Genomic DNA, 57671 nt, shown 5'->3' with positions numbered 1-57671 from the left:
CCGCCGCGCTTGCGGTCGAAAGAGAAGACCATGAAAGACACCATTCGCCAGCTGATCCAACAAGCCCTCACCCAACTCGTCAACGAAGGTGTGTTGCCTGAAGGCCTGACGCCGGCGATCCAGGTGGAGAACGCCCGCGACAAGACCCACGGCGACTTCGCCAGCAACATCGCCATGATGCTGGCCAAGCCTGCGGGTATGAAGCCGCGCGATCTGGCGGAAAAAATCATTGCCGCACTGCCGGCCGACGAGAACGTCACCAAAGCGGAAATCGCCGGCCCCGGCTTCATCAACTTCTTCCAGAACACTCAGGCCCTGGCCAACCGCCTCGACGCTGCCCTGGCTGACGCCCATGTTGGCGTGCGCAAGGCCGGCCCGGCGCAGCGCACCGTGGTCGACCTGTCGGCACCGAATCTGGCCAAAGAGATGCACGTCGGCCACTTGCGCTCGACCATCATCGGTGACGGCGTGGCTCGTGTACTGGAATTCCTCGGCGACGAAGTGATCCGCCAGAACCACGTCGGCGACTGGGGCACCCAGTTCGGCATGCTGATGGCGTATCTGCAGGAAAACCCGATCACCAGCGATGAGCTGTCGGATCTGGAAAACTTCTACCGCGCCGCCAAGCAGCGTTTCGACGAGTCCGAAGCGTTCGCCGACCGTGCCCGTGGCCTGGTGGTCAAGCTGCAGGCCGGCGATGCCGAGTGCCTGGCGCTGTGGACCAGGTTCAAGGACATCTCGCTGTCGCACTGCCAGAAGATCTACGAACTGCTCAACGTCAAGCTGACCATGGCCGACGTGATGGGCGAAAGCGCCTACAACGACGACCTGATCAACGTTGTAAACGACCTGAAAGCCGCCGGCATGCTGGTCGAGAGTAACGGCGCCCAGTGCGTATTCCTCGACGAGTTCAAGAACGCCGACGGCGACCCGCTGCCGGTGATCATCGTCAAGGCTGACGGCGGTTACCTGTACGCCACCACTGACCTGGCAGCCGTGCGCTACCGCAGTGGCAAATTGAAGGCTGATCGCGCGCTGTACTTCGTCGACCAGCGTCAGGCCCTGCACTTCCAGCAAGTGTTCGCCGTGGCGCGCAAGGCCGGTTTCGTGACCCATCCGATGGAAATGGAGCACATGGGCTTCGGCACCATGAACGGCGCCGACGGCCGTCCGTTCAAGACCCGTGACGGCGGCACCGTGAAGCTGATCGACTTGCTCACCGAAGCGCAGGAACGTGCCTACAGCCTGGTGAAAGAGAAGAACCCGACGCTGGCCGAAGACGAGTTGCGCAATATCGCCAAAGTCGTTGGCATCGGCGCGGTGAAATACGCCGACCTGTCCAAGCACCGCACCAGCGACTACAGCTTCAACTTCGACCTGATGCTCAACTTCGAAGGCAATACCGCGCCATACCTGCTGTACGCCTACACCCGCGTGGCCGGTGTGTTCCGCAAACTGGGCAAGGACTTCAGCGAAGTCGACGGTCAGATCGTTCTCGAAGCCGAGCACGAACTTGAGCTGGCGGCGAAACTGGCGCAGTTCGGCGAAGTGCTGAATAACGTGTCCGACAAAGGCACGCCGCACATCCTCTGCACTTATCTGTACGACGTTGCCGGTCTGTTCTCCAGCTTCTACGAGAACTGCCCGATCCTCGCCGCCGAGACGCCAGCACAGATGCAGAGCCGTCTGCGTCTGGCCGCGCTGACCGGTCGCACCCTCAAGCAAGGCCTGGAGCTGTTGGGTCTGGAAACTCTGGAGCGTATGTAAGTTGGCTGCCAAGAAAAAACCTGCACCCAAGCGTGGCGCCAGCCGTTACCAAGCTCCTGCGAAGCAACCGATTCCGGGTTGGCTGTGGATGGCCATCGGCCTGACGGTCGGTGCGTTCATCGTGTTCCTGATGAAACTGGAACCGGGCAAGGGCAGCGACACGGTCAAGCGTGAGAAGGTCGAACAACAGCAGCAGAGAGCGTCGAAAATCGCCGAGGCCAACAAGACCCCGCCGAGCCCGACGCAGCCCGTGAAGCCGAAGTACGACTTCTACACCCTGCTGCCGGAATCGGAAGTGATCGTACCGCCGGACGCCGTGCCGGAGAAAACCCTGCCGACGCCACAAGTGCCGACCACGCCGGTCACCCCGGCGGAAGCGGCGAAAATCGACACGGCACGGGCTCAAGCTGCGCTGTCGGGCATTACCCCGCCGCCCGCGCCACCGGTGGCGAAAGCGGCGCCGGTGACCAAGTTCTTCCTGCAGGCCGGTTCGTTCCGTAAAGAGACCGATGCGGACAAGGTGCGCGCGCAGATCATTCTGCTGGGTCAGTCGGTGGCCGTTGAGTCCGGCACGGTGAAGGATGAAACCTGGTACCGCGTATTGGTCGGTCCGTTCAGCAACCGCGAACAACTGACCACGGCCCAGAAACAACTGGCTGGCGCTGGTTTTAGCAACCTGTTGTTACAACAACGCCAGAATCGCTGATCCCATCAGCGGTACCGCGTCATCACTCTTCGCGAGCAAGCCCGCTTCCACAGGATCTGCGCTAACCCTGTGGGAGCGGGCTTGCTCGCGAAGGCGTCATGGCTGACACCCCGTCATCCTGACACACCCTCGCCGTTCGTCCCCCTGCGCCCTCCCCGGTTGAAATCCGCTTCACCACCCCCATATGAATGGGCATAAGGCATTTTCGCCCCGCAGTGTGGAGACTCTTCCCTTGACCACCATCGTTTCAGTCCGCCGCCACGGCAAAGTCGTCATGGGCGGCGACGGCCAGGTTTCTCTCGGCAACACCGTGATGAAAGGCAACGCGAAGAAAGTCCGTCGCCTTTACCACGGCCAGGTCATCGCCGGTTTTGCCGGTGCCACCGCTGACGCCTTTACCCTCTTCGAACGCTTCGAAGGCCAGCTTGAGAAACATCAGGGCCACCTGATCCGCGCCGCCGTCGAACTCGCCAAAGAATGGCGCACCGACCGCTCCCTCAGCCGCCTCGAAGCCATGCTCGCGGTCGCCAACAAAGATGCCTCGTTGATCATCACCGGCAACGGTGACGTGGTCGAACCTGAGAATGGTCTCATCGCCATGGGTTCCGGTGGCGGTTACGCCCAGGCTGCGGCCAGCGCGCTGCTGAAAAAGACCGACCTGTCGGCCCGTGAAATCGTCGAAACCGCTTTGGGTATCGCCGCCGACATCTGTGTATTCACCAACCACACTCAGACCATTGAGGAGCAGGATCTCGCTGAAGAAGCCTGATACGGCCCCTGTGCCACGGCTTTTTTTGCTTGAGGACCGCCAATTATTATGTCCATGACTCCCCGCGAAATCGTCCACGAACTCAACCGCCACATCATCGGCCAGGACGATGCCAAGCGCGCCGTCGCGATTGCCCTGCGCAACCGCTGGCGCCGGATGCAGTTGCCTGAAGAGCTGCGTGTTGAAGTGACCCCGAAGAACATCCTGATGATCGGCCCGACCGGCGTCGGTAAAACCGAGATCGCCCGTCGCCTGGCGAAACTGGCCAACGCGCCGTTCATCAAGGTCGAAGCGACCAAATTCACCGAAGTTGGCTATGTCGGCCGTGACGTCGAATCGATCATCCGTGATCTGGCCGACGCGGCGATCAAGATGCTGCGCGAGCAGGAAATGACCCGCGTGCGCCACCGCGCTGAAGACGCTGCCGAGGACCGCATCCTCGATGCGTTGTTGCCACCGGCCCGCATGGGCTTCAGCAACGAAGAAGCGCCAAGCTCCGATTCCAACACCCGTCAGCTGTTCCGCAAGCGTCTGCGCGAAGGCCAACTGGATGACAAGGAAATCGAAATCGAAGTCGCCGAAGTGGCCGGCATCGAGATCGCCACGCCGCCAGGCATGGAAGAAATGACCAACCAGTTGCAGTCCCTGTTCGCCAACATGGGCAAGGGCAAGAAGAAGTCCCGCAAGCTCAAGGTCAAAGAAGCGCTGAAACTGGTGCGCGACGAAGAAGCCGGGCGCCTGGTCAACGAAGAAGAGTTGAAGGCCAAGGCCCTGGAAGCCGTTGAGCAGCACGGCATCGTGTTCATCGACGAGATCGATAAGGTGGCCAAGCGCGGCAATGTCGGCGGCGCCGATGTCTCCCGTGAAGGTGTGCAGCGCGACCTGCTGCCGCTGATCGAAGGCTGCACCGTCAACACCAAGCTGGGCATGGTCAAGACCGATCACATCCTGTTCATCGCCTCCGGTGCATTCCACCTGAGCAAACCGAGCGATCTGGTGCCCGAGCTGCAAGGTCGTCTGCCGATCCGCGTCGAACTCAAGGCCCTGAGCCCGGAAGATTTCGAGCGCATCCTCAGCGAACCGCATGCCTCGCTCACCGAGCAATACTGCGCGCTGCTGAAAACCGAAGGCCTGAACATCGAGTTCCAGCCCGAAGGCATCAAGCGCATCGCCGAGATCGCCTGGCAGGTCAACGAGAAAACCGAAAACATCGGTGCCCGTCGCCTGCACACGCTGCTTGAGCGTCTGCTCGAAGAGGTGTCGTTCAGTGCCGGCGATATGGCCAGCACCCATGATGAAAAGCCGATCCTGATCGACGCCGAATACGTCAACAGCCACTTGGGCGAATTGGCGCAGAACGAAGACCTGTCCCGTTATATCCTGTAAGCCATACTTACAGCGGTAGCAGACCCTGTGGGAGCGGGCTTGCTCGCGAAGAGGCCGTGCCAGTCGACATCCATGTTGGCTGACACACCGCTTTCGCGAGCAAGCCCGCTCCCACATTTGAATCAGGGTCGCCCACACAACGGACGCCAGACCATGACCTCAATTCCCACCGACATCAAACTGCACAAAGCCTCGAAAACCCTGACGCTCACCTACGCGTCCGGCGAGGAGTTCACCCTGCCCGCCGAATTCCTGCGTGTGCATTCCCCCTCCGCCGAGGTCCAGGGCCACGGCAAACCCATCCTGCAATTCGGCAAGCTCAACGTTGGCTTGAGCAAGCTGGAACCGGCCGGTCACTACGCACTGAAACTGACCTTCGACGACGGTCACGACAGCGGCCTGTTCACTTGGGAATATCTCTATGAGCTGGGGCGACGTCATGACGCACTCTGGGCCGATTATCTGGCTGAGCTCAAAGCAGCCGGAAAAACCCGCGATCCGGATCAGTCGATCGTCAAGCTGATGCTCTAGTCCCAGCGTCTTGCTCTTTAGAGGGCATTTTCTAAATTCATCTGTTTGAATGCTCTGCTGCGGCGTCGAGGATCGGCCCGCTTGCGAAAAAAATTAAACTCGGGTAACCAATGGAGCTGGCAAGTTCCCTGCAGTGCTCTACGACTGTAAAGCAGCTATGCAGAATTAACGGTCACCCGAGCAGTAGTATCTGGCATTGGCTGTGGAACTGCACAGCAGAAAACCGGGTATTCGTCTCAGGACAATGGAGCGTCGTAGATGAGTAACAAGAATAACGATGACCTGAAGTATCAAGCCTCGGAAAACACTCTGGGGCTTAATCCCGTCGTTGGGCTGCGCGGAAAGGATCTGCTGGCCTCTGCTCGTATGGTGCTGAAACAGGCCATCAGACAACCGATCCATAGCGTCAAGCACGCCACCCATTTCGGTCTCGAACTGAAGAACGTGTTGTTCGGCAAATCCGAACTGCAACCGGCAGGCGATGACCGTCGTTTCGCCGATCCTGCGTGGAGCCAGAACCCGCTCTACAAACGCTACCTGCAAACCTACCTGGCTTGGCGCAAGGAACTCCACGCCTGGATCGACGACAGCAGCCTGTCACCCAAAGACGTCGCTCGCGGCCATTTCGTGATCAATCTGATGACCGAAGCGATGGCGCCGACCAACACGGCAGCCAACCCGGCGGCGGTCAAACGCTTCTTCGAGACCGGCGGCAAAAGCCTGCTCGACGGCCTCTCGCATCTGGCCAAGGATCTGGTGCACAACGGCGGCATGCCGAGCCAGGTCAACATGGGCGCATTCGAGGTCGGCAAGAGCCTGGGCGTGACCGAAGGCGCGGTGGTGTTTCGCAACGACGTGCTGGAGCTGATCCAGTACAAGCCGATCACCGAGCAAGTCCACGAGCGTCCGTTGCTCGTCGTGCCGCCGCAAATCAACAAGTTCTACGTATTCGACCTGAGCCCGGACAAGAGCCTGGCGCGTTTCTGCCTGCGCAATAACGTGCAGACGTTCATCGTCAGCTGGCGCAACCCGACCAAGGCTCAGCGCGAGTGGGGCCTGTCGACCTACATCGATGCGCTGAAAGAAGCGGTCGATGTGGTGACCGCGATCACCGGCAGCAAAGACATCAACATGCTCGGCGCCTGCTCCGGTGGCATCACCTGCACCGCCCTGCTCGGCCACTACGCAGCCCTTGGCCAGAATAAGGTCAACGCCCTGACCCTGCTGGTCAGCGTGCTCGATACCACCCTGGACAGCGACGTTGCCCTGTTCGTCGACGAGCAGACCCTGGAGACCGCCAAGCGCCACTCGTATCAGGCCGGCGTGCTCGAAGGCAAAGACATGGCCAAGGTTTTCGCGTGGATGCGCCCCAACGACCTGATCTGGAACTACTGGGTCAACAACTACCTGCTTGGCAATGAGCCGCCGGTGTTCGACATTCTGTTCTGGAACAACGACACCACAAGGTTGCCGGCCGCGTTCCACGGCGACCTGATCGAGATGTTCAAAAACAATCCACTGATCCGCCCCAATGCACTGGAAGTGTGCGGCACGCCGATCGACCTCAAGCAAGTCACCGCCGATATCTTTTCGCTGGCCGGCACCAACGACCACATTACCCCGTGGAAGTCCTGCTACAAGTCGGCGCAGTTGTTTGGTGGCAAGGTTGAATTCGTATTGTCGAGCAGCGGCCACATCCAGAGCATTCTGAACCCGCCGGGTAATCCGAAATCGCGCTACATGACCAGCGAAGGGATGGCCGCCAACGCCGATGACTGGCAAGAGAACTCGACCAAGCACACGGATTCCTGGTGGCTGTACTGGCAGGCGTGGCAGGCCGAGCGCTCGGGCAATCTGAAAAAGGCTCCAATGAAACTGGGCAACAAGGCGCATCCGGCAGGCGAAGCATCGCCGGGCACTTATGTACATGAGCGGTAATTGACACACCTCATCCCCAATGTGGGGGCGAGCCTGCTCGCGAAAGCGATCGTTCAGCCAGTATCGATATTGACTGACATGACGCCTTCGCAGGCAAGCCCGCTCCCACAAGGGTTAAGGGTGATATTGAGATCGACCCACAGGGCCTGAAGCATGCCGCAACCGTTCATATTCCGTACCGTCGATCTGGATGGCCAGACCATTCGCACGGCGGTACGCCCCGGCAAGCCTCACTTGACGCCCTTGCTGATTTTCAACGGCATCGGCGCCAACCTGGAGCTGGTGTTTCCGTTTGTCGCGGCGCTGGACCCGGATCTGGAAGTGATCGCCTTCGACGTGCCCGGTGTCGGTGGTTCCTCGACGCCGAACCGACCGTATCGCTTTCCCGGCCTGGCCAAGCTGACGTCACGGATGCTCGATTACCTCGACTATGGTCAGGTCAACGTGATCGGTGTGTCGTGGGGCGGCGCGCTCGCGCAGCAGTTCGCCTACGACTACCCCGAGCGCTGCAAGAAACTGGTGCTGGCGGCGACCGCTGCCGGTGCGGTGATGGTGCCGGGCAAACCGAAAGTGCTGTGGATGATGGCCAGCCCCCGGCGCTACATTCAGCCGTCCCATGTCATCCGTATCGCACCGTTGATCTACGGCGGCTCGTTCCGCCGTGACCCAACCCTGGCCGCCAGCCACGCAGCAAAAGTGCGTTCGGCGGGCAAGCTCGGTTACTACTGGCAACTGTTCGCCGGTCTGGGCTGGACCAGCATTCACTGGCTGCACAAGATCCACCAGCCGACGCTGGTGCTGGCCGGCGATGACGATCCACTGATCCCGTTGGTCAACATGCGCATGCTCGCCTGGCGCATTCCCAACGCGCAGTTGCACATCATCGATGACGGTCACCTGTTCCTGATTACCCGCGCCGAAGCCGTGGCGCCGATCATCATGAAATTCCTCGAGGAGGAACGTCAGCGCGCGGTGATGCACCCGCACCCGACACCGCTGGGCGGCTAACCGCTACGGCAGGCTTTATGCAGTGCCTTTTCAGAATGCGTGGCAGGACGCCCCGCAGGCAACAACCCGCAACAGCGACTATGGTGTTCTGGTTCGGTGAGTTTGTTTTTGGCCTGAAGACGAAGGAGTGTTGATACATGCGCGAAAAACCAGCAAAGGGCGTTGTACCCAGCTCCGCCGTGTTCATCAATGCACAAAGTGCGATCGCCGGGCTGCGTGGCCGAGACCTGATCTCGACCCTGCGCAGCGTGGCCGTCCATGGCTTGCGCAACCCGATCCACAGCGCGAAGCACGCGTTGAAACTCGGCGGCCAATTGGGCCGCGTGCTGCTGGGCGAAACCCTGCACCCGACCAATCCACAGGACAGCCGCTTCGCCGACCCGGCATGGAGCCTGAATCCGTTTTACCGGCGCAGTCTGCAGGCGTATCTGGCCTGGCAGAAACAGGTCAAAAGCTGGATCGACGAGAGCAACATGAGCCCGGACGATCGCGCGCGCGCGCAGTTTGCCTTCACCCTGCTCAACGACGCCGTAGCGCCGTCCAATACGTTGCTCAACCCGCTGGCGATCAAGGAGTTGTTCAACTCCGGCGGCCACAGTCTGGTGCGCGGCCTCAGTCATCTGTTTGATGATTTGCTGCACAACGACGGCCTGCCTCGACAGGTCACCAAGCAAGCATTCGAAGTCGGCAAAAGCGTCGCTACCACTACCGGTTCAGTGGTGTTTCGCAACGAGATGCTGGAGCTGATCCAGTATCGACCGATGAGCGAAAAACAGTACGCCAAGCCACTGCTGGTAGTACCGCCGCAAATCAACAAGTACTACATTTTTGACCTCAGTCCGCAAAACAGCTTCGTCCAATACGCCCTGAAAAACGGCTTGCAGACCTTCATGATCAGTTGGCGCAACCCCGATGTGCGCCACCGCGAATGGGGCCTTTCGACTTACGTTGAAGCGGTGGAAGAAGCGATGAACGTGTGCCGGGCGATCACCGGCGCCCGCGAGGTCAACCTGATGGGCGCCTGCGCCGGCGGGCTGACCATCGCCGCTCTGCAAGGGCATTTGCAGGCCAAACGGCAACTGCGGCGGGTCTCCAGCGCGACCTATCTGGTCAGCCTGCTCGACAGCCAGATCGAAACCCCGGCCACGCTATTTGCCGACGAGCAAACCCTTGAAGCCGCCAAACGCCGTTCCTATCAGAAGGGCGTGCTGGACGGTCGCGACATGTCCAAGGTTTTCGCCTGGATGCGCCCCAACGATTTGATCTGGAGCTACTTCGTCAACAACTACCTGTTGGGCAAAGAGCCGCCAGCCTTCGACATTCTTTACTGGAACAACGACAACACTCGCCTGCCCGCCGCGTTTCACGGCGACCTGCTGGACTTCTTCAAGCACAACCCGCTGACCCACCCCGGTGGTCTTGAGGTCTGCGGTACGCCGATCGATCTGCAGAAAGTCACTGTCGACAGTTTCAGCGTCGCCGGCATGAACGACCACATCACTCCATGGGATGCGGTGTATCGCTCAACCTTGCTGTTGGGGGGTGATCGACGTTTTGTGCTGTCCAACAGCGGCCATGTACAGAGCATTCTCAACCCACCGACCAACCCGAAAGCCGCCTACATCGATAACGGCAAGATGAGCAGCGATCCGCGCGCCTGGTACTACGACGGCAAACACGTCGACGGCAGTTGGTGGCCACAGTGGCTGGAATGGATTCAGCAACGCTCCGGCGCCCAGCACGAAACCCAGATGACCCTCGGCAACCCGAACTATCCACCGATGGAGGCAGCACCCGGCACTTACGTGCATGTGCGCTGACGCTTAACCGAATTTTTCTAAGAAGACTGGATGAAAACCCGCGACCGGATTCTCGAATGTGCTCTGCAACTGTTCAACGAAAAGGGCGAGCCGAACGTTTCCACCATGGAAGTTGCCAATGAAATGGGGATCAGCCCCGGCAACCTCTATTACCACTTCCACGGCAAGGAGCCACTGATACTCGGACTGTTCGAACGTTTCCAGAATGAGTTGGCGCCGCTGCTGGATCCGCCGCCGGAGGTGGAGTTGGCGCCGGAAGATTACTGGCTGTTCTTGCATCTGATCGTCGAGCGACTGGCGCAGTATCGGTTCCTGTTTCAGGACCTGTCGAACCTGGCCGGACGCCTGCCGAAACTGGCGAAGGGGATTCGTCATTTGCTCAATGCCTTGAAACGCACACTGGCATCGTTGCTGGCGCGGTTGAAGGCGGCAGGACAGTTGGTCAGCGATACGCAGGCGCTGGGGCAATTGGTGGAGCAGATCACCCTGACGCTGCTGTTTTCACTGGACTATCAGCGGATTCTTGATCGGGAGGGGGAAGTCAGATTGGTGGTTTACCAGATCATGATGCTGGTGGCGCCGCACTTGCTGCCGCCGGTGAAGGTGGCGACGGAGCGGATGGCGCTGCAATACCTGGAAGATCACGACTAATCGAAAATACCAGGAACCCTGCGGGAGTGGGCTCGCTCGCGAAGAGGCCAGTACATCCGCGACATCTTGTGTGACCGGAATGCCGCCTTCGCGAGCAAGCCCGCTCCCACAGGGGTTCGCAGTCGGCTTGAGATTATCTACACAAACAAAAACGCCCGACCTTGGCAGGCCGGGCGTTTTCTTGCTTCCTGAAAAATCAGGACTGACTGGTTGGCGTCGACGGGGTCGATGCAACAGTCGGGGTGGCCGCCGGAGTCGGTGCAGCGGCGGAGTTCGACGTGCTCACCGGGGTTGCCGAAGTGGCAGGCTTGGCCGCTGGAGCGGCCGGTTTCGGCGCAGCGGCTTTCGGTGCGGCCGGTTTTTTCACTGCCGGTTTCTTCGCCGCAGCCGGTTTGGCCGCTGGCTTGGCAGCAGGTTTGGCGGCTGCGGTTTTCGCTGCTGGCTTGGCGGCAGGTTTAGCTGCTGGTTTTGCGGCAGTTTTTGCAGCAGGCTTGGCAGCGGCTTTGGCAGCAACCGGTTTGGTCGCAGGTTTTGCAGCCGCTTTAGCCAGTGGCTTGGCCGCCGTTTTGGCTGCTGGCTTGGCTGCAGCGGTTTTCGCCGCTACCGGGCGAGCTTTCTCCCCGGTAAGTTTTTCGATCTGCTTGGTCAAGGTTTCCACCTTGCTGTGCAGCGCTTTCACTTCATTGCGGCTCGGAACGCCCAGGCGCGAAATCGCGCTGTTCAGGCGCTTGTCGAACGCCCCTTCCAGCTCGTCCCACTTGCCCAGTGCGCGATCTTTTACGCCGCTGATGCGCGACTTGGCCGAAGAAGCAGAGTCCTTGGCGGCATCGACTTTTTTGCCGACGGCCGATTTGGTGAGCTTCTCGGCTTTCTCACCGTCTTTGACCAATGTATCGAAGAGTTTGCTGCCGTCAGTGTCGATCTTCGAGTACACGCCTAAACCAGCCAGCCAGATTTTGCGGGAGTAGTCTTCGACTTTCCCGATCCACGAGCTGCCTTCTTTATCGGTGTTCTTTTTACCAGCCATCCCGTTCTCCTTAAGATTTACGCGCGACGCGTTCGAGCAATGCCGTCAGCTCATCGAGCTTAGCAGAGAGTGTCTCAACGTCATGTTTAGACGGAATGCCGATACGATTCAAGGCGCTTGCAACACGGGAGTCGAAGGCCTTCTCGACCTTGTCGAGTTGAACTTCGACGCGACCTTTGAAAGAGCTGACCTCACCCTTGACTTCATCGATCTCGGTGTTGGCCGCTTCGAGTTTTTCGGTGACGGCTTTTTTGCCTTTCTTTTCAACCGTTTGACCGGCCTTGATCAGCTCTTGAAAGTAGTCGCTGCCCTCTTGGCCGACCTTGGCGTAGGCACCCAGGCCTGCCAGCCAGATCTTGCGGGCATAGGATTTCACGTCGCTCAGGGCTGAAGTCGAAGCGTCGATTTTTTTCTTCAAAATTACTTTGGCCATGGTGCACCTCACGCGCAGAAGGTTTGAGGAACTGCCCGCGAAAGTGTCGGGCTCAGGCACAAAGTAGGCAGAAAAATTAGAAACGGCACCCTAACAACCGACATAAACAGCAGGAGCACCACGAAACAAATGTGGGAGCGGGCTTGCTCGCGAAGGCGTCGTGTCAGTCACCTTATGCATTGACTGACAGACCGCTGTCGCGAGCAAGCCCGCTCCCACAGGGGATTGGATTGCAGGCGTAAATCAGACCAGCGCTTTATCCAGCGCCTTCTCGATCTCGGTTTTGATCATGCCGCTCATGGCCGACATCATCAGGCCCAGCTCCACGTCGACCCTGATCGAATCGTCGGCGACATGCACCGCACCTTTAACGCCCGAACGCTTGAGGTTCAAGGTGTCGCCCGACCATTGCGGCTCCAGGCCATATTGATCGGACAGTTTCTGCGCCAGCTTGTCGGCCTTCTCACGGGCCGCTTCCTTGCCCAGGTTGTGGGCACGCTCAACACTAATACGGGCCATTGAATGACTCCTGCTTTATGAATGCTTGTCGGTAAATCTTGACCGCATCTGCGGCAAATCGTCCCGAAGGTTGCCCATCTTACCTTTAGCCATTCCAAGACAAAGCATGGCTTGGGGATTAGAATGTCGCGCATTCTCTTTTGGTGACAGCGATATGACTGATCAGCGCAAAGGCAGCGATGCCGAACCCACCACTCACTTCGGCTTCAAAAACGTTCCGGAAAGCCAGAAAGCGGAAAAAGTCGCTGAGGTGTTCCACTCCGTAGCCGCCAAGTACGACCTGATGAACGACCTTCTGTCGGGCGGCATGCACCGTCTGTGGAAGCGTTTCGCGATCGAATTGTCGGGCGTGCGCAGCGGTAATCGCGTGCTCGACATCGCCGGCGGCACCGGTGACCTGACCAAGAAGTTCTCCCACCTGGTCGGCCCGACCGGTCAGGTCGTACTGGCCGACATCAACGAATCCATGCTCAAGGTCGGCCGTGACCGTCTGCTGGATCTGGGTGTGGCCGGCAACGTCGAATTCGTTCAGGCGGACGCTGAAAAACTGCCGTTCCCGGACAACCATTTCGACTGCGTGACCATCGCCTTCGGCCTGCGCAACGTGACGCATAAAGAAGACGCCCTGCGCTCGATGCTGCGCGTACTCAAGCCCGGCGGCCGTCTGCTGGTGCTGGAATTCTCCAAGCCGACCAACGCGCTGATGTCCAAAGCCTACGACGCCTACTCGTTCGCGTTCATGCCACTGATGGGCAAGCTGATCACCAACGATTCGGAGAGCTATCGCTACCTGGCCGAGTCGATCCGCATGCACCCGAATCAGGAAACCCTGAAGTCGATGATGGTCGACGCCGGTTTCGACCGCGTGACCTATCACAACATGACCTCGGGCATCGTTGCCCTGCACCGCGGCATCAAGCCCTGATGTTGCTCACCGGGCTGCTGGCCAGCGTCGAACTCGGCCTGAACCGGGTGCTGCGTCTCGACAGCACGGCGCTGGCGCGGCTGGCGCATTTGACTGGCAAAGTGATTGCCGTCGATTGCCGCAGCCCGGCGTTGCAACTGTTCATCCTGCCGAGTGATGAAGGGCTGATGCTGGCCTCCCACTGGGAAACCGGCGTCGATTGCACCCTGCGCGCTCCGGCTTCAAGCCTGGTGAAACTGGCCCTGAGCAAAGACAAGACCGCGGTGCTGCATGCCCCGCAAGTCGAGCTCGATGGCGACAGCGGCGTGCTGCTGGAACTGGCCGGCGTGTTGCAGGACCTCGAGCTGGACTGGGAGTACGAACTCTCGCGCTGGCTCGGCCCTGTCGCCACACATCTGGTCGGTGGCCATCTGCGCAGCCGCGCACGCTGGTATCAACAAGGATTTGCCAGTCTCAACCAGAACCTCGCCGAATACCTCGCCGAAGAATCACGCACCCTCGTCGGGCAGCGCGAAGCCGAAGCGCGGTTCAGCGAACTGGACCGGATCAAACTTGATCTGGAACGTCTCGAGGCGCGTTTCGAGCGCCTTTCCCGATCCCTCGACCCAAGCGATAACGCATGAAGCTGCTTGCCGTCCGCCGTCTGTTGCGCATCCAGCGCGTCGTGATCCGCTACCGCCTCGATGACCTGCTGTTCGATCTGCCGCTGCCCTGGTTCCTCCTGGCGCTGCGCTTTGTGCTGCCGTGGCGCTGGTTTGCGCGCAAGCCGCTGGATCTGAGCCGGGGTGCGCGTTTACGCCTGGCATTGCAGGATTTGGGGCCGATTTTCATCAAGTTCGGGCAGATTCTCTCGACCCGTCGCGACCTGCTGCCGGAAGACATCGCCGATGAACTGATGCTGCTGCAGGATCGCGTGCCGCCGTTCGATTCGCAGGTTTCAATCAAGCTGATCGAAGAGCAACTGGGCAGAAAGATCGACGAAGTCTTCAGCCGTTTCGACGTCAAACCACTGGCCTCGGCCTCGGTTGCACAGGTGCATGCCGCGCAACTGAAAACCGGCGAAGAAGTGGTGGTCAAAGTCATCCGCCCAGGCCTGAAACGGGTGATCGCGCAGGATCTGGCATGGCTGTTCATCCTCGCCCGCGCCGCCGAAAAAGTATCGGCGGATGCCCGTCTGCTGCACCCGGTTGACGTGGTTCAGGATTACGAAAAAACCATCTACGACGAACTCGATCTGCTGCGCGAGGCAGCCAACGCCAGCCAGTTGAAGCGCAACTTCGAAGGCTCGCCGCTGCTCTACGTGCCGCAAGTCCATTGGGACTGGTGCCGCCCGAAAGTGCTGGTGATGGAGCGTATCTACGGGATTCAGGTGACGGATCTGGCGACCCTCGCCGACCAGCGCACCGACATGAAAATGCTCGCCGAACGCGGCGTGGAGATTTTCTTCACCCAGGTATTCCGCGACAGTTTCTTCCACGCCGACATGCACCCGGGCAACATCTTCGTCAGCACGGTCAACCCGTGGAGTCCGCAGTACATTGCTATCGACTGCGGCATCGTCGGCAGCCTGACCCCCGAGGATCAGGATTACCTGGCGCGCAACCTGTTCGCCTTCTTCAAGCGTGACTACCGCCGCGTGGCGCAACTGCACATTGATTCGGGTTGGGTGCCGGCAGAAACCAAGCTCAACGAATTCGAAGCGGCGATCCGTACCGTGTGCGAACCGATCTTCGAAAAACCATTAAAAGATATTTCATTTGGTCAGGTGCTGATGCGCCTGTTCCAGACCGCGCGGCGCTTCAACATGGAAGTGCAGCCGCAGTTGGTGCTGCTGCAAAAGACGTTATTGAACATCGAAGGCCTCGGCCGTCAGCTGTACCCGGATCTGGATCTGTGGAACACCGCGCAGCCGTTCCTAGAACGCTGGATGCGCGAGCGCGTCAGCCCGAAAACCTTGATCGGCAACGTGCAGAGCCAGTTCGAACAGTTGCCGCACCTGGCCAATATGGCCCGCGACCTGCTCGAGCGCATGTCCCAGCCCCATGCCAACGACCCACCGCCACCGTGGCACAAACGCAAGGACGACTGGTTCCTGCGCCTGCTTGGCAGTGCCCATCTGGCGGGCGGTACGGTCCTCGCCGCCGGTGGCCCGCTGAACGAACTGGGGCATTGGCCTGCCGGGATCATGGTGGCTGTCGGCTTGTATCTGGTCGTTCGCCGATAGCCAGTTCCATGATCGGCTGGCACACTGTTTCAACGCCTGAACCCGACTATTAGAAGTGCGGGTTCGCTGTCGGAGTCGAAGATGAAAAACTGGCTGGACGAGATCAAGTGGGACGCTGATGGCCTGGTGCCGGCGATTGCCCAGGATCACAAGACCGGACGCGTGCTGATGATGGCCTGGATGAACCGCGAAGCGCTGGAACTGACAGCGGCGGAAAACCGTGCCATCTACTGGTCACGTTCCCGTGGCAAGCTGTGGCGCAAGGGCGAAGAGTCCGGCCACGTACAGACCCTGCATGAAATGCGTCTGGACTGTGACGCCGACGTGATCATCCTGATGGTTGAACAGATCGGCGACATCGCTTGCCATACCGGCCGTCAAAGCTGCTTTTACCGTGTCTTCGAAAACGGCGACTGGAAAACAGTCGACCCGGTACTCAAAGACCCGCACGCCATCTATTGCGCAGGACACAAACATGAGTGACACCCTGACCCGTCTGGCCGAAGTGCTCGAAGAGCGCAAAGGCGCCGCTGCCGACAGCTCGTATGTGGCTAGTCTGTATCACAAGGGTCTGAACAAGATTCTGGAGAAAGTCGGCGAAGAGTCGGTCGAAACCATTATTGCCGCCAAGGACGCCGCCATCAGCGGTGATTGCAGCGACGTGATTTACGAGACCGCCGACCTGTGGTTCCACAGCATGGTCATGCTCGCCCAACTGGGGCAGCATCCGCAGGCAGTGCTCGATGAACTGGATCGTCGCTTCGGTCTGTCCGGACACGTCGAGAAAGCCTCGCGTCCGTCCGCCTGAACAACTTTGAGAGAGGAACTGCAACATGGGCATTTTTGACTGGAAACACTGGATCGTCATTCTGGTAGTCGTGGTGCTGGTGTTCGGCACCAAGAAACTGAAAAACCTGGGCACCGACGTGGGTGAGTCGATCAAGGGCTTTCGCAAAGCCATGAACGACGACGAGAAGCCAGCCGCCGATCCAACCGTGACGCCTGCGCAGCCGGTGCCACCGGTGCAGCCGCAAGCCACCGCTCAGGCCAATCCGCCGCACACCATCGATGTGCAGGCGCAGAAAGTTGAAGAGCCGATCCGCAAAGACGTGTGAGCACTGACTAATGTTTGGTATCAGCTTCACTGAACTGCTGCTCGTCGGCCTCGTCGCCCTGCTGGTGCTGGGCCCCGAGCGACTGCCGGGCGCTGCACGCACCGCCGGCCTGTGGGTCGGGCGACTGAAGCGCAGCTTCAACGCGATCAAACAGGAAGTTGAACGTGAAATCGGTGCCGACGAGATTCGTCGGCAACTGCACAACGAGCACATTCTGTCGCTGGAGCAGGAGGCGCGGAAGATTTTCAATCCGGTTCAGCAGGAGCCGACCCCGGTTGAGCATGTCGGCGAGCAGACGATTCATGCGCCAGCCGCGCCCGCTGCACCTGCACCTGCACCTGTTGCAGCGCCGAAAGAACCAGTGCCCGCTGCTGCAAATACTTCGGTTGAACACGTAGCCCCAACCGCCGCGCCGACCACACCAGCGCCTCACGACCCTACACTGCCGCCGCGAGCCCCATGAGCGATCTCCCCGAAAACGACCAGCACATGCCGCTGGTTTCGCACCTCACCGAGTTGCGCACCCGTCTGCTGCGTTGCGTGGCGGCGATTTTCATCATCTTCGCCGGGTTGTTCGCGTTCACCCAGCAGATCTACACCTTCGTCTCGACGCCGCTGCGCCAGTACCTGCCGGTGGGCGCGACGATGATCGCCACCGACGTGTCGTCGCCGTTCCTGACGCCGCTGAAGCTGACGATGATGGTTTCGCTGTTCCTCGCGATTCCGGTGATTCTGCATCAGATCTGGGGCTTCATCGCGCCGGGCCTGTACAAGCATGAGAAGCGCATTGCCGTGCCGCTGCTGGTTTCCAGCATCCTGCTGTTCTACACCGGCATGGCCTTCGCCTATTACTTCGTGTTCCCGCTGATTTTCAAATTCTTCGCCGCCGCCACCCCGGCCGGCGTGGAAATGATGACCGACATCGCCAGCTATCTCGATTTCGTCATGACGCTGTTCTTCGCCTTCGGTGTGGCATTCGAAATCCCGGTGGCCGTGGTGCTGCTGGTGTGGATCGGCGTGGTCGACGTCAAATACCTGAAGAAGATCCGCCCGTACGTGATCATCGGCTGCTTCGTGGTCGGCATGATCCTCACCCCGCCGGACATTTTCTCCCAGACCCTGCTGGCCGTGCCGATGTGGATGTTGTTTGAAATCGGCATTCTGTTCGGCAGCCTGGTCAGCAAGCGCGAACGCCCGGAAGAAGCAGCCGACGATCACAACGACCCGCCGCCAGCGACCCAGGCATGAACCTGCTGCTGCTCGAAGAGGCCGATTTCATTGCGCCCGACCGTGTGGTGCTGCGTGATCGTCGCCTGACCCATATGCAGGACGTTCACCGCTCGGAAGTCGGTGACAGCCTGCGGGTCGGGCGTGTAGACGGGTTGATGGGTTCGGCCGAGTTGCTGCGCCTGGAAGCGGGTGAAGCTGAACTGCGCGTCACCCTCGACCAACCGCCACCGGCCAAGCTGCCACTGACATTGGTGCTGGCCCTGCCCCGCCCGAAGATGCTCCGTCGGGTGTTCCAGACCGTGGCGACCATGGGCGTGTCGAAGGTGATTCTGGTCAACAGCTACCGCGTCGAAAAGAGCTTCTGGCAGACGCTGTTTCTTGAACCGCAAGCGATCCGCGAACAATTGATCCTCGGCCTCGAACAGGCCCGGGATACCGTCCTGCCGCACATCATCATCGAGAAACGCTTCAAACCATTTGTCGAAGACCGTCTGCCAGCCATCACCGACGGCACTCTCGGCCTGGTCGGCCATCCCGGCAACTACCCGCCGTGCCCACGCGCGCTCAACGAACCGGTGACCCTGGCGATCGGCCCCGAAGGTGGCTGGATCCCCTACGAAATCGATCTGCTGGCCAAATCCGGATTGCAACCGGTGCAACTGGGTGAGCGCATTTTGCGGGTTGAAACCGCCGTGACCGCCCTGCTCGCCCGCCTGTTCTAAATTCGCCACATCCCCTGTGGCGGACAAATGGCGTTACAGATTGCCATCACCCAGCCGATACAGTTCCCATAAGTCCAATGAGTGGTCTGAGGGAGTCGTCGCATGTACCGTTGGTTAGCCGAGAGTCTTGGAAACGTCAGCGTCAAACGCAAGCTGGGAATCGGTTTCGGCCTGGTGCTGGTGCTGACGCTGTTGATCACCTTCACCGGCTGGACCGGCATGAGCGGCATCATCAGCCGTGGCGACAAGCTTGGTTTCATCTCCGGCCTGAACGAGCTGACCAAGGATCTGCGCCTGGCGCGACTGGACTATGAAGCCCGTCGTGGCGAACAAGGTCCCGGCACCGTCAACGAACTGCTTGGCAAACTCGACAGCGGCCTGCAAACCGCTCGCACCCTGATCGAGCAACCCTCCGATGCGGCAATGGTCGATCAGCAACTGGCCGCCGTCGCCGAATACAAACGCGCCTTTGCCGACATGACCCAGGCCACCGTTCAGCGCGAAGACGCCCGCAGCAAGCTTGGCGCCAATGCCGACAACGCCGTGGCGAAGATTTCGGAAGTTGAAAAATCCATGCTGCAGGGCGACAGCGTCGCCCAATTCAACAGCGTGATCGAACTGAGCAAACTGCTGCAGCAGGCGCGCTATCAGGTGCGCGGCTACACCTACAGCGGCAAGGCCGATGCTGAGCAGCCGGCGCTGGACGCCATCGACAATGCGCTGAAGAATCTCGAGAGCCTGCCATCGAAGCTGCCGGAACAGCACATCGCCAACCTGCAGCAGGCCACTGACTCAATCAAGGCCTATCGCGCAGCGGTCGCCCAGTTCCGCGACTCCCAGATCAACACCGCCAAGGCCAAGGCAATCATGTCGGCTCAGGGCGACATCCTCCTCGATGTGAGCAAAAAACTCACCGAATCCCAGACCATCGTGCGCGACACCGATGCCGCACACGCCAAGAACATGCTGATCATCGCCACCCTGCTGGCGGTAGCTTTCGGCCTGCTGGCGGCCTGGGCGATCACCCGGCAGATCATCATTCCGTTGAACCAGACCCTGCAGGTTGCCGAACGCGTGGCGGCCGGCGATCTGACCCACAACCTGGTCTCGCTGCGGCGCGATGAACTGGGCCAATTGCAACGCTCGATGCAGAGCATGACCCAAGGCCTGCGCGAGTTGATCGGTGGCATCAGCGAAGGCGTCACCCAGATCGCCAGCGCTGCCGAAGAACTGTCGGCCGTGACCGAGCAGACCAGCGCCGGGGTCAACAATCAGAAGATCGAGACCGACCAGGTCGCCACCGCCATGAACGAAATGGCCGCCACCGTGCAGGAAGTCGCGCGCAACGCCGAAGAGGCTTCCGAAGCCGCCGTTGCCGCCGACCAGCAGGCCCGCGAAGGCGACAAAGTGGTGGGTGAGGCGATCACCCAGATCGAGCGTCTGGCCGTTGAGGTGGGCCACTCCACCGAAGCCATGGGCGACCTCAAACGCGAAAGCGACAAGATTGGCAGCGTGCTCGACGTGATCAAGTCCGTGGCCCAGCAAACCAACCTGCTGGCGCTCAACGCGGCAATTGAAGCGGCGCGTGCGGGCGAGGCCGGCCGTGGCTTCGCGGTGGTTGCTGACGAAGTGCGCAGCCTTGCCCAGCGCACGCAGAAGTCCACCGAAGAGATCGAAGAACTGATCGTCGGCCTGCAAAACGGCACCCAGCAAGTGGCGACGATCATGGACAACAGCCGCAGCCTGACTGACAGCAGCGTTGAGTTGACTCGTCGTGCTGGCGGTTCGCTGGAAAGCATCACCCGCACCGTCTCGGCGATTCAGGCGATGAACCAGCAGATCGCGGCAGCAGCCGAGCAGCAGAGCGCCGTGGCCGAAGAGATCAACCGTAGCGTGCTGAACGTGCGCGATGTGTCGGATCAGACCTCGGCGGCGAGTGAAGAGACAGCCGCGTCCAGCGTTGAACTGGCGCGACTGGGGACGCATTTGCAAATGCTGGTGGGTCGATTCAAGGTTTGAGCTAACGGATCTGCCTCGGTTCGCTCTGGCCCGAGGTGATGTTATCGCTGGCAGCCAGCTTCATCCCAAGGCGCGGGACTTCTCAGCGCCATAAAACCCGCTTTCGCGGGTTTTTTTCATCAGGCCGGTTGAGCCTGCGGGCTGACCGGTCGCAGCGGTAGCAGCGGCGCGTGTGGGTCGGCTTTCACCGATGCGCGCCAGGCGTTGAGCCACTCGGCGTGACCTTCGGCCCAGACCTGCTCGTGCAGCCGCGCCAAAGCGACCGGATCGCTCAACAGTTGCAGGCGATCATGGTTGCTCAGCGCTGCCGGGCCAACCTTCAGTGCGTGACGCACACGCTCCTGACGCAGCCACTCGATCGGCTCCGCCTGGCCGTGACGGGCCGTCGCCAGCGAGCACGCCAAAGCGTTCTGCTGCGGGTCGACCACGGCGCGGACAAAGCCGTCGTTCAGTGCGTGCCAGCGATTTTCGTGGGTGTACTGATCGGTGGCCAACAGCGCCTGTGGCGGATTGTATTCCTCAGGGATGAGGAACAGGCTCTCGTCACGGGACTTCAAGCCCAGACCCACACGGCTGGAAATCACCGACACCGGGATCGACAGCATCAGCGAACCGACGATAGGCACCAGCCACCACAGGAAGCTTGGGTTCAGCCAGATCACCAACAGCGCCCAGCAGAAGCCCAGCAGCGTTTGCGGCCCGTGGCGCTTGACCGCCTCGCTCCATGGCGTGGAGTCGTCGTCACGCTGTGGCGAGTTCCAGGTGGCGGCCCACCCCAGGAACGCAGCCAGTACGAAACGGGTGTGGAAAATCATCCGCACCGGCGCCAGCAGCATGGAGAACAGCATCTCCAGCAGCATCGACAGCGTCACTTTGAACTTGCCGCCGAACTCTTTCGCGCCCTTGGCCCAGATCAGGATGATGCTCAACAACTTCGGCAGGAACAGCAGCACGATCGTGGTCGAGAACAGCGCGATTGCCTTTTCCGGGTGCCATTGTGGCCACAGCGGATAGAGCTGGCGCGGTTCGAGGAAGTATTGCGGCTCCATCAGCGTGTTCACCGCCAGCAGCGCGGTGGACAGCACCAGGAAGAAGAACCACAACGGCGCCGACAGGTACGACATCACGCCCGTCAGGAACACCGCACGGTGCACCGGGTGCATGCCTTTGACCAGGAACAGTCGGAAGTTCATCAGGTTGCCGTGGCACCAGCGACGGTCACGCTTGAGTTCGTCGAGCAGGTTGGGCGGCAACTCTTCGTAGCTGCCCGGCAGGTCGTAGGCAATCCACACGCCCCAGCCGGCACGCCGCATCAGCGCCGCTTCCACGAAGTCGTGAGACAGGATCGCCCCGGAAAACGCGCCTTTGCCCGGCAACGGCGCCAGGGCGCAGTGGTCGATGAACGGCTTCATGCGGATGATCGCGTTGTGACCCCAGTAATGGGATTCACCCAACTGCCAGAAGTGCAGACCGGCAGTGAACAACGGGCCATACACGCGGGTCGCGAACTGCTGCATGCGCGCATACAGGGTGTCCATGCCCGACGCACGCGGCGCGGTCTGGATAATCCCGGCGTCCGGCGTGGCTTCCATCAAGCGCACCAGACTGGTCAGGCACTCGCCGCTCATGACCGAGTCGGCGTCGAGCACGACCATGTACTTGTAGTCACCGCCCCAGCGACGGCAGAAGTCGTCGAGGTTGCCGCTCTTGCGTTTCACACGGCGGCGTCGGCGGCGATAGAAAATCTTGCCGAAGCCTTTGGCTTCGCGGCAGACGTCCAGCCAGGCTTGTTGCTCGGCCACGCAGATGTCGGTGTCGTTACTGTCGCTGAGCACGAAGAAGTCGAAACGATCCAGGTCACCGGTGGCGGCCACCGATTCGAACGTCGCACGCAGACCGGCAAACACCCGAGGCACGTCTTCGTTGCAGATCGGCATCACCAGTGCGGTGCGCGCATCTTTTGGAATCTGCTCGTTGCCGGCGCTTTTGCCGGAGATGCGGTATTTATCGTGACCGGTGAGCAATTCGAGAAAGCCCATCAGTGCGGTCCAGAAACCGGCAGACACCCAGCAGAACAGAATCCCGAACAGAATCAGGATGCTGGTTTGCAGCGCATACGGCAGCACTTGCGTGGCCGTTTGCAGCAGCGGCTGGTGCACGACTTCGTCCAGGTCGACGAAAGACCAGCCCTGGTACGGCATGATGCCTTTCATGTACCAACCGGCAACGATGGTCTGGCCGAGCATCAGCAGCAACAGAATGTAGCGGCGGATCGAACCGACGGTACGCCAGCGCGCGGCCGGCAGTACGTTTTCGTCTTTGGGCGGTTGCGGCGGGTTGGTGCGGCCGGTCAGGCGGCGCCAGCCACGCACCAGAACATTGGTACGCCAAGGCTCCGGCACGACTTTGGTGCGACGAATCGGCGGCGTGGCCTTGAGGCTGATCCGGCCGCTGGCGTCGAGCACCAGCATTTGCGCATCTTCCAGCGCTTCGGCCGTGCTCAAGGTCAGGCGCTTGCCCACCGAAGCCTGGGCGGCTTCGGTCGGCGCGTCGAACGTCGAGGATGACAGGCGTTCATGCAACTCGCTGAACGACTGGCAACCCGCGAGTTCCGCGCGCTGCTCGTCGGTCATCGGCAGATGCGCCAGATACTCGGACAGAGTCTCTGGCTGTACTTGAGAGTTACTCATCGGCAGGCAACTGATAGCTCCAGGTCTCGGTCAGGACTTCTTCAGTCGGTGCCGATTCCGGTGTGGCTGGGGCCGCGTCCGCAGCGGCTGGCTGCTTGGCGTCTTTATTGGCCTTGTCCTTGGCCTCTGCGTCTGGCTTGGCATCTGCCTGTTTGGCCTCGGCTGCCTTGGCTTCCTTGTCGGCTTTCGCTTGTTGCTTGGCGGCCACCTTGTCGGCTTTGGCAACGGAGGAGTTGGACGTCGGCACGGCCGACTTGGCCAGATCAGCGGTTACCAATGGCTGAACCAGTGCGGCACGCATTTCGGTCGACTTGCTCGCGTCCTTGATTTTCATCCGCAGGGTCAAGCGCCAGCCCTTGGTTTCAGGGTTGTAGCGCACGCTGTTTTCAACCAGTTCGGCGTTGTCACCGACGCTGACCTGGCTGCGAACGTCGGCATCCGGGGCCAGCGCCGCCAGCGATGGACCTTCGAAGTCGACCAGGTAGGCAACGCTGCCATCGGGTTGACGGATCAGATTCGACTGCTTGACGTCACCGGTCGAACGCAGCGTCTGCGCAACCCAGGCGCTGTCCGGTGCGTGAATCGCGGCTTCATCCATGGTCCAGTGCATGCGGTAGGCGAAGTCCAGTGGCTGGCCCGGCTCCGGCATTTTTTCCGGGCTCCAGAACGCAACGATGTTGTCGTTGGTTTCGTCGGCGGTCGGAATCTCTACCAGATCAACGGTGCCCTTGCCCCAGTCGCCCTTCGGCTCGATCCAGGCGCTTGGGCGCTTGTCGTAGCGGTCGTCGAGGTCTTCGTAGTGGCTGAAGTCACGGCCACGTTGCAGCAGACCGAAACCGCGCAGGTTGTCGACGCTGAAGTTGCTCACGGCCAGGTGTTTAGGGTTGTTCAGCGGACGCCAGATCCACTCGCCATTGCCGGCATGGATCGACAGACCGCTGGAGTCGTGCAGTTCTCGACGGTAGTTGAGGACTTTGGACGGCTGGTTGGCGCCGAACAGGAACATGCTGGTCAACGGGGCGATGCCCAGTTTGCCGACCTTGTCACGCAGGAACATCTGCGCCTTGACGTCGACAATGGTGTCGCTGCCCGGACGCAGGATCAGACGATAGGCGCCGGTGGCACGCGGCGAATCCAGCAGGGCGTAGATCACCAGATGCTTGTCAGCCGGCTTGGGCTGTTCAATCCAGAACTCGCGAAAACGCGGAAACTCTTCGCCCGACGGCAATGCGGTGTCGATGGCCAGGCCACGCGCCGACAGCCCATAGGTGTGCCCCTTGCCGACGACGCGGAAGTAGCTCGCGCCCAGCATGGTCATGATTTCGTCTTGCTTGTCGGCCTTGTTGATCGGGTACAGCACACGGAAACCGGCATAACCGAGTTTATCGGTGGCCTTGGGATCGAATTTCAGATCGCCGAAATCGAAACGCGAAGGATCGTATTTGATCTCTTCGACGGTGTTAGCCGTGATTTCGTTGATTTTCACCGGTGTATCGAAGTGCATACCCTGGTGATAGAAGGACAGTTTGAACGGGGTCTTCTGATCAGCCCACTCAGCCTTTTCGGTGAGGAAGCGGATTTTCTGATAGTCCGCGAATTTCATGTCGCGGAATTCGTTCGGCAGGTTGCTGCGGGGGGCTTCGAACTTCTGTCCGGCCAGCTCTTTAGCCTTGGCCGATACATCGTCAAGATTGAACGCCCAAAGCTGACTGGCGCTGAGCAGGCACAGGAGCGCGGAGCCCGCTACCAAAGCACTTCGAACGCGTTTGGCAGACAATTTTGCTGCATTACAGGGACTAACAATCACGAGCAACCCTCGCCGAAAACAGATCAAAAAACCAACGGCCAGCTATCTATATGCCAGGTTGGCGAGCATTGTTCCGACTCCGCTGGGGCAAAATGATTCCCCAATCGGATCCAGACAAGTCTCTACCTAAGTCAAAAATGGACCAACGAACGCTGATCCCCATAGCGCGCGATTATCTAGTAGCCCGCGTGACAACGCATCAGGGCTAGCAAAGTATTTATCGCGAAAACACCCTAAAAACAGTCGAAATTTCCTAAAGAAGGTGTTTCCGGTGTTTTCAGGTCTGTAACAAAAAGGTAACCGGGCCATCGTTGACCAAATGCACCTGCATATCGGCGCCGAATCTACCTGATGCCACAGTGCCATGCACCTGTTTCGCTTTGCTTAATAGATAGTCGAATAATTCCTCACCCAGAGCCGGTGGCGCCGCCGTTGAAAAGCTCGGCCGCAACCCGCTTTTGGTGTCGGCGGCCAGGGTGAACTGAGAGACCAGCATCAACCCGCCCCCCACGTCCGCCAAGGACAAATTCATCTTGCCCTCGGCGTCGCTGAATACCCGATAGTTAAGCAGCTTATGCAGAAGTTTGTCGGCGCTGACACGCGTGTCGTCGGGCTCGATCGCCACCAGAACCAGCAACCCCTGATCGACCGCACCCACTATTTCGCCCGCCACCTCTACGCGAGCGCCACGCACTCGCTGTAACAGGCCCTTCATGCTTCTTCGGGCGGCAGGTCGAGCAGGCGCTGGGCCATGTTGCCCGCGGCGCGCACCAGCGCGTCGGTGATACCCGGTTCGGACGCCGCATGACCGGCGTCGCGAATCACCTGCAACTCGCTGTTCGGCCACGCCTGATGCAATTCCCAGGCGTTATCCAGTGGGCAGATCACATCGTAACGACCGTGAATGATCACGCCCGGCAAGTGAGCGATCTTGCCCATGTCGCGAATCAGTTGGTTCGGTTCAAGGAAGGCATTGTTGGTGAAGTAGTGGCATTCGATTCGCGCAATCGACAGCGCGCGCTGCGGCTCGGAGAACCGATCGACCACCAGCGGGTTCGGCCGCAGGGTCGCGGTGCGCCCTTCCCAGGTCGACCAGGCTTTGGCGGCGTGCATCTGGGCGATCTGGTCGTTGCCGGTCAGGCGCTTGTGGAAAGCGCTGAGCAGGTCGTCGCGTTCGTCCAGCGGGATCGGCGCGATGTAGTCCTGCCAGTAATCGGGGAACAGACGGCTGGCGCCAGCCTGATAGAACCACTCGATTTCCTGCGGGCGGCAGAGAAAGATCCCGCGCAGGATCAAGCCATGCACACGCTCCGGATGGGTTTGTGCATAGGCCAGCGCCAGGGTCGAACCCCACGAACCACCGAACAACACCCATTTTTCGATGCCCAGGTGCTGGCGGATTCGCTCGAGGTCGGCGACCAGATCCCAAGTGGTGTTGTTTTCCAGGCTGGCGTGCGGGGTGGAGCGTCCGCAACCGCGCTGGTCGAAAGTGACGATGCGGTACAGGTTCGGATCGAAATAGCGTCGGCTCTGAGCATCGCAACCGGCGCCAGGGCCGCCGTGGATGAACACGACCGGCAAGCCTTGCGGTGAACCGCTCTCGTCGACGTACAGCGTATGCGTGTCGTCGACAGCCAGATCGTGCCGGGCGTGAGGTTTGATCTGCGGGAACAAAGTCTGCATTGCGCGCTCCGTAAGGGGTCGAGGTCATCCCTGGGGGGGACTTCTATTATTCTGCCGTTGGGCATCATAAACCCGATTTACGTCAATGAGCATGCCTGTGCACTACCGCGATTTTTCTGCTGCCGATAAACCGAGTGGGAGCGGGCTTGCGCGCGAAAGCGGTGTGTCATTCAACCCATATGTTGACTGATGTGACGCCTTCGCGAGCAAGCCCGCTCCCACAGTGGGTTATGCGGTGTAGTGAGACTTTGCCCAGGCCAGATAGCCCTGCAGCAATTCCTTGAGCACCACTTGCGTCGGCTCGGCCAGGTCGGCGCGATAGCGGAACGGTTCGAACTCCTCCATGTAAGTGCACTGACACAGTTCCAGTTGCACGGCGTGGATGTTCTCGGCCGGGTTGCCGTAATGGCGGGTGATGTGGCCGCCCTTGAAGCGTCCGTTCAGGACGTGGCTGTACTCGCCGTGGCGGGCGCAGATCGCTTCCAGTTGCGTGGCCAGTTGCCGATCACAACTGGCGCCATTGAAGGTACCGAGGTTGAAGTCTGGCAGTTTGCCGTCGAACAGGTGCGCGATGATCGAGCGGATCGAGTGCGCGTCGAACAGCAACGCGTAACCGAATTCGGCCTTCAACCGCGCCAGTTCTTCCTGCAGGGTGCGGTGGTACGGCGTCCAGATTTGCTCAAGGTACGTCGCGCGTTCTTCTTTGGAAGGCGCCTGGCCTTCCTTGAACAACGGGATGCCATCGAACAGCGTCGCCGGGTACAGCCCGGTGGTGGCGCCGGCGTACAGCGGCGTGTCGTCAGACGGCCGGTTCAGGTCGATGACGAAACGCGAATATTCGGCTGCCAAAGTGCTGGCGCCCAGTTCTTCGGCAAAATCGTACAACTGAGGAATATGCCAGTCGGTGTCCGGCAGGCTTTTCGCATCAGGGATCAGGCCAGCCTCGACCGCAGGCGTCAGACGCAGCCCCGCGTGAGGCATGCTGATCAGCAGCGGCACACGACCTTGTTTGAAACTCAGAACCTTATCCACATCCGTTCTCCTACAGACTTGATTCGACGCCGTGACGCACGACGCGTTTGTCCAGATCACCACCGAGCCAATAGGCCAGGTCCGCCGGACGATCAATGTGCCAGGCGACGAAATCCGCAACCTTGCCGACTTCCAGCGAACCGTGGGTGTCAGCCATGCCCAGCGCTTGCGCCGCATGAATCGTCGCGCCGGCCAAGGCTTCTTCCGGGGTCATGCGAAAACAGGTGCACGCCATGTTGAGCATCAGGCGCAACGACAGCGCCGGCGAAGTGCCGGGGTTGAGGTCGCTGGCGATGGCGATCTTCACTTTGTGCTTGCGCAAGGCTTCCATCGGCGGCAGTTGGGTCTCACGCAGGAAGTAGAACGCGCCCGGCAACAGCACCGCGACCGTGTCGGATTCGGCCATGGCGATGGCGTCGGCTTCGTCCATGAACTCCAGGTGATCGGCCGACAACGCGTGGTAGCGCGCCGCCAGACTGGAGCCGTGCAGCGAGGACAATTGCTCGGCGTGCAGCTTCACCGGCAGACCCAGTTTGTGGGCGGCGATGAACACGCGCTCCACCTGTTCCGGCGAGAACGCCAGGTATTCGCAAAACGCATCCACGGCATCAACCAAACCTTCGGCGGCCAACGCTGGCAGCATCTGGGTGCAGACCAGATCGATGTAATCGTCAGCGCGATCCTTGTATTCCGGCGGTAGCGCATGTGCGGCCAGACAGGTACTGCGCACGCTGATCGGCAGTTCGGCAGCCAGACGCCGAATCACCCGCAGGATCTTGCGCTCATTGGCCAGATCGAGGCCGTAGCCAGATTTCATCTCGACCGTGGTCACGCCGTCACGCATCAGGCTTTTCAAGCGTTTGGCGGCACTGGCGAACAATTCGTCTTCGCTCGCTTCGCGCGTCGCACGTACGGTGCTGGCGATGCCACCGCCGGCCGCGGCGATCTCGGCGTAGCTAACGCCTTGCAGGCGCTTTTCGAACTCGCCGCTGCGGTTGCCGCCGAACACCGTGTGGGTGTGGCAGTCGATCAGGCCGGGGGTGACCCACGCGCCTTGCAAGTCATTGACCGCCGGGTATTCGCCGGATGGCAATTGATTGCGCGGGCCGATCCACTCGATGTGCGCACCGGACGTCACGATGGCCGCATCCTCGATGATCGAGTAGACGCCTTGCGCCATGGTTGCGACGTGGCAGTGTTGCCAGAGGGTTTTCATCCCAAGTCCTCGTCTTGTTCAAAATCGATTCGCGAGTACGCCCGCTCCCACATTTGGAATGCGTTTCCCTGTGGGAGCGGGCTTGCTCGGGAAAAGGCCATCACAGGCTCGGCAAAAGCCTGGCAGGAACCAGCTCGCTCAAGCAACGCGATGCCAACAACTCAGTCGCGGCATTGATGTCCGGCGCAAAGAACCGATCCTTCTCATAGAACGGCACTTCTTTACGCAAAATCGCCCGGGCCTGTTCCAGCTTCGCCGAGGTTTTCAGACCGTTACGCAAGTCCAGGCCCTGCGCCGCCGCCAGCCACTCCACCGCAAGAATCCCGCGGGTGTTCTCGGCCATTTCCCACAGACGCTTGCCGGCCGCCGGGGCCATCGAGACGTGGTCTTCCTGGTTGGCCGACGTCGGCAGGCTGTCCACCGAGTGCGGATGGGACAGCGCCTTGTTTTCGCTGGCCAGCGCTGCCGCCGTCACCTGGGCGATCATGAAACCGGAGTTCACGCCGCCATTGGCCACCAGGAACGGCGGCAGTTGCGACATGTGCTTGTCCATCATCAGCGAGATGCGGCGTTCGCTCAGCGAGCCGATTTCAGCGATGGCCAGGGCCATGTTGTCAGCGGCCATGGCCACCGGTTCGGCGTGGAAGTTACCGCCGGAAATCACATCGCCTTCAGCGGCGAACACCAACGGGTTATCCGACACGGCGTTGGCTTCGATCGCCAGCACTTCAGCCGCTTGACGGAACTGGGTCAGGCACGCGCCCATGACTTGCGGCTGGCAGCGCAGCGAGTAAGGGTCTTGAACCTTTTCGCAGTTCTGGTGCGAGTCGGATACTTCGCTGCGCTCACCGAGCAGATCACGGTAAGCGGCAGCGGCGTCAATCTGGCCTTTCTGACCACGGGCGGCGTGGATACGCGCGTCGAACGGCGAGCGCGAACCGAGCACCGCTTCAACCGTCAAACCGCCCAGCGCCAAGGCGCCAGCGAACAGGTCTTCACCTTCAAACAGACCGCGCAGCGCAAACGCAGTAGACACCTGAGTACCGTTGAGCAGCGCCAGACCTTCCTTCGCCGCCAGCGTCAGCGGCGTCAGACCGGCGACTTTCAGCGCTTCGGTCGCCGCCATCCACTCGCCCTTGTGCCGCGCCTTGCCCTCGCCCAGCAGCACCAGCGACATGTGCGCCAGTGGCGCGAGGTCGCCGGATGCGCCCACCGACCCCTTGAGCGGAATGTGCGGATAAACCTCGGCGTTGATCAGCGCGATCAGCGCATCGATCACCACACGGCGGATGCCGGAGAAACCACGGCTGAGGCTGTTGACCTTGAGCACCATAACCAGCCGCACCAGCGCATCGCTGATCGGCTCACCGACACCGGCGGCATGGGACAACACCAGCGAACGCTGAAGGTTTTCCAGGTCTTCGCTGGCGATGCGGGTCGAGGCCAGCAGGCCGAAACCGGTGTTGATGCCGTAGGCCGTGCGGTTCTCGGCGAGGATCTGCTCGACGCAGGCTACGCTGGCTTCGATCTGCTTTGATGCACTGTTGTCGAGGGTCAGCTTGACCGGGTTTTGAAAAACATCACGCAGTTGGGCCAGGCTCAGTTGGCCGGGGATCAGGTTCAGCGCAGTCATTTAAATGCTCCTTTTGAGAGTTTGTTATTAACTACCAGTCGCTCCGGAGCATTCCGTTATCCGTCGTTTCTCGTCTTGTGGACGATCCGCGCCTTGGCACGCTGGTATGGGTGTTTGTCAGTGCAGATTCGGTAAGACGTTGTGCAGCGCGTTCGTATCTTTCAAAACGCTCGCAGCGGCGGCGATATCCGGCGCCAGCCAGCGGTCCTGATCGTAGGCCGGGACTTTCTCACGCAGCAGGCGCCACGCGATATCAGTGCCCGCGCCAAAACGCTGCTCTTTCAAGAATTCAAACGCCTGCGCCGCCAGCAGATATTCGATGGCGAGGATCTGCGTGCAGTTTTCCAGGGCGCGGTGCAGCTTCAGCGCAGCGTTGGTGCCCATGCTCAGGTGGTCTTCCTGCAAGCCTGAGGTGATGTAGTTGTCGAGCACCGCCGGCTGCGCCAATTGACGGTTTTCGGCACACAGCGACGCGGCGACGTATTGCACGATCATCATCCCCGAGTTCACCCCCGGGTTGGCCACCAGAAACGCCGGCAAACCGCTGACGTGCGGGTTGACCAAGCGATCGAGACGACGTTCGGCAATCGAGCCGATTTCGGCCATGGCGATTGCCAGCAGATCCGCCGCCATCGCCACCGACTGGCCGTGCGGATTGGCTTGCGACATGACCCGGAAGTTATCCGGCGTACCGAGCAGCAACGGATTGTCGGTGCAGCCGTTGAGTTCGGCTTCGACCTGCTTGATCGCGTGCGCCAGTTGATCGCGCGCGGCGCCATGCACCTGCGGGATCGAACGGATACTCAAGGCGTCCTGCGTGCGAATGCCTTTGCTTGAGGCGATCACTTCACTGCCGTCGAGCAGGGCGCGCAGATTGACACCAACCTGCTGCATGCCCGGGTGCGGCTTGAGCGCGATGATCTCGGCATCGAACGCCGCAATCTGTCCGCGCTGGGCTTCGAAACTCATCGCGCCGATCACGTCGGCCCATTGCAGCAGACGCGTGGCATCGGCAATCGCCAGGCAACTGAGGCCGGTCATGCAAGGCGTGCCGTTGACCAGGCACAAACCGTCCTTCGCCCCCAGTGGCACCGGTTGCAGCCCCTCTTCGGCCAACGCCTGTTGCGCCGAGGTGATCTGGCCGCGATAGCTGACATTGCCCACGCCCAGCAGCGCGATGCCGATGTGTGCCATGTGGGTCAGGTAACCCACCGAACCTTGCGACGGCACTTGCGGGGTGATGCCGCGATTGAGCAGCGCCAGCAGCCCTTCGACCACCCGCCGATGAATGCCGGATTTGCCGTGGCTGTAGTTGTGGATCGCCGCGCAGATGATCGCGCGGGTCTGTTCGTCAGGCAGTACCGGACCAACGCCGCAGGCGTGGCTGAGCAAGGTATTGCGCGACAACTGGCTGAGTTGTTCGTCTTTGAGCGAGACGTTGGACAACCCGCCCAGACCAGTGTTGACGCCATACGCGCGCTCGCCGCTTTCGACGATGCGCTGGACGATACCCTGTGCGTTTTCGATGCGCGCCCAGGTCTCGCTCGACAACTCCAATTGCGCGCCGTGCCGGGCGACGGCGACCACGTCCTGCCGACGCTGGGGGCTGCCAGTGATAACGATTTTTTCAGCCTGGGACATCTAAAACCTCAACCGTAATATTGATGCAGCTTTACCGACGCCTTCGCGAGCAAGCCCGCTCCCACAGGGGACGCATTCCAAATGTGGGAGCGGGCTTGCTCGCGAAGGGGCCGGACCAGCCAACACAAAACTGCCTAAACCACCGCCGCCCGCCGCTGCACGAACCGGTCGACATATTCATCAGCCGGCGAATGCAGGATTTCTCTTGGCGTGCCGACCTGAATCAGCTTGCCGTCCTTGAGAATTGCAATGCGATTCCCGATGCGCACGGCTTCGTCGAGGTCGTGGGTGATGAAGACGATGGTCTTGTGCAGGGTCTTTTGCAGCTCCAGCAACTGGTCTTGCATCTCGGCGCGGATCAACGGATCCAGGGCGCTGAACGCTTCGTCCATCAGGATGATGTCGGTGTCCGCCGCCAGAGCCCGGGCCAGGCCGACTCGCTGGCGCATGCCTCCGGACAGTTGGTGCGGGTATTTGTTTTCGTAGCCCTTGAGGCCCACGGTATTGATCCAGTGCAGCGCACGTTCAGAGCACATCTGCTTGCTTTCGCCGCGCACTTTCAGGCCGTAGGCGACGTTGTCGAGGACGGTCTTGTGCGGCAGCAGGCCGAAGCTCTGGAACACCATGCTGATCTTGTGCCGACGAAATTCGCGCAGGGCATCCATGTCGTATTGCAGGATGTCCACGCCGTCGACCAGGATCGCGCCGCTGGTCGGGTCGATCAGACGATTGAAGTGGCGCACCAGGGTCGATTTGCCCGAGCCGGACAGGCCCATGATCACGAAGATCTCGCCGGTGCCGATGCTCAGCGACAGGTCATTGACCCCGACCACGCAACCGGTTTCGCTCAGTACCTGATCCTTGGTCTTGCCCTGGCCGACCATCGCCAGTGCGTCCTTGGCACGGTTGCCGAAAATCTTGAAGACGTTTTTGACTTCGATCTTGCTCACGGTTGCGTCGTTCATTTGCTCACCTCATGCCGTGGCCGACCGTATGCCTGAGTAATGCGGTCGATGACCACTGCGAGAATCACGATCGCCAGACCGGCTTCGAGGCCGCGTCCGACGTTGAGGGTCTGAATGCCCACCAGTACGTCTTCACCCAGACCCCGGGCACCGATCATCGAGGCGATCACCACCATCGACAGGGCCATCATGGTGGTCTGGTTGATCCCGGCCATGATGCTTGGCAGGGCCAGCGGCAGTTGCACGCCGAACAGTTGCTGCCAGCGGTTGGCGCCGAAAGCGTTGATGGCCTCCATCACCTCGCCGTCGACCTGGCGAATGCCCAGATCAGTCAGGCGAATCAGCGGTGGTGCGGCGTAGATGACGGTCGCGAAAATCGCCGGCACCTTGCCCAGACCGAACAGCATCAGCACCGGGATCAGGTACACGAAGCTGGGCATGGTTTGCATGATGTCGAGCAGCGGCATCAACACCGAACGCAGGCGATTGCTGCGTGCCGAGAGAATCCCCAGCGGGATGCCGATCAGCACCGAAATGATCGTCGCGACCATCATCAGCGCCAGGGTTTGCATGAGCTTGTCCCACAGGCCGACAGCGCCCACCAGAAACAGCAAACCGACGATCACCGCGGTGGTCGCCACTTTGCGTGTGGCGTGCCAGGCCACGGCGCCGACGATCGCCAGCATCAACCACCAGGGTGCTGCACGCAGCATGCCTTCGAGGTTGACGATGGCCCACAGCAGCGTGTCGGAGATATGGCGGAACACATCGCCGTAGTTGGTGACCAGCGAATCGACCCAACCGTTGACCCAGTCGGCGATGGAAAAGGTAAAGCTTTCGGGAAACATAAGAGACTCTCAATCAAGGGGTTGCGATCAAGCGTCCGACTGCCGATGCCGGCAGCCGGAGAAGCTCAACCTACAAGGCCGCGTCGATTTTCCTGGCGGCGTCGTCGCTCACCCACTTGTGCCAGACTTCAGGATGTTCCTTGAGGAAGATTTTCGCCAGTTTTGGCGACTCGATACGTTCCTTCGCCATGCGTCCCAGGTTCTGGTTCAGCAGGTCGATCGGCAGGTTGACCTTTTCCAGCACGGCCACCAGTTCCGGGGCTTGCTCGTGGAAGGTTTTCGACAGGCCGACCTTGATGCTCACTGTCTTGTCGACGCCCGGCTTTTCTTCGAGCTTGACCGCGTCGATCTGGCCCATCAGCGGGGTCGGCGACCAGTAGTAGAACAGGATCGGTTCACCACGCTTGTAGCTCGACAACACCGCCGCATCCAGCGCCGGGCCGGTGCCCGGACGGAAGTTGGTGTAGCTGCTTTCCAGACCATAGCTTTTGAGCATTTCGCTGTTGTCCAGTTCGCAGGTCCAGCCAGCCGGGCAGTTGTAGAAACGGCCTTTGGAAGGTTCTTCAGCGTCCTTGAACACGGCGGCGTATTTGCCCAGGTCAGCGATGTTTTTCAGGTCCGGGGCTTTGGGCTCAAGCTTGCGCTTGGCGTCGCCTTCGATCACGTAGCGCGGCACGTACCAGCCTTCAACAGCGCCCACGATCGGCGCGCCGACACCAACGACCTTGCCGGCCTTCTCGGCCTTGTTCCAGACCTCGCTGCGGCCGACCCATTCTTCGGCGAACACTTGAATGTCGTTGCTGCTCAGGGCGTTTTCCATGGTGATGGAGTTGCCCGGCAAGCTATCGGTCTTGCAGTCGTAACCTTTCTCCAGCACCACTTGCAGCACGTCAGTCAGCAGCATGGCGCTTTCCCAGTTCAGCCCGGCGAATTTCACCGGTTTGCCCGATTCGCACCAGCCGGCCGCCTGGGTGGCGCCGGCACTGGCGAGCAGGCCCATCGAAAGCAGTGTGGTCAGCAGGGTCTTGTTCGATTTCATTGTCGTGACGCTCCTAATCATGAGTTGGGCTTACGGCAGTCAAGAGGCATCCAGCCCTGTCCACGTCCAATCAGGCCTGCGCCGCAGCGCGACTGGCCCTGTTTTTCTCAGGTTGTGCATGGCTGTCCTGCTCGACCGGCAGAATCAGGTGATCGGGCACCGTGCTGTGCCATTTTTTTGCGCACACGTAATAAAGGGCGGCGGGCAGCACCAGGCCGATGATCCAGGAAATATCCACATCGCCGAGGGCGGCCACCAGCGGGCCGGTGTAGAACTTGGTGGAAATGAACGGCAGTTGCACCAGCACACCGAACACATAGACGCTGATACCGAGGACGTTCCAGCGGCCGTAGCGACCATTTGGATCGGCCAGTGCCGGCACGTCATAGCGCTCGCGGGTGATGCAGTAGTAGTCGACCAGGTTGATCGCGCTCCAAGGCGTGAAAAACGCCAGCAGGAACAGAATGAAGGACTTGAACGCACCGAGGAACGAGTGCTGACCGAGCAATGCGATCAGCGTTGCCGCCCCGACGATGACCACCACGAAAACCAGACGCTGCAAGCGCGACACCGTCAGGTGGCCACGGAAACCGCTGATGATGGTCGCGATGCACATGAAGCTGCCGTAGGAGTTCAGCGTCGAGATGGTGACCTTGCCGAACGCGATGCTGAAATACAGCAACGCAGCGGTGGCACCGGTTCCGCCCAGACCGACGATATAAGCCACTTCATGGCCGGCGAACTGGCCGTTGGCTGAAGCGGCAGCGAACACACCAAGGATCATCGCCACTTGTGCGCCAATCACCGAACCGGCGCCCGCAGCGAAAAAGGTTTTCACCGCTGACGTCTTGCTCGGCAGGTAGCGTGAGTAGTCCGCCACGTAAGGGCCGAAAGCGATCTGCCAGGACGCCGCGAGCGACACCGCCAGCAAAAAACTGCTCCAGCTAAAGTGACGGATTTGCAGGAGTGCACCGACGTCGGTCTGGCTCATCAGACGCCAGAACAGAAATACGAAAGCAATCACGCCAATGACGCTGGCGACGCGGCCAATCCAGTGGATCACCCGATAACCCATCACCGTGACCAGCACGATGACACTGGCGAAGATCAGAATGCCGACGCTGTCGCTGACGCCAAACAACTGGCCCAGCGCCTGGCCGGAAAGCACCGTGCCCGTAGCGGTGAAACCCAGATACATCAGGCACACCAACACAATCGGGATGGCCGCGCCATAAACGCCGAACTGCACACGGCTGGAAATCATCTGCGGCAGACCGAGCTTCGGCCCTTGCGCCGCATGCAGTGCCATCACCCCGCCGCCCAGCAGTTGACCGATCAACAGACCGATCAACGACCAGAACACATCACCGCCCAGCACCACGGCCAACGCCCCGGTGACAATCGCAGTGATTTGCAGGTTGGCACCCATCCACAGGGTGAATTGGCTAAACAGACGACCGTGTCTTTCCGCTTCCGGGATGTAGTCGATCGAACGCCTTTCGATCAACGGTTTGTTGCCTGCACGATCAGGGTTAACAGCCATGATTCAACCTCTGTGGATTGTTATTCGAGTTCACTGAGCGTCTTGCGTGGGTTGCTTTTGGTGGGAGCGGGCTTGCTCGCGAAGGGGTCGGCACATTCGAAACATGTGCTGATTGATCCACCGCATTCGTGAGCAAGCCCACCCCCACCCAAAGCATTTCCCACAGAGTTGCGTTTATTGACCGGTAATCATCGGCAGGTTCAGGCCCTGTTCCTTGGCGCAGTCGATGGCGATCTGGTAACCGGCATCGGCGTGACGCATGACACCCGTGGCCGGGTCGTTGTGCAGCACGCGGGCGATACGCTCGGCCGCTTCGTCCGTACCGTCGCAGACAATCACCATGCCCGAGTGCTGGGAGAAGCCCATGCCCACGCCGCCGCCGTGGTGCAGGGACACCCAGGTCGCGCCGCTCGCGGTGTTGAGCAGAGCGTTGAGCAGAGGCCAGTCGGACACGGCGTCGGAACCGTCCTGCATCGATTCGGTTTCACGATTCGGGCTGGCCACCGAGCCGGAATCGAGGTGATCACGACCGATCACGATCGGCGCCGACAACTCGCCGCTACGGACCATTTCGTTGAATGCCAGACCCAGCTTGGCGCGCAGGCCCAGGCCAACCCAGCAGATACGCGCCGGCAAGCCCTGGAAGCTGATGCGCTCACGGGCCATGTCCAGCCAGTTGTGCAGGTGGGCGTCGTCCGGGATCAACTCTTTGACCTTGGCGTCGGTTTTGTAAATATCCTGTGGATCGCCCGACAGGGCCGCCCAACGGAACGGACCGATGCCACGGCAGAACAGCGGACGGATATAGGCCGGTACGAAACCCGGGAAGTCGAATGCGTTTTCAACACCTTCTTCCTGAGCCATCTGACGGATGTTGTTGCCGTAGTCGAAGGTTGGGATGCCTTGCTTCTGGAATTCCAGCATCGCTTTGACGTGCACGGCCATCGACTGCTTGGCGGCTTTGATCACAGCGGCCGGTTCGGTCTTGGCGCGGGCGCGGTATTCGTCCCAGCTCCAGCCGGCCGGCAGGTAGCCGTTGAGTGGGTCGTGGGCGCTGGTCTGGTCGGTGACCATGTCCGGGCGCACGCCACGCTTGACCAGTTCCGGCAAAATTTCAGCGGCGTTGCCCAGCAGCGCGATGGAAATCGCTTTACCTTCTTTGGTGTACTTGTCGATGCGCGCCAGGGCGTCGTCGAGGTCAGTGGCTTGCTCGTCGACGTAACGGCTTTTCAGGCGGAAATCGATGCTGACCTGCTGGCATTCGATGTTCAGCGAGCAAGCGCCGGCCAGGGTCGCGGCCAGAGGCTGAGCGCCACCCATGCCACCCAGCCCGGCGGTCAGCACCCACTTGCCTTTGAGGTTGTCGTTGTAGTGCTGACGACCGGCCTCAACGAAGGTTTCGTAGGTGCCCTGGACGATGCCCTGGCTGCCGATGTAGATCCAGCTGCCGGCGGTCATCTGGCCGTACATGGCCAGGCCTTTGGCGTCGAGTTCGTTGAAATGCTCCCAGCTCGCCCAGTGCGGGACGAGGTTGGAGTTGGCGATCAGTACGCGCGGGGCGTTGCTGTGAGTCTTGAACACGCCGACCGGCTTGCCGGATTGCACCAGCAGGGTCTCGTCGTCATTGAGATTGGTCAGGCTCTCGACGATCTTGTCGTAGCACTCCCAGTTACGCGCCGCACGACCGATGCCACCGTAGACCACCAGTTCTTTCGGGTTCTCGGCCACTTGCGGATCAAGGTTGTTCATCAGCATGCGCAGCGGCGCTTCGGTCAGCCAGCTTTTGGCGGTCAGCTTGTTACCGCGTGCAGCACGGATTTCGACGTCACGGTGCTTTGTAAAAGGGGCAGCGGTCATTTTGTTGTCAGTCACGAAAAAGACTCCTCAGCGATCAATTCAAACCAACCCTGGCAGTGGGCAAGCAGCCTGTGCGCTTCAATGCGCGCAAGCGAATCAGTGGACGCTGCAGAGAGTCTCGAGCGACTCATACGCATACGTCTTTACTTGTACATACAAGCATATGCAATCAAGCGGCCAACTTGTTGAGGGGCGGCTCAAGAAACATAGCGGACGAGGCTGGAGGACGCCTGAATCAAGGGTTCTGGCGTGGGTTAAATTTTTCGCGGGGGTGTGTTTGGGGCATTGCGAGAGGGTTACGAAAGCGTGGTGTTGCGCCACGCTGGGGCGTTCGGTAACAAGTTGGTGCGCCGGGGAAACAAGAAGTGTGAATACATGGGTGGCGAGGGGATTTACTCCCTCGCCACAGGATGTGTGACCCGATTCAGGTCAGCGTGCTGTCAGCTCGATTACGCAGCAACCGCCATCGACGGAGATTTCAACCAACCCGGTGTTACCGTCCAGTTGCAGGCAATCATGCCGGCCAAGTTGTGCCCTGTCCTCACCGACTGTCACTTGCAGCAACTCACTGACACTGAACACCAGCAGCGTCCCCGCCGAGCTGAAAAACCGCTGCGCGCCGTCCAGCCATTGCAAACGTGCGCTGTAGCGCTGCGGAGCATAGATCAGGTTGAAATCGCGAATCGCCCCGCCAAGCAACGTGCAGGACACTTGGCTTTCACCTCCGAAAGCGAACGGGTCGAGGGGTAACAGAGGCTGGGTGTCGTCACCGTCCACACACAAGGTCATGCCGTCACCCTGCAACACGGTGATCACCCGTTGATAACCGGCGAAGGTCGAAAAACCGCCCGACTCCGCGATATCGGCAATCGATAGGCGCCAGCCAAAACCCTCCAGACCTGCGCCCGCATCGCGGGTGATTTCTTCAGTGCTGCCGCCGCCGTTCTTCCACGGCATGCGTGGGTAGCCTTCGGCGCGTAAAACTTTCAAACCATTCATTTATGAAAGCGTCCTTCCAGACGATGACGAGAACCTGGGTGAATCAGACGCGCAGCCGTCACCGGTTGACGCCCCGACCAGGTGCGGCGGCGAATCAGCAGGCACGGCTCGCCTTTCTCGATCTGCAGCAACTTGCACTCCGACGGCTCGGCAAGAATCGCTTCAACCACATGCTCGCCCTCGGTCAGCGGCGCGACCTGGTTGAGGTAGGCGTAAGGCGTTTGCAGGGTGAAGTCCTGCTTCAAGTATTGCGGGGCGACCAGCGCGTTGACGAAACGGTCCTCGATTTGCACCGGGATGTCGTTTTCGTAATGCACGATCAGCGAGTGAAAGACTTTCTGCCCTTCGCGCATGTCCAGCGCCAGCGCCCGCTCGGAACCGGCGGCCTCTTCTTCAAGGGTGATGACCTGGCAAGTATGGCGATGACCACGGGAGGCGATTTCATCAGCGATGTTGTGCACTTCAAACAGCGCGGACTGGCTCTTCGGTTCGGCGACAAAAGTGCCGACACCTTGCATGCGCACCAACAGGCCGTCGGCGGTCATCTCGCGCAGCGCGCGGTTGATGGTCATGCGGCTGAAACCGAGTTGATTGACCAATTCGCTTTCCGACGGCACGCGGTAGTGCGGCGGCCAGTTACCGCTGTCGATCTGCTGGGTAATCATCTGTTTGACACGCGCGTACAAGGGCGCCGGACTGTCGCCCATGTTCGCGGCCAACGGGGAAACTGGAGGCGGAGTCGGCACGGTGGATCCTTGTTCGTCGGTAGAGGTTGCTAGCTTGCCGGAGTTTACCGAGCAGGCAAACGTCTGTATATGTATATACAAATAACACACGATGGGGTGCTGAACCATGTCCGCTTTCTTTGCCGAACGCGCGCTGCTGCCTAACGGATGGGCCAATCATGTACGTCTTGAGGTCAGCGCTGATGGCGTGTTGACCCAAATCCAGGCCGATTCCACCGCAGAGGGCGCCGAACGGCTGAGCGGGCCGTTGCTGCCGGGGATGCCCAATCTGCACTCCCACGCGTTCCAGCGGGCGATGGCCGGGCTGGCCGAAGTGGCCGGCAATCCCAACGACAGTTTCTGGACCTGGCGCGATCTGATGTATCGGCTCGTCGGAAAAATCAGCCCGGATCAACTCGGCGTGATCGCCCGACAGCTGTACATCGAAATGCTCAAGGCCGGTTACACCTCGGTGGCCGAATTTCATTACGTACACCACGACAGCAAGGGTCAGCCGTACGCCGACCCGGCCGAACTGGCGTTGCGCATCAGTCAGGCTGCCAGTGACAGCGGCATCGGCCTGACGCTGCTGCCGGTGCTCTACAGCCATGCAGGTTTCGGCGGCCAGCCCCCGAATGACGGCCAACGCCGCTTCATCAACAGCAGCGAAAACTACTTGAAGCTGCAATCACGTTTGCAGCCGCTGTTGGCACAGCAAAAGGCGCAATCGTTGGGTCTGTGCTTCCACTCGTTGCGCGCGGTCACCCCGCAGCAAATCAGCGAAGTGCTGGCGGCCAGTGACAAGCAGTGCCCGGTGCACATCCACATCGCCGAGCAGCAAAAGGAAGTCGATGACTGCCTGAGCTGGAGCGGGCGCCGCCCCCTGCAATGGCTCTATGAAAACACCGAAGTCGATCAACGCTGGTGCCTGGTCCATGCCACTCACGCCAATCCGGAAGAAGTCACGCTAATGGCCAAGAGCCGCGCCATCGCCGGTTTGTGCCTGACCACCGAGGCCAACCTGGGCGACGGGATTTTCCCGGCCGTGGACTTCCTCGCTCAAGGTGGCCGCCTGGGTATCGGCTCTGACAGCCATGTGTCACTCAGCGTGGTGGAAGAATTGCGTTGGCTGGAATACGGCCAGCGTCTGCGTGATCAACGACGCAACCGCTTGTATGGCGCGGATCAGCCGATGGTCGGGCGCACGTTGTACGACGCCGCGCTGGAGGGCGGTGCTCAGGCACTGGGGCAACCAATTGGAGCGCTTGAAGTCGGTAAGCGGGCGGACTGGATTGTGCTCGATGGCAATGATCCGTACCTGGCGACGGCCAATGGCGACGGGATTCTGAATCGCTGGTTGTTTGCCGGCGGTGATCGTCAGGTGCGTGACGTGCTGGTTAATGGCCAGTGGGTGGTGCGCGATGGGCGGCATGCGGGGGAAGAAGACAGTGCGCGAGCCTTCACTCAAGTCCTGCGCGAGCTTTTAGGCTGACACAACGCAAAAAATGTGGGAGCGGACTTGCTCGCGAAAGCGGTGTATCGGTCAACACTTGCGTCGACTGACACGCCCTCTTCGCGAGCAAGCCCGCTCCCACATTTGATAGGCGGTGCTGGTTAATTCGACGTCTTGGCCATCTGCCGATCCGTGGTGCGCCAGATCAGTCGAGTGGTGTCGTAACCCTGCTGCCGCGCCTTGCTCAGCAGATCCTCACGCACCACGCCGTTGACAGTCGGCGTACGCGACAACAACCACATGTACTTGCGACTCGGGTCGCCGACGATGGCGGTCTTGTAGTCATCGCTGACGTACAACACCCAGTATTCACCCTTCGCCACACCCGGTATCAACCGTGAGAACCAGGTGTCGAACTCGACCCACAGCTTGTCGGTCTTGCCCGGAACCTGCGGATAAGCCGTACCCTTGACCTCTTGCCACTCCCAGTCTTTTGTCAGGCAGCGGTTGAACACCCCCATGTTGCCGTCGGGCTGAAGGGTGTAGCGAGCTTCGGATTGCGCGCAATGGCGCTGGAAATACATCGGCAAGCGCGCCAGTTCATACCAGGTGCCTTGGTAACGCTTGAGATTGACGCTGTTGACGGTTTTCGGCGCCAAAGGGTCCACGCCGGACGTGGCGCAGCCGGCCAGTACCAGGCCGGCAAAAAGGATTAGCAATAACCGCTTCATTCTTCTTCTCCGTGGGCGCGAAGCCCCGGTTTACTTCAGGCCTTGGCCGGAAAACATCAGCACTTTGTCACCGGCGTACTGCACGCTGATAAAGCTGTTCTTGTCGCCCCAGGTGCAACTGGACATGCCGAGCGCGCCCGAGCAATCGGTGGGTTTGCCGAGCAAGGTTTCAACCTCGGCCTTGGCCATGCCGGCCGAAAGCTTGGCATAGTTTTCCTGATTGACCTTGCTGCATGCGGCCAACAGCACGCAAAACGACAGCAGGGCGATAGATCGCAGCGACATGGTGTAACTCCTGGAGCGAGGGGGGGATGGCAGGGTGCCAACCAGAAGCTTAGAAGAGAAAACCCTCTTCTGGTTCCCTTCCAAGTTGGCTATTTATATGGCCACTCGTCCGGCATTTACCGGAAAATCAGGCACTTCGTGCGGCTATTGAGCATTTCGTCGCCTTTCATCAAAGCCGCCTAATCTTTGGCGCGCAGCGGTCGAAACAAGAGCAGCGCAAAGCCCCCAGATGTGGCAAATTGCCGCCATTTCTTGACCAGCCCCTTCGCGGTAGCTCATTCGATGACCAGAAACCTGAAATTCAGCCACAAAATCTTGTTGGCTGCCGCCCTCGTGGTGGCCGTTGCGTTCGCCTGTTTCATCTTTTTCAATGACTACCGACAACGCGAAGCCCTGAACAGCAGCACCGAAGCCTCGATGCAGGAACTGGGCAGCCTGACCACCAGCAACATCCAGACCTGGCTGGAAAGCCGCATCCAATTGCTGCAATCGCTGGCCCAGCAAGTTGTCGCCGACGGCAACGCGCCCGCCAGCCTGAAACGCATCATCGACCTGCCCGCCTACACCGGTAACTTCCAGCTCAGCTACTTCGGCGGCGCGGATGGCGTGATGTTCTCGGTACCGGCCGGCAACCGCGCACCGGATTACGACCCGCGCGCCCGTGGCTGGTACAAAGCGGCCGACAGTGCGCAGCAAACCATCGTCACCGAACCGTACATCGCCGCCTCGTCGGGCAAACTGGTCATCACTGTTGCCACCCCGGTGCAGCGCCAGGGCCAGATGATTGGCGTCGCCGGTGCCGATATCGATCTGAGCAGCGTCAGCGCAATCATCAACTCGCTGAACTTCGGCGGCCATGGTCACGCATTTATCGTCAGCGCCGATGGCAAAATCCTGATCCACCCGGACAGCAAACTGGTGCTCAAGACCCTCGCCGAGGCCTATCCGAACGGTGCGCCAAACGTCAGCCCCGGTTTGAAGGAAGTCGAGTTCGGCGGCAAGACGCAGTTGATCTCCTTCACCCGCGTCAATGGCGTGCCATCGGCTGACTGGTACGTGGCGCTGGTGCTGGATAAAGACACCGCGTTCGCGATGCTCAGCGAATTCCGCACCTCGGCGCTGATTGCCATGGTCATCGCCGTGGTGATCATCATCGCCCTGCTCGGCATGCTGATCCGCGTGCTGATGCAACCACTGCTGACCATGGGCCGCGCGATGCACGACATCGCAGAAGGCGAAGGCGACCTGACCAAACGTCTGATGATCCACGGCAACGATGAGTTCGGCGCGCTGGGCACATCGTTCAACCGGTTCGTCGAACGTATCCACACCTCGATCCGCGAAGTGGCCTCCGCGACCGGCCAGGTCAACGAAGTCGCCCTGCGCGTGGTCGCCGCGTCGAACTCGTCGATGTACAACTCCGATCAGCAAGCGAGCCGTACCAACAGCGTCGCCGCCGCGATCAACCAACTCGGAGCCGCCGCCCAGGAAATCGCCCAGAATGCCGCCCTCGCCTCGCAGCACTCCAGCGACGCGCGCAGCCTGGCCGTCGACGGTCAGCAGGTGGTGGATAAAACCATCCACGCCATGCAGCAGTTGTCGGCGAAGATCAGCGACTCCTGCGGCAACATCGAAACCCTGAACAGCAACACGGTGAACATCGGCCAGATTCTGGAAGTGATCACCAGCATTTCGCAGCAGACCAACTTGCTCGCGCTCAACGCCGCCATCGAAGCGGCCCGTGCGGGTGAGGCTGGGCGTGGTTTCGCTGTGGTCGCGGATGAAGTGCGCAACCTCGCACACCGCACCCAGGATTCGGCGCAGCAAGTGCAGGGCATGATCGAGGAGCTGCAAGTCGGCGCCCGTCAGGCCGTCAACATCATGACCGAGAGCCAGCGTGAGAGCGAAAGCAGCGTCGGCATCGCCAACCAGGCCGGCGAACGCCTGGGCAGCGTCACCCAGCGCATCGGCGAGATCGACGGGATGAACCAGTCGGTGGCGACTGCGACTGAAGAGCAGACGGCAGTGGTCGAGTCGATCAACGTCGACATCAACGAGATCAACACGCTGAATCAGGAAGGTGTGGAGAACTTGCAGGCGACGTTGCGGGCGTGCTCGGATCTGGAGCAGCAAGCGGCGCGTCTCAAACAATTGGTGGGTAGCTTCAGGATCTAAGGCGCTGCCACTGGCCCCTTCGCGAGCAAGCCCCACATTGGAATGCATTTCAGTGTGGGAGTGGGCTTGCTCGCGAAAGCAGCATCAGCCGCACTGATATCTAAAATCTGGAACCCGGCCCGCAAAGAAACGCCAACTCCTCAGCCGTAGACTCGCGCCCCAACACCGCATTGCGATGCGGAAACCGCCCAAACCTTGCAATCACTTTCTGATGCCGCTCGGCATAATCCAGATTGTCGGCAAACACCGCACGCTCTGCCTCCGGCTGCTCAGCCACCAGATCGATAAACCGCGAAACCGCTTCGTTCTGCACCGCAAGGTTTTCGCAGTGTTCGAACACCAGATAGATGAATACCCGTTGAATCGGCTTCAGTTGCCGGTCGAAATCCGCAGCAATGCCTTGCGCGACAAGTTGCTGCGCGCGCAGATCGCCAGCGAATGCTTTGGGAGAATCGCGAAAGATCATTCGCGGCAGTTGATCGAGCAACAGCACCACCGCCAGCCAACCTTCGGGACATTGCGTCCACTCGGTCAGTTCGCCCGCCAGGGCCTGATCGACAAAGACCCCGAACCGCTCACGCGCTTCGAGGTCCTGGCTGTCTTTCTTGCCGAACCACAGCTTGCCCTTGTCAGCCGAAACCTCGTCCGGTGATTCGGCGTGACCGAACCACCAATCGAGCAACGGCTGCCAAGGCGCGTTCATGGCTTAAGCCTTGTGGTAGGCCGTGGCGCGTGCGACTTCTTCTTTCGAACCGAGGAACACCGCAACACGCTGGTGCAGACCTTCCGGCTGAATGTCGAGAATACGCTGGTGGCCGTCGGTGGACGCGCCGCCCGCTTGTTCCACCAGGAACGACATCGGGTTGGCTTCGTACATCAGACGCAATTTGCCCGGCTTGGACGGCTCGCGGCTGTCGCGCGGGTACATGAACAGACCGCCACGGGTCAGGATGCGGTGCACGTCGGCAACCATCGCCGCGACCCAACGCATGTTGTAGTTCTTTTTCAGTGGACCTTCTTCGCCGGCCAGCAACTCGTCGACGTAGCGCTGCACCGGAGCTTCCCAGTGACGCTGGTTGGACATGTTGATGGCGAACTCCTGGGTGGACTCAGGAATGGTGATGTCTTCGTGAGTCAGCACGAAGCTGCCCATTTCGCGGTCCAGGGTGAAGCCTTTGACGCCGTCGCCCAGGGTCAGTACCAGCATGGTCTGCGGCCCGTAGATCGCGTAACCGGCAGCGACCTGCTCGGTGCCTGGCTGCAGGAAAGCTTTTTCGTTCAGCGCTTCGTTCTGGCTCAGGTATTCGTTCGGGCAACGCAATACCGAGAAGATGGTGCCGACCGGGGCGTTGATGTCGATGTTCGACGAACCGTCCAGTGGGTCGAACACCAGCAGGTAGGCGCCCTTCGGGTACTTGCCCGGGATCTGGTAGGCATTGTCCATTTCTTCGGACGCCATGCCGGCCAGGTGACCGCCCCATTCGTTGGCTTCGAGCAGAATCTCGTTGGAGATCACATCGAGCTTCTTCTGCACTTCGCCTTGTACGTTTTCAGTGCCCATGCTGCCCAGAACACCGCCCAGGGCGCCTTTGGACACGGCGTGGCTGATTTCCTTACAGGCACGCGCCACCACTTCGATCAGGAAGCGCAGATCGGCAGGAGTGTTGTTGCTGCGGGTCTGCTCAATCAAATAGCGACTCAAGGTAACGCGGGACATGGACGGCTCCGGTGGAATGGTGGGCTGAAAACCCGCGCAGTTTACAGGGAGTCTGAAAACGTAGCGAGCAAAGACGCCCGGTAACGTGCGTTGGGGTGCAATTGCATCTATCAGACGTGATCGGGCCCGGAGAGTTCAGGCACCGGATTTAGCGTAGTTGGAAACGGGATGGATGGTAGCCCGGTTTTTTTTCGACCGATTGGCCGTCTTCGCGAGCAAGGGATCTCCCTTGAATACAGACTTGTGTCCACTGAAGATCAACTGTGGGAGCGGACTTGCTCGCGCATGGCGCGCAGCGCCAGCCATTCTCAGGACTTGGCGGGAGGTTTACGCAGCAGACTCGCCGCCATCACTCCAAGGAACACCACACTCAACAACAACACCGCCCACAGCCCCAACTTCTTCCAGTTGGTTTCAACGACTGCCGTAGTGGCTGTTGTCGAGGCGGGCGTGTTGATGGCTTGGCCCTGCACCGTCGCCTTACCCAACGTCGCCAGTTTCTGCGGTTTGAAATCGGGAATCAGCGTAGCCAGCGGCAGGTTCGCCGTTTTCACCGTCGGATTGCCCAGCGCCAGGCTGTACGGCCCTGCGCCACGCGCCAGAAAGACCACCTGCGTCGCCCGCACTGCGTATTTCAAGCTCGGCGCCTGCTCTCCCAAGCCGCCGCCGCGCTCATCTACGGTCAGTTTCAACTGCTGAACGGGCTGCCCGTAAAGCGACATTTCGTTCTGCACCACGTCCTGATCATTCTGCGTCAGGCGATAAAGCAAGCCACTGCTCAACGTCTGCCACGGCAGACTACTCTCGCGCCGCCCCGCCAACGTCACCGGTGCCAGGCTGTTCGGCTCTTTGAGTTCAACCTGCACCCGTTCGACGTTCAGCCCCATCGGCAACTGCCAGGTGTATTCCCCGGCCTTGGTGCTGCTGCCGGCCAGGTCCTGCGACCAGACCAACGGCAGCGGCAAATTGCGCGGGTCGCTGCTTTTCACTTGCGCCAACGTCAGGTTCGGCGCCGAGTTCGGTGAATCCCACAGCAAGCGCACATAACGCGCCGACTGCCCCGGCAGCGTCACTTCATGCTGCTCGATTCGCTCGTCGGAAAAGGTCAGCCGTGCGACCTGCCCCTCGCCCCAGGCCTGCCAATGCTGCAAGTCATCACTGGCCTCAATGCTGAAGCGCTGAAAGCCGTCGCGCTCGCTGGTCCAGTCGAGAATCAATTGCTGCAACGGCGCTTTGATCGCGCTCGCGTCGAGCAACCACCCGCGCAGCACTTCTTCGCCCGCCTCCAATTGGCTGGACGGCTGCACCTCGACCAGCGTGCCGTTGGTGGTCGATTGCACGCGCACGTTCGGTGCGCGCTCCGAGGCGTCGGCGGCGTTGTACAGCGGGAACCACTTCACGTCATGCAACTGCCCGTCGTCGCGGGTCTGCGCCGATTCGCGGGCCAAGGCGTAAGCCTGCGGTTCGCCGGCGGCGTTGAATACGCGCAGATCGCTGAGATCGGTCTGGCGCGCCTGCAATTGCACATTCAGCGGCAGTTCGAGGCGGTACCACGGGCCGTTGCCACTGACGGTCAGCGGCACCTGCGTGGCGAAGTCCGTCGGTTTTTCCTGGGCGCCGGCCGTCATCACCACGCCCAGCGCCAACCAACCCAGATTCAGCATACGACTCAAGATGAAACTCCTTCGGTGTCCGGGGCCGGTTTGTCCGCCACCGGGTCAGCTTCGGTGCGTTTGGGCGGCAGCGGCGCGAAGTAGCCGACCACCAGCAGCAACACGCCAACGCCGATAAACGAGACGATCCGGGCGAGGCCGCCACGGTTGCTCAATTCGACAAAAATCAGTTTGGCCACCACCAGCGCAATCAGCGCCGCGCCGATCAGCCACACTTCGCGGCGATGACGCAGATGCCCGCCGATCATCAGTCCCAGCGCCATCAGCGTCCAGACAATGGACAACCCGGCCTGCACCAGCATCGACGCCAGCAACTGATCGAGTTCGAAGGGGATCCCGGCCCAATGATGTGCGGCGCGAGTCACCAACGCGGTGCAGAAGGCGAACAGCGAAACTCCGGCGATCAGTTGCGTGGCGTAATCGGCGTAGTCCTGTCGGATCGACAACTGCGACACCGTGCTGCGCGACCAGACATAAACGCCGAACAGCGCAAACAGCAGGCCCAGTTCCAGCGGGTTGAGCAGCGGCACGTAAGGCAGCGGTTCGGCGTTGCCATCGCTGATCCCGTTGGCCAGCCAGAACCAGCCGAGCATCAACACCGCCAACGGTGCAGCGGCGTACAAGCGGTACTGGCGGGCAAACGCGGCGACGGGCCAAGGCCAATTGCGCGGTGCGGCCGCCAGCAACAGATACAGGCTCGGCAAAATCGCCCAGCCCAACCAACGCCAAGCGTTGTATTGCTCGGACAACAGCAGCAAGCCGTAGCGCAGTTCCAGCGCCAGCACACCGATCAATAGCCAGCAGCCGAGCACATGCGCAGTGCTCAAGGCCCGCGCCGGCAGCATCGGCGCCAAGCGCCGCAAGCTGAGGAAATGCACCGCGAACACCACAGCCCACGCCAGCCAGCCGACGTCTGCCGCCGGGTGATAACGCGAATGCCAAGTCATGAGCAAAACCAGCCCGGCGGCCGGCATCAACAAGGTGCACAGCAAACCCAGCGCCGGCCATTTCAAGCGCAGTGACAGTAGCGCCCACAATGCCACACTCAGTGCCGCGACCAGCAACAGCAGAGAGTCTTCAAGATTCACTGGCGCAAAGCCCAGCACTTCATTGACCCACGCGAACGTCCACCAACCGGCGCCCCACACCAGCAACACCTCGGACAAACGCTGCAAACTCAACACATCAAACGCCGACGCGTGATGACCCAGTTGCAGGCGCCAAGCGCCGATCATCGCGGCCAGGCTCAGCACCAACGGCGTCCAGAATCCGCCGTGCGCCAACGGCTTGGAACCTTCACTGGCCAACGGCCCAAGCCACTCGGAACCGGCGAGCAAAAACGCCGCGCCGCCGATCACCTGCAACAGCAGACCGAAGACAAAACTCACTCGCTGCTTGAGGTACAGGCTCAGCCAGATGATCAGCAAACCGCTGGCGGCCCACACCGCACTCGCGGTCTGCCACGGCAGCACGAACAGCACCGCCAGATTGATCAGCACCAGACCGGCCAGCAGCACCACCGACAATCCGCGCAGCAGACGCACATCGGCGCGCACCATCTCATCGCGAGCGGCCAGCAACATGCCGGCGATCAGGGCCAGCCCGATCAAGGAGGCACTGAGCAAACCGCTCCAGCCGGCGCTGAAAACCGCGGCCGAATCTACGCCCCCGCCTTGCAAGCGCAGCAGGAACAACGCGCCGCCCAGCAGTTGCACGGCAAACGCCGTGAACAGGAACGTGCGCGATTGCAGGCGCAGACCGACGAACAACGTCGCCAGACCGGCCAGCGCCCAACTGATCGCCGTGCCCTGGATGAAGAAGTACAGCGGCGCCAGCAGGTAAAGGCACGTCAGGCCCAGGCACGCCAGCACCGGCAGACCTTGGCGTTCCCAAGGCGAGGCCTGTTCCGGCGTGGCTTTGCGCAGTTGATAGAAGCTGAACAACAACGCGACGCCGAGCATCAGCGCACCTAACGGTGCCCCATCGAGCAGACTGCTCTCGCCGATGCGCAACTGACTGAGGAACGCCAGCGCCGACCCCAGTTGCAACAGCAAAGCAAAGGCTCGGGCGAAGGGGCGATGCTGACGCAAGCCGAGCCAGAAAATCCCCGCGCCCTCCACCGCCCACGCCGCAGACGTCCAACGTGCATCGAGCCCGAGCGGAATCGCCAGACTGGCAAAAATCACCCCCAGCGCCAGACAGGTTTCGCCCAGCAGCACGGCACGCCCGCCCATCAACACTTTGGCCAGGCCCATGTAGATCATGCCCAGTGCGAGGGCGCTGAATGCCGCCGCGAACTCCAGATGCTGCACCAGCGCAAACTGCAAACCAAAGCCGACAATCGGCGGGCCGAACAGCATCGTCCCATCGACGTAGTCACCCTTGCGCGCCGACCAGTGCAGCAGCGCCTCACGGTCGCCGTCTGCCGGAGCATCAGGCATGTCGAGTAGTTTTCGGCGGGCGAACAACAAGCCAATGGCCAGGTACATCAGGAAGAACAGAATCAGAAACGGCTCGGTGCTCCACAAAAGCTGCGGCGCATAAGAACGCAGCCCCCAGGCGAAACCGATGCCAAAGGTGCCAACGAAGCCAATCAGGTTGAGCAGGCGCCAGGCCTTGAACCAGGCGATGGCGAGGATGCCGGCGTTGAGCAGCGCGAAATAACTGAACAGCGCGACATGGTTGCCAGCGCCGGTCGAAGTCAGAATCGGTGCAGCGAAACCGCCGAGCGCGGCGACACACGCCAGCGCCAGGGCGTCCTGGGTAATCGCCAGAATCGCCGAGAACACCGTGACCGCCACCAGCAAGCCCAGCGCGGCCGACGGCTCCAGTAACGGATGCAGGCGCATCGCCGCAAACACCGTCAGGTACAACACCGCGATGCCGGTGCCTTGCAGCATCAACGCATAACTGCTGTTGCGGTGCCGCAGCCACCAGCCCAGCGCCAGCAAGCCCAGTGCCGCGGCAGCGACCCCGGCGTAACGCAGTTCGATCGGCACCACCATGCCTTCGGTGGCATAGCGCAGCAGAAACGCCAGGCCGAAGAACAACAGCACCACGCCAACGCGCAGCACGGTGTTGCCACCGAACAGCCAGTTGCGTGCCGCGCTGATGCCACGCTCGATCAAGTTCGGGCCACGGGGCTCGGCGGGTTGTTGAGGTTCGGTGGTCACGGCTTCGAGGCGCCAGACGTCGTCCGGCAGCGGTTGGCTGGTTTCCTCGGCAGCGGAAGAGATCGGTTCGAGTTCGGGCGGCAGTTCCCAAACCAGTTCGGACGCCGGCGCCTGTTCAACGATGTTTTGGGGTTCGACGACAGGTTCACTGGCCGGTGCCGCACTCGACGGCGGTGCGGCTTGCACGGGCGTGCCTTCGAGCAGAAACAGCCGCTGCTCGACCGCCTGCAAGGCGACCTTTGCCTGTTCAAGTTGACGCTGTTGTTCGGCGGCCTGTGTGCCGATCCGGGCGATGCGCAGCGTTTGCCCACTCGCAAGTCCCAGCAGAGCACCCAACAGCGCCGTGCTGAACGACTCGTCAAGCAGCCAGCCGAGCACCAGCCCGATCAACATGAACATCCATTGCATGGTCGATATCCCTAAGCGGCCCCGTAAAGGGGCAATCCCGGCAGTTGCTTCAGTCTAGGCACAATCTAACGGTGGGAGCGGGCTTGCTCGCGAAGGCGTCGTCAGTCGATATTAAAATTGACTGTTGCACCGCTTTCGCGAGCAAGCCCGCTCCCACCGGGGTCTTGTGGTGACTGATACATCCGGTAACCGGCGCTCAGTATATCGATGCCGCCCAACAAACGTTGGGCCTTACGCACATTTGTTGCGCAAAGTTACTCCAGCGCTTTCCAGATATCCGTGGCGTACTCGCGAATCGTCCGGTCGGAGGAGAACCAGCCCATCCGCGCCGTGTTGAGCACCGCCGAACGCCACCATTTATTGCTGTCGTGCCAAAGCTCTTCAACGCGCTTCTGCGCGTCCCAGTAGGAGTCGAAGTCGGCGCAGACCAGGAACCGGTCGTAATCGACCAGCGAGTCGATCAGCCCTGTATAACGCGAGGTGTCGTCCGGCGAGAACACGCCGCTGCGGATCGCTTGCAGCACATCGTTGAGGCGATGGGACGCGGCGATGTCCGGCGCAGCGCTGAACTCGTGGTTCTGTTTACGCGCTTCGACCTGCTGGGCGCTGAGGCCGAAGATGAACATGTGCTCGGCGCCAATACGCTCGCACATCTCCACGTTGGCGCCGTCCAGCGTACCGATGGTCAGGGCACCGTTGAGGCCGAACTTCATGTTGCTGGTGCCTGAAGCCTCGAAACCGGCGGTGGATATCTGCTCGGACAAGTCCGCCGCCGGAATAATGCTCTCTGCCAGACTGACGTTGTAATTGGGCAGGAACACCACTTTCAGCAAGCCACGCACGGTCGGGTCGTTGTTCACCACCCGGGCGATGTCGTTGGTCAGTTTGATGATCAGCTTGGCCTGGTGATAGCTGGCCGCCGCTTTACCGGCGAAAATTTTCACTCGCGGCACCCAGTCGATTTCAGGCTCGGCGCGGATCGCCTGATACAACGCCACGGTGTGCATCAGGTTGAGCAACTGGCGTTTGTATTCGTGGATCCGTTTGACCTGCACATCGAACATCGCCGCCGGGTTGACCGCGATCCCCAGCCGTTCGTGAATCAGATAAGCCAAGGCCTTTTTGCTGTGTAACCGCTGCTCGGCGAAGGCTTTGCGAAAGGCCGGTTTTTCTGCGAACGGTTCGAGGTCGAGCAGGCGTTCTTCCGGCTTGTCCAAAATATCCGGGCCAAGCGCATCGACCAGCATCGAGGTCAATTCGGCGTTGGCCTGGAACAGCCAGCGGCGGAAGGTGATGCCGTTGGTTTTGTTGTTGATCCGCTCCGGGTAGAGCTTGTGCAGTTCGGCAAACACGGTTTTGCGCATCAGTTGCGTGTGCAGCCCTGACACGCCGTTGACGCTATGCGAACCGAGGAACGCGAGGTTGCCCATACGCACCCGGCGGCCGTTGTCCTCTTCGATCAGCGACACCGCACGCAGTACGTCGAAGTCGTGAATACCCTTGGCCCGCAATGAATCGATGTGCTGGGCATTGATCAGGTAAATGATCTGCATGTGCCGCGGCAGCATGCGCTCCATCAAACCCACCGGCCAGGTTTCCAGCGCTTCGGGCAGCAAGGTGTGGTTGGTATACGACAGCGTGTCCACGGTGACCTGCCACGCCGCATCCCACGCCACGTCGTAGACGTCGACCAGTTGGCGCATCAGTTCGGCGACGGCAATTGACGGGTGGGTGTCGTTGAGCTGAATGGCGGCGTGATCACCCAGGGTCAACACCGAGGTGTGCATGTTGCGATGACGACGGAGCAAGTCCTGCAAAGATGCGGCGACGAAGAAATATTCCTGGCGCAGACGCAGTTCTTGCCCCGCTTCGGTGCTGTCCGCCGGATAGAGCACGCGGGAGATGCTTTCGGCACGAGCCACCTCGGCCACGGCGCCCAAGTGGTCACCGGCGTTGAAACGTTCCAGGTGCAGATCTTCCATGGCCCGAGCCCGCCACAGGCGCAAGGTGTTGACGCTTGCCCCGCGCCAGCCGACGACCGGCGTGTCATAGGCAATCGCCCGAACGGTTTCGGCCGGCGACCAGACTTGCCGGGTCTTACCGCTGGCATCGGTGACGGTTTCAACGCTGCCACCAAAACCGATGGCGTAGACGACTTCCGGCCGCTCGAACTCCCACGGGTTACCGAAATCCAGCCAGTGTTCGGTCTGTTCCTGCTGCCAGCCGTCGACGATGGCCTGACGGAACAAGCCGTGTTCATAGCGAATGCCGTAGCCATGGCCGGCGATGCCGAGGGTGGACATGCTTTCCATGAAGCACGCAGCCAATCGTCCGAGACCGCCATTACCCAGCGCTGCGTCAGGCTCCAGCAGGCGAATGCGTTCCAGATCGACACCCAGTTCGGTCAGCGCCTCTCGGGCAACGTCGAGCAGACCGAGGTTGCTCAGGCTGTCGTAAAGCAAGCGGCCGATGAGGAATTCCAGCGAGAGGTAATACACCCGCTTCTGGCCTTTGCGGTAGATCTGCCGGGTGTGATCCATCCAGTGCTCGACCATGTGATCGCGCGCCGCCAGGGCAATGGCTTCGAACCAGTCATGGTCAAAGGCGTGATCGGGGTCTTTGCCCACCGCGTAGGTGAGTTTGGTCAGGACGGCGTCGCGGAATGCGGCCACCTCTGCTTCGCGAACTAATGGTTCTTGAGTCATCGATACGACCTCGGGCGAGCGGGGAATTGTCTGAGCCTAGACGGTCTGACCGACGGTAGCGGCTCTGGTTCGGCGGTATTTCCCGGGACTGTGAGATAGCCCGGCAATCGCTTGGCATCTCCCCCAATGAATGCAGGGGCCGTGCCGACTTGTCCGGTCAAATGGCGGCCTATAGAAAAAATCTGGCGAAAGGTTGTTCAAAAATTCACCCGTCCCGGTATGATCGCGCGCCCTGATGCATACGCCTGGTAACTCCCGATGATGAAGCCCAACCTGATTGCCGCCGCCGAGATCGATCGTCTCGATACGTGGGCCAAATACTCGGCCCCGATGTGCGGCTCTTGTGTCTCCAGCTGCTGCACGCTGCCGGTCGAGGTGAAGATCAAGGATCTGGTGCGCATCGGCGTGGTCGACGAGTTCGAGTTGGGCGATCCGCCGAAAAACATCGCCAAGCGCCTGCAAAAGGAAGGACTGGTCGAGCGCTTCAATCAGAAGTCGGGGATCTTCACCCTGCAGCGCATGAGCAACAACGATTGCTACTACCTGGATCGTAAGTCGCGCCTGTGCACCATTTATGACAAGCGCCCGGACACCTGCCGCAATCACCCCAGGATTGGGCCGCGACCGGGGTATTGCGCGTACAAGCCGAAGGAAGTGGTGCGCGAGCAGAATTTCCGCGCGATCGAGAAGTTTTGATCGTTACTGAGATTTTCGGCGGCTGATCGGCCGCCCTCGCGAGCAAGCCCGCTCCCACAGTAGATTCTCGGTGAACACAAATCTTGTGTACGCCATGGTTCCCTGTGGGAGCGGGCTTGCTCGCGAAGAGGCCGACAAAAACACCGAATCCCCCCAGACAAACAAAAACGCCCCCGGTCTCGCGACCGGGGGCGTTTTTTCAAGCGCGGGCTAAATTACGCCTTGGCTTTCTTGGCAGCGCGGGTACGCTCGCTTTCGTCCAGGATCTTCTTGCGAAGACGGATGGACTTAGGCGTGACTTCGCACAGCTCGTCTTCCTGGATGTATTCCAGAGCCTGTTCCAGAGTGAAGCGAACAGGTGGGACCAGAGCGATGGTTTCGTCTTTACCCGAAGCACGCATGTTGTCGAGCTTCTTGCCTTTGGTTGGGTTCACACCCAGGTCGTTGTCACGGCTGTTCTGACCAACGATCTGACCGTTGTAGATCTCCTGGCCGTGTTCTACGAACAGCTTGCCGCGAGCCTGCAGGGTTTCCAGCGAGTAGGTCAGTGCCTTACCGGTTTCAACCGACACCAGAACGCCGTTCTGACGGCCGGACATGTGGCCCGACTTGACGGTGTCGTAGCGGTCGAAGATCGAGGTCAGGATGCCAGCACCGTTGGTCAGGGTCAGGAACTGGTTACGGAAACCGATCAGACCGCGAGCAGGGATGTTGTATTCCAGACGAACACGGCCTTTACCATCCGGCACCATGTTGGTCAGGTCGCCTTTACGCAGACCCATCTCTTCCATGACCTTGCCCTGCGAATCTTCAGGGATGTCGATGGTCACGTTTTCGAACGGTTCTTGTTTCACGCCGTTCACTTCACGAATGATCACTTCCGGACGGCCCAGAGCCATTTCGAAGCCTTCGCGACGCATGGTTTCGATCAGTACCGAGAGGTGCAGCTCACCACGACCGGAAACCTTGAACTTGTCAGCGGTGTCGCCTTCTTCAACGCGCAGTGCAACGTTGTACAGCAGCTCTTTGTCCAGACGCTCCTTGATGTTACGGGAGGTCACGAACTTGCCTTCTTTACCGCAGAATGGCGAGTCGTTTACCTGGAACGTCATGGAAACGGTTGGCTCGTCAACGGTCAGCGGCTTCATCGCTTCAACAGTCAGCGGGTCGCACAGTGTGTCAGAGATGAACAGCTCGTCGAAGCCGCTGATGCAGACGATGTCGCCGGCCGCTGCTTCTTCAACGTCAATGCGGTGCAGACCGTGGTGACCCATCAGCTTCAGGATACGGCCTTTGCGTTCTTTGCCGTCGGCGTCGATAGCGACAACCGGGGTGTTCGGCTTGACGCGACCACGAGCGATACGGCCAACACCGATAACACCCAGGAAGCTGTTGTAGTCCAGAGCGGAGATCTGCATCTGGAACGGACCGTCACGGTCAACGGCCGGAGGCGGAACGTGGTCGACGACCGCTTGGTACAGCGGGGTCATGTCTTCAGCCATGGCGGTGTGATCCAGACCGGCGATGCCGTTCAGGGCCGAGGCGTAAACAACCTGGAAGTCCAGTTGTTCTTCGGTCGCACCGAGGTTGTCGAACAGGTCGAAGATCTGGTCCAGAACCCAGTCCGGACGCGCGCCTGGACGGTCAACCTTGTTGATGACCACGATTGGACGCAGGCCGGCTTCGAAAGCCTTCTTGGTCACGAAACGGGTTTGCGGCATAGGGCCGTCTTGAGCGTCAACCAGCAGCAGAACGGAGTCAACCATCGACATTACACGTTCAACTTCGCCGCCGAAGTCGGCGTGGCCCGGGGTGTCCACGATGTTGATGTGGTAGCCGTTCCAGTTGATGGCGGTGTTTTTCGCCAGAATGGTAATACCGCGCTCTTTTTCCTGGTCGTTGGAGTCCATCACGCGCTCGTCGTTGAGCTCGTTGCGCTCCAGAGTGCCGGATTGACGCAGGAGTTTGTCTACCAGGGTGGTCTTACCATGGTCAACGTGAGCAATGATGGCGATGTTGCGTAGATTTTCGATCACTTGTGTATCTCGATCAGAGGATTCGGTTTGCTGACAAGTCTTGGCAGCGATTAACAGTAGTGTCCGGCATGGCCGTTACAGCTTGACGGCGGTGTCGGGGGGCCGGTGACGCAGGCCACAGGCAAACAGCCCCGGGCACTTAGCTCGGTCG

At 60.5% G+C, this 57671-nt stretch carries 49 protein-coding genes and 2 pseudogenes (1 of these 51 cut by a window edge); 24 read left to right on the top strand and 27 right to left on the bottom strand.

Annotated elements, in window-relative coordinates; translation table 11 throughout:
- Positions 1-30: 30 nt before the first annotated feature.
- From argS to AACY18_RS01250, 9 genes are all read left to right on the top strand, one after another.
- Positions 31-1767: an arginine--tRNA ligase gene (argS, locus tag AACY18_RS01290; RefSeq protein ID WP_339432959.1), complete on the top strand. Its 1737-nt coding sequence runs from the start codon at positions 31-33 to the stop codon at positions 1765-1767.
- A gap of 1 nt (position 1768) precedes the next feature.
- The gene (locus tag AACY18_RS01285) at positions 1769-2473 is read left to right on the top strand and encodes an SPOR domain-containing protein (RefSeq protein ID WP_339432960.1); all 705 of its coding nucleotides are present in this window, start codon (positions 1769-1771) and stop codon (positions 2471-2473) included.
- Between the two features lie 232 nt (positions 2474-2705).
- Positions 2706-3242 (top strand): ATP-dependent protease subunit HslV, encoded by a 537-nt coding sequence (hslV, locus tag AACY18_RS01280; protein WP_003220875.1) that lies wholly within the window; start codon positions 2706-2708, stop codon positions 3240-3242.
- 48 nt (positions 3243-3290) lie between these two features.
- Positions 3291-4628 (top strand): ATP-dependent protease ATPase subunit HslU, encoded by a 1338-nt coding sequence (gene hslU, locus AACY18_RS01275; RefSeq protein WP_339464011.1) that lies wholly within the window; start codon positions 3291-3293, stop codon positions 4626-4628.
- A gap of 153 nt (positions 4629-4781) precedes the next feature.
- Positions 4782-5159, top strand: coding sequence for a gamma-butyrobetaine hydroxylase-like domain-containing protein (locus tag AACY18_RS01270; protein ID WP_221731315.1), 378 nt, complete (start codon positions 4782-4784; stop codon positions 5157-5159).
- 258 nt (positions 5160-5417) lie between these two features.
- Entirely contained in the window at positions 5418-7097 is a 1680-nt protein-coding gene (gene phaC / locus AACY18_RS01265; RefSeq protein ID WP_339464010.1) for a class II poly(R)-hydroxyalkanoic acid synthase, read from the top strand.
- A gap of 153 nt (positions 7098-7250) precedes the next feature.
- The gene (gene phaZ, locus AACY18_RS01260) at positions 7251-8105 is read left to right on the top strand and encodes a poly(3-hydroxyalkanoate) depolymerase (RefSeq protein ID WP_221731317.1); all 855 of its coding nucleotides are present in this window, start codon (positions 7251-7253) and stop codon (positions 8103-8105) included.
- A 137-nt stretch (positions 8106-8242) separates the two neighbouring features.
- The gene (gene phaC / locus AACY18_RS01255; protein WP_339432963.1) at positions 8243-9925 is read left to right on the top strand and encodes a class II poly(R)-hydroxyalkanoic acid synthase; all 1683 of its coding nucleotides are present in this window, start codon (positions 8243-8245) and stop codon (positions 9923-9925) included.
- Positions 9926-9955: 30 nt separating this feature from the next.
- The gene (locus AACY18_RS01250) at positions 9956-10576 is read left to right on the top strand and encodes a TetR/AcrR family transcriptional regulator (protein ID WP_339432964.1); all 621 of its coding nucleotides are present in this window, start codon (positions 9956-9958) and stop codon (positions 10574-10576) included.
- A 196-nt stretch (positions 10577-10772) separates the two neighbouring features.
- On the opposite strand, the gene AACY18_RS01245 is transcribed toward AACY18_RS01250, so the two are convergent.
- From AACY18_RS01245 to AACY18_RS01235, 3 genes are all read right to left on the bottom strand, one after another.
- Positions 10773-11603, bottom strand: a complete 831-nt coding sequence (locus tag AACY18_RS01245) for a phasin family protein (RefSeq protein ID WP_339432965.1) — start codon at positions 11601-11603, stop codon at positions 10773-10775.
- Between the two features lie 10 nt (positions 11604-11613).
- A complete protein-coding gene (locus AACY18_RS01240) occupies positions 11614-12036 on the bottom strand; it encodes a phasin family protein (RefSeq protein WP_221731321.1) in 423 nt (140 codons plus the stop codon).
- A gap of 243 nt (positions 12037-12279) precedes the next feature.
- Entirely contained in the window at positions 12280-12555 is a 276-nt protein-coding gene (locus tag AACY18_RS01235; protein ID WP_339432966.1) for a polyhydroxyalkanoic acid system family protein, read from the bottom strand.
- A gap of 154 nt (positions 12556-12709) precedes the next feature.
- Between AACY18_RS01235 and ubiE the strand changes: the two genes are divergently transcribed.
- From ubiE to AACY18_RS27950, 11 genes and pseudogenes are all read left to right on the top strand, one after another.
- Positions 12710-13480: a bifunctional demethylmenaquinone methyltransferase/2-methoxy-6-polyprenyl-1,4-benzoquinol methylase UbiE gene (gene ubiE / locus AACY18_RS01230; protein ID WP_221731323.1), complete on the top strand. Its 771-nt coding sequence runs from the start codon at positions 12710-12712 to the stop codon at positions 13478-13480.
- Positions 13480-14103 (top strand): ubiquinone biosynthesis accessory factor UbiJ, encoded by a 624-nt coding sequence (locus tag AACY18_RS01225; protein WP_339432967.1) that lies wholly within the window; start codon positions 13480-13482, stop codon positions 14101-14103. Before ubiE ends, AACY18_RS01225 begins: the two co-directional genes overlap by 1 nt.
- On the top strand, positions 14100-15704 hold the full coding sequence (gene ubiB / locus AACY18_RS01220; protein ID WP_339432968.1) for a ubiquinone biosynthesis regulatory protein kinase UbiB: 1605 nt from the start codon (positions 14100-14102) through the stop codon (positions 15702-15704). Before AACY18_RS01225 ends, ubiB begins: the two co-directional genes overlap by 4 nt.
- Before the next feature lie 81 nt (positions 15705-15785).
- Positions 15786-16187: a phosphoribosyl-AMP cyclohydrolase gene (gene hisI / locus AACY18_RS01215; RefSeq protein WP_123470722.1), complete on the top strand. Its 402-nt coding sequence runs from the start codon at positions 15786-15788 to the stop codon at positions 16185-16187.
- Positions 16180-16512 carry a phosphoribosyl-ATP diphosphatase gene (locus AACY18_RS01210; RefSeq protein ID WP_007909355.1) on the top strand — a complete coding sequence of 111 codons (333 nt, stop codon included), beginning with the start codon at positions 16180-16182 and terminating at the stop codon, positions 16510-16512. Before hisI ends, AACY18_RS01210 begins: the two co-directional genes overlap by 8 nt.
- 25 nt (positions 16513-16537) lie before the next feature.
- A complete protein-coding gene (locus AACY18_RS01205) occupies positions 16538-16819 on the top strand; it encodes a twin-arginine translocase TatA/TatE family subunit (protein WP_003220847.1) in 282 nt (93 codons plus the stop codon).
- 10 nt (positions 16820-16829) lie between these two features.
- Complete coding sequence (gene tatB / locus AACY18_RS01200) at positions 16830-17282, top strand: Sec-independent protein translocase protein TatB (protein WP_339432969.1); 453 nt, start codon at positions 16830-16832, stop codon at positions 17280-17282.
- A complete protein-coding gene (gene tatC / locus AACY18_RS01195; protein ID WP_260455779.1) occupies positions 17279-18067 on the top strand; it encodes a twin-arginine translocase subunit TatC in 789 nt (262 codons plus the stop codon). Before tatB ends, tatC begins: the two co-directional genes overlap by 4 nt.
- Positions 18064-18771 (top strand): 16S rRNA (uracil(1498)-N(3))-methyltransferase, encoded by a 708-nt coding sequence (locus AACY18_RS01190; protein ID WP_339464009.1) that lies wholly within the window; start codon positions 18064-18066, stop codon positions 18769-18771. The genes tatC and AACY18_RS01190 overlap by 4 nt, the downstream gene beginning before the upstream one ends.
- 102 nt (positions 18772-18873) lie before the next feature.
- A pseudogene (locus AACY18_RS27955) lies at positions 18874-19935 on the top strand (methyl-accepting chemotaxis protein); the annotation flags it as partial.
- Complete coding sequence (locus tag AACY18_RS27950) at positions 19918-20790, top strand: methyl-accepting chemotaxis protein (protein ID WP_445261940.1); 873 nt, start codon at positions 19918-19920, stop codon at positions 20788-20790. The pseudogene AACY18_RS27955 and the gene AACY18_RS27950, both read left to right, overlap by 18 nt.
- Positions 20791-20909: 119 nt before the next feature.
- Here AACY18_RS27950 and mdoH read toward each other — a convergent pair whose 3' ends face one another.
- The 15 genes from mdoH to hutC form a co-directional block, all read right to left on the bottom strand.
- A complete protein-coding gene (mdoH, locus tag AACY18_RS01180) occupies positions 20910-23480 on the bottom strand; it encodes a glucans biosynthesis glucosyltransferase MdoH (protein WP_339464007.1) in 2571 nt (856 codons plus the stop codon).
- Positions 23473-25287: a glucan biosynthesis protein G gene (locus tag AACY18_RS01175; protein ID WP_339432973.1), complete on the bottom strand. Its 1815-nt coding sequence runs from the start codon at positions 25285-25287 to the stop codon at positions 23473-23475. Before AACY18_RS01175 ends, mdoH begins: the two co-directional genes overlap by 8 nt.
- A gap of 277 nt (positions 25288-25564) precedes the next feature.
- Complete coding sequence (gene dtd / locus AACY18_RS01170; protein ID WP_339464006.1) at positions 25565-26002, bottom strand: D-aminoacyl-tRNA deacylase; 438 nt, start codon at positions 26000-26002, stop codon at positions 25565-25567.
- Positions 25999-26970, bottom strand: coding sequence for a prolyl aminopeptidase (gene pip / locus AACY18_RS01165; RefSeq protein WP_339432975.1), 972 nt, complete (start codon positions 26968-26970; stop codon positions 25999-26001). The genes dtd and pip overlap by 4 nt, the downstream gene beginning before the upstream one ends.
- 228 nt (positions 26971-27198) lie before the next feature.
- Positions 27199-28002 (bottom strand): N-formylglutamate deformylase, encoded by an 804-nt coding sequence (hutG, locus tag AACY18_RS01160; protein WP_339432976.1) that lies wholly within the window; start codon positions 28000-28002, stop codon positions 27199-27201.
- Positions 28003-28012: 10 nt separating this feature from the next.
- Positions 28013-29218, bottom strand: coding sequence for an imidazolonepropionase (gene hutI, locus AACY18_RS01155; RefSeq protein WP_339464004.1), 1206 nt, complete (start codon positions 29216-29218; stop codon positions 28013-28015).
- Positions 29219-29318: 100 nt separating this feature from the next.
- Positions 29319-30851, bottom strand: coding sequence for a histidine ammonia-lyase (gene hutH / locus AACY18_RS01150; RefSeq protein ID WP_339464003.1), 1533 nt, complete (start codon positions 30849-30851; stop codon positions 29319-29321).
- 117 nt (positions 30852-30968) lie between these two features.
- Complete coding sequence (locus tag AACY18_RS01145; protein WP_339464001.1) at positions 30969-32492, bottom strand: HAL/PAL/TAL family ammonia-lyase; 1524 nt, start codon at positions 32490-32492, stop codon at positions 30969-30971.
- Between the two features lie 134 nt (positions 32493-32626).
- Positions 32627-33457: a quaternary amine ABC transporter ATP-binding protein gene (locus AACY18_RS01140; RefSeq protein ID WP_339464000.1), complete on the bottom strand. Its 831-nt coding sequence runs from the start codon at positions 33455-33457 to the stop codon at positions 32627-32629.
- Positions 33454-34305 carry an ABC transporter permease gene (locus AACY18_RS01135; RefSeq protein ID WP_221733120.1) on the bottom strand — a complete coding sequence of 284 codons (852 nt, stop codon included), beginning with the start codon at positions 34303-34305 and terminating at the stop codon, positions 33454-33456. The genes AACY18_RS01140 and AACY18_RS01135 overlap by 4 nt, the downstream gene beginning before the upstream one ends.
- 70 nt (positions 34306-34375) lie before the next feature.
- The gene (locus AACY18_RS01130; protein ID WP_339432981.1) at positions 34376-35344 is read right to left on the bottom strand and encodes an ABC transporter substrate-binding protein; all 969 of its coding nucleotides are present in this window, start codon (positions 35342-35344) and stop codon (positions 34376-34378) included.
- 70 nt (positions 35345-35414) lie between these two features.
- Positions 35415-36887 (bottom strand): purine-cytosine permease family protein, encoded by a 1473-nt coding sequence (locus AACY18_RS01125; RefSeq protein ID WP_339432982.1) that lies wholly within the window; start codon positions 36885-36887, stop codon positions 35415-35417.
- Positions 36888-37061: 174 nt separating this feature from the next.
- The gene (hutU, locus tag AACY18_RS01120) at positions 37062-38744 is read right to left on the bottom strand and encodes a urocanate hydratase (RefSeq protein WP_339464023.1); all 1683 of its coding nucleotides are present in this window, start codon (positions 38742-38744) and stop codon (positions 37062-37064) included.
- Between the two features lie 429 nt (positions 38745-39173).
- Positions 39174-39743, bottom strand: coding sequence for a HutD/Ves family protein (locus AACY18_RS01115; protein ID WP_339432983.1), 570 nt, complete (start codon positions 39741-39743; stop codon positions 39174-39176).
- Positions 39740-40450, bottom strand: a complete 711-nt coding sequence (hutC, locus tag AACY18_RS01110; RefSeq protein ID WP_221733185.1) for a histidine utilization repressor — start codon at positions 40448-40450, stop codon at positions 39740-39742. Before hutC ends, AACY18_RS01115 begins: the two co-directional genes overlap by 4 nt.
- A gap of 145 nt (positions 40451-40595) precedes the next feature.
- On the opposite strand from hutC, the gene AACY18_RS01105 reads away from it, so the two are divergent.
- On the top strand, positions 40596-41960 hold the full coding sequence (locus tag AACY18_RS01105) for a formimidoylglutamate deiminase (RefSeq protein ID WP_339432984.1): 1365 nt from the start codon (positions 40596-40598) through the stop codon (positions 41958-41960).
- 122 nt (positions 41961-42082) lie between these two features.
- Here the strand turns inward: AACY18_RS01105 and AACY18_RS01100 are convergent, their stop codons facing one another.
- Together AACY18_RS01100 and AACY18_RS01095 are read right to left on the bottom strand one after the other, a co-directional pair.
- Positions 42083-42652 carry a lipocalin family protein gene (locus AACY18_RS01100; RefSeq protein ID WP_221733125.1) on the bottom strand — a complete coding sequence of 190 codons (570 nt, stop codon included), beginning with the start codon at positions 42650-42652 and terminating at the stop codon, positions 42083-42085.
- Positions 42653-42682: 30 nt separating this feature from the next.
- Positions 42683-42937, bottom strand: coding sequence for a lipoprotein (locus tag AACY18_RS01095; protein WP_042557222.1), 255 nt, complete (start codon positions 42935-42937; stop codon positions 42683-42685).
- Positions 42938-43219: 282 nt separating this feature from the next.
- On the opposite strand from AACY18_RS01095, the pseudogene AACY18_RS27945 reads away from it, so the two are divergent.
- Together AACY18_RS27945 and AACY18_RS27940 are read left to right on the top strand one after the other, a co-directional pair.
- Positions 43220-44254 (top strand): annotated as a pseudogene (locus tag AACY18_RS27945) (cache domain-containing sensor histidine kinase); the annotation flags it as partial.
- A 93-nt stretch (positions 44255-44347) separates the two neighbouring features.
- Positions 44348-45112 (top strand): methyl-accepting chemotaxis protein, encoded by a 765-nt coding sequence (locus tag AACY18_RS27940; RefSeq protein WP_401139223.1) that lies wholly within the window; start codon positions 44348-44350, stop codon positions 45110-45112.
- 100 nt (positions 45113-45212) lie between these two features.
- On the opposite strand, the gene AACY18_RS01085 is transcribed toward AACY18_RS27940, so the two are convergent.
- The 5 genes from AACY18_RS01085 to AACY18_RS01065 form a co-directional block, all read right to left on the bottom strand.
- The gene (locus AACY18_RS01085) at positions 45213-45815 is read right to left on the bottom strand and encodes a DUF924 family protein (protein WP_339463997.1); all 603 of its coding nucleotides are present in this window, start codon (positions 45813-45815) and stop codon (positions 45213-45215) included.
- 3 nt (positions 45816-45818) lie between these two features.
- Positions 45819-46829 carry a class 1 fructose-bisphosphatase gene (locus AACY18_RS01080; protein WP_187678860.1) on the bottom strand — a complete coding sequence of 337 codons (1011 nt, stop codon included), beginning with the start codon at positions 46827-46829 and terminating at the stop codon, positions 45819-45821.
- A 308-nt stretch (positions 46830-47137) separates the two neighbouring features.
- Positions 47138-48502 carry a DUF3999 domain-containing protein gene (locus tag AACY18_RS01075; protein ID WP_339463995.1) on the bottom strand — a complete coding sequence of 455 codons (1365 nt, stop codon included), beginning with the start codon at positions 48500-48502 and terminating at the stop codon, positions 47138-47140.
- Positions 48499-52083, bottom strand: coding sequence for a DUF2339 domain-containing protein (locus AACY18_RS01070; protein ID WP_339463994.1), 3585 nt, complete (start codon positions 52081-52083; stop codon positions 48499-48501). Before AACY18_RS01070 ends, AACY18_RS01075 begins: the two co-directional genes overlap by 4 nt.
- Before the next feature lie 254 nt (positions 52084-52337).
- A complete protein-coding gene (locus AACY18_RS01065) occupies positions 52338-54788 on the bottom strand; it encodes a glycogen/starch/alpha-glucan phosphorylase (protein ID WP_339463993.1) in 2451 nt (816 codons plus the stop codon).
- A 258-nt stretch (positions 54789-55046) separates the two neighbouring features.
- On the opposite strand from AACY18_RS01065, the gene AACY18_RS01060 reads away from it, so the two are divergent.
- Positions 55047-55484, top strand: coding sequence for a YkgJ family cysteine cluster protein (locus AACY18_RS01060; RefSeq protein WP_339432990.1), 438 nt, complete (start codon positions 55047-55049; stop codon positions 55482-55484).
- Positions 55485-55699: 215 nt separating this feature from the next.
- Here the strand turns inward: AACY18_RS01060 and typA are convergent, their stop codons facing one another.
- Positions 55700-57520, bottom strand: a complete 1821-nt coding sequence (typA, locus tag AACY18_RS01055) for a translational GTPase TypA (protein ID WP_339432991.1) — start codon at positions 57518-57520, stop codon at positions 55700-55702.
- Positions 57521-57659: 139 nt separating this feature from the next.
- A protein-coding gene (gene thiI / locus AACY18_RS01050; RefSeq protein WP_339463992.1) for a tRNA uracil 4-sulfurtransferase ThiI crosses the window boundary here: on the bottom strand, positions 57660-57671 show its end. Its footprint extends 1443 nt past the window's final position; the window shows 12 of its 1455 coding nt (coding positions 1444-1455); its start codon lies beyond the right edge, outside the window; the stop codon is at positions 57660-57662.

The organism is Pseudomonas sp. EA_65y_Pfl2_P74, from assembly GCF_963970575.1.
Lineage (GTDB): Bacteria > Pseudomonadota > Gammaproteobacteria > Pseudomonadales > Pseudomonadaceae > Aquipseudomonas > Aquipseudomonas baetica_A.
Note: the sequence above shows the minus strand (reverse complement) of the source record. Positions and strands in the feature narration are given on the sequence as shown.

Bases quoted from the DNA above. Each gene is read 5' to 3' on its own strand.
- phaC (WP_339464010.1), top strand. From the start codon at position 5,418: ATGAGTAACAAGAATAACGATGACCTGAAGTATCAAGCCTCGGAAAAC.
- dtd (WP_339464006.1), bottom strand. From the start codon at position 26,002: ATGAAGGGCCTGTTACAGCGAGTGCGTGGCGCTCGCGTAGAGGTGGCG.
- tatB (WP_339432969.1), top strand. From the start codon at position 16,830: ATGTTTGGTATCAGCTTCACTGAACTGCTGCTCGTCGGCCTCGTCGCC.
- ubiB (WP_339432968.1), top strand. From the start codon at position 14,100: ATGAAGCTGCTTGCCGTCCGCCGTCTGTTGCGCATCCAGCGCGTCGTG.
- AACY18_RS01190 (WP_339464009.1), top strand. From the start codon at position 18,064: ATGAACCTGCTGCTGCTCGAAGAGGCCGATTTCATTGCGCCCGACCGT.
- AACY18_RS01115 (WP_339432983.1), bottom strand. From the start codon at position 39,743: ATGAATGGTTTGAAAGTTTTACGCGCCGAAGGCTACCCACGCATGCCG.
- AACY18_RS01070 (WP_339463994.1), bottom strand. From the start codon at position 52,083: ATGCAATGGATGTTCATGTTGATCGGGCTGGTGCTCGGCTGGCTGCTT.
- pip (WP_339432975.1), bottom strand. From the start codon at position 26,970: ATGCAGACTTTGTTCCCGCAGATCAAACCTCACGCCCGGCACGATCTG.
- AACY18_RS01245 (WP_339432965.1), bottom strand. From the start codon at position 11,603: ATGGCTGGTAAAAAGAACACCGATAAAGAAGGCAGCTCGTGGATCGGG.
- AACY18_RS01225 (WP_339432967.1), top strand. From the start codon at position 13,480: ATGTTGCTCACCGGGCTGCTGGCCAGCGTCGAACTCGGCCTGAACCGG.
- hutU (WP_339464023.1), bottom strand. From the start codon at position 38,744: ATGACCGCTGCCCCTTTTACAAAGCACCGTGACGTCGAAATCCGTGCT.
- AACY18_RS01240 (WP_221731321.1), bottom strand. From the start codon at position 12,036: ATGGCCAAAGTAATTTTGAAGAAAAAAATCGACGCTTCGACTTCAGCC.
- AACY18_RS01135 (WP_221733120.1), bottom strand. From the start codon at position 34,305: ATGTTTCCCGAAAGCTTTACCTTTTCCATCGCCGACTGGGTCAACGGT.
- AACY18_RS01130 (WP_339432981.1), bottom strand. From the start codon at position 35,344: ATGAAATCGAACAAGACCCTGCTGACCACACTGCTTTCGATGGGCCTG.
- argS (WP_339432959.1), top strand. From the start codon at position 31: ATGAAAGACACCATTCGCCAGCTGATCCAACAAGCCCTCACCCAACTC.
- hslU (WP_339464011.1), top strand. From the start codon at position 3,291: ATGTCCATGACTCCCCGCGAAATCGTCCACGAACTCAACCGCCACATC.
- hutI (WP_339464004.1), bottom strand. From the start codon at position 29,218: ATGAAAACCCTCTGGCAACACTGCCACGTCGCAACCATGGCGCAAGGC.
- AACY18_RS01065 (WP_339463993.1), bottom strand. From the start codon at position 54,788: ATGACTCAAGAACCATTAGTTCGCGAAGCAGAGGTGGCCGCATTCCGC.
- AACY18_RS01140 (WP_339464000.1), bottom strand. From the start codon at position 33,457: ATGAACGACGCAACCGTGAGCAAGATCGAAGTCAAAAACGTCTTCAAG.
- AACY18_RS01060 (WP_339432990.1), top strand. From the start codon at position 55,047: ATGATGAAGCCCAACCTGATTGCCGCCGCCGAGATCGATCGTCTCGAT.
- phaZ (WP_221731317.1), top strand. From the start codon at position 7,251: ATGCCGCAACCGTTCATATTCCGTACCGTCGATCTGGATGGCCAGACC.
- ubiE (WP_221731323.1), top strand. From the start codon at position 12,710: ATGACTGATCAGCGCAAAGGCAGCGATGCCGAACCCACCACTCACTTC.
- AACY18_RS01085 (WP_339463997.1), bottom strand. From the start codon at position 45,815: ATGAACGCGCCTTGGCAGCCGTTGCTCGATTGGTGGTTCGGTCACGCC.
- AACY18_RS27950 (WP_445261940.1), top strand. From the start codon at position 19,918: ATGCAGAGCATGACCCAAGGCCTGCGCGAGTTGATCGGTGGCATCAGC.
- AACY18_RS01095 (WP_042557222.1), bottom strand. From the start codon at position 42,937: ATGTCGCTGCGATCTATCGCCCTGCTGTCGTTTTGCGTGCTGTTGGCC.
- hisI (WP_123470722.1), top strand. From the start codon at position 15,786: ATGAAAAACTGGCTGGACGAGATCAAGTGGGACGCTGATGGCCTGGTG.
- tatC (WP_260455779.1), top strand. From the start codon at position 17,279: ATGAGCGATCTCCCCGAAAACGACCAGCACATGCCGCTGGTTTCGCAC.
- AACY18_RS01100 (WP_221733125.1), bottom strand. From the start codon at position 42,652: ATGAAGCGGTTATTGCTAATCCTTTTTGCCGGCCTGGTACTGGCCGGC.
- AACY18_RS01105 (WP_339432984.1), top strand. From the start codon at position 40,596: ATGTCCGCTTTCTTTGCCGAACGCGCGCTGCTGCCTAACGGATGGGCC.
- AACY18_RS01125 (WP_339432982.1), bottom strand. From the start codon at position 36,887: ATGGCTGTTAACCCTGATCGTGCAGGCAACAAACCGTTGATCGAAAGG.
- mdoH (WP_339464007.1), bottom strand. From the start codon at position 23,480: ATGAGTAACTCTCAAGTACAGCCAGAGACTCTGTCCGAGTATCTGGCG.
- AACY18_RS01235 (WP_339432966.1), bottom strand. From the start codon at position 12,555: ATGGCCCGTATTAGTGTTGAGCGTGCCCACAACCTGGGCAAGGAAGCG.
- hutC (WP_221733185.1), bottom strand. From the start codon at position 40,450: ATGGGCGACAGTCCGGCGCCCTTGTACGCGCGTGTCAAACAGATGATT.
- AACY18_RS01080 (WP_187678860.1), bottom strand. From the start codon at position 46,829: ATGTCCCGCGTTACCTTGAGTCGCTATTTGATTGAGCAGACCCGCAGC.
- AACY18_RS27940 (WP_401139223.1), top strand. From the start codon at position 44,348: ATGTACAACTCCGATCAGCAAGCGAGCCGTACCAACAGCGTCGCCGCC.
- AACY18_RS01250 (WP_339432964.1), top strand. From the start codon at position 9,956: ATGAAAACCCGCGACCGGATTCTCGAATGTGCTCTGCAACTGTTCAAC.
- AACY18_RS01145 (WP_339464001.1), bottom strand. From the start codon at position 32,492: ATGTCCCAGGCTGAAAAAATCGTTATCACTGGCAGCCCCCAGCGTCGG.
- AACY18_RS01270 (WP_221731315.1), top strand. From the start codon at position 4,782: ATGACCTCAATTCCCACCGACATCAAACTGCACAAAGCCTCGAAAACC.
- AACY18_RS01210 (WP_007909355.1), top strand. From the start codon at position 16,180: ATGAGTGACACCCTGACCCGTCTGGCCGAAGTGCTCGAAGAGCGCAAA.
- hutH (WP_339464003.1), bottom strand. From the start codon at position 30,851: ATGACTGCGCTGAACCTGATCCCCGGCCAACTGAGCCTGGCCCAACTG.
- AACY18_RS01205 (WP_003220847.1), top strand. From the start codon at position 16,538: ATGGGCATTTTTGACTGGAAACACTGGATCGTCATTCTGGTAGTCGTG.
- phaC (WP_339432963.1), top strand. From the start codon at position 8,243: ATGCGCGAAAAACCAGCAAAGGGCGTTGTACCCAGCTCCGCCGTGTTC.